The organism is Olivibacter sp. XZL3 (assembly GCF_004368405.1).
Classification (GTDB): Bacteria; Bacteroidota; Bacteroidia; order Sphingobacteriales; family Sphingobacteriaceae; genus Olivibacter.
Map to the genome: position 1 here is coordinate 1 of NZ_SBJH01000065.1, position 40,668 is coordinate 40,668.

The window sequence follows — 40,668 nt, forward strand, 5'->3', positions numbered from 1 at the left end:
AAGAACTTTAAACGCCTCCGCTCCCGCTTCGGCCTCCGCTGCATCCTTCGGGCCGCCCCTCCGGTACATCGCTGTTTTTTTTCACCCTCCCGGGCATCGCGCCCGTTCCGTTCCCCCTCCGGGGCCTCTCTGCCTCCGATTGGGAGTGCAAAGGTAACAGCTTTTTTCTTTTCTCCAAAATATTTTTTAAAATATTTTTTACCTCCCTTTTCCGCTGTCCGCACCCCGCTGCCTTCCCTCTTTCTCTCACTCTCCGCAGCCCTCAAAAAACAACCCCATCTTCCGTCTGCGGAATGCACGCCTCCCTGATGGGACGGCAAAGGTACGCATTATTACCGTACCTGCAAATATCCCGCAGCTGTTTTCCGCAGGACGACTGCAACAGGCTAACAGTCAGCCCGTTTTTTTTTAAGTCCGGCCGTAGCTCCCCTATAACAAAACAGCAGTCCATATGTTTGGTAATTAATACAAGAAATATAACTACATGCTCCGTTACTCTTATACCATCGTTTTTCGTCTTATATCCCAAGATATATTCAGCCGGTTTTTTTATACGCTTATGTTCTAAATCTCACAATTTCATCTTAGGTTTGTAGATACTATGAGTAATTTTTTACCGTCTAAACTTGTCAGCGCTTTAAAAAGAGATTTTCACATCGATGAAGAAGAATTCCTTCGCACACACGAACAACATGAGCAAATAACGTCCGTTCGAATAAATCCAGCGAAAAAAACAGACCTTTTTAACGGCAAACAAGCGGTTCCTTGGTGTCCAACCGGTTATTACCTGGAAGAGCGCCCCATCTTTACGCTCGACCCGCTGTTTCATGCAGGGACTTATTATGTGCAAGAGGCTTCCTCTATGTTTATCGACCACATCCTCCGCACCCTCGGCCTTCATGACAACGCATTACTAGCGCTTGATCTCTGTGCTGCACCCGGCGGCAAAAGCACCTTATTAAACAGTGCCTTACATCCGGAAAGTTTACTTGTATCCAATGAAATTATAAAAAGCCGCGTCACTACCCTCGTGGATAACCTAACAAAATGGGGGAACCTGAATGTAGTTGTTACAAACAACGACCCTGCGGCGTTCAACAGACTTCCAGGCTTTTTCGATCTCATGCTCGTAGACGCCCCCTGTTCGGGCTCGGGCATGTTCCGGAAAGACGAGCAGACCATCAACGAATGGTCAGAGGAGATGGTAACCTTGTGTAGCCAAAGACAGCAACGCATTTTATCCGACAGCTTATCGACCTTGAAAGAAGACGGCATACTGATTTATTCCACGTGCTCCTATTCCATAGAGGAAAACGAACAGATTGTAGATTGGCTGGTAACACACCACGGAATGGAGCCGCTCGCCATCCCGTTCGACAGCTCTTGGGGCATAACGGAAACCATATCGCCCAAGCACCATGGCGAGGGCTATCGCTTCTATCCTAATAAAGTGAAAGGTGAAGGCTTCTACGTCGCCTGTTTCAGAAAAAAAGAAAGTCAACAGACTTTTAATAAAAAAAAGATCAAAGCCGAGAAAGCGTTATTTGATAAAGCAATTTTAAAAGACTGGCTAAGCCCGCACACAGAAATCACAACCCTGCCTTTCAAAGACGACACCCTAATTATTCCAGCTTCGCAGGAGCTTAATATAAAAGCTTTACAAAACGTGCTCTATTTGAAAAAAGCGGGAACCAACATGGGAAAACTCACAAAAAAAGAGCTCATTCCTCATCATGAACTCGCTTTGAGCAATGTAATAAGCGACCAGGTAGACCGTATAGAGCTGCCACTCGACATGGCGCGCCAATACTTGCGGAAAGCAGAAATTCAGCCGTCGGCTTCGGTAAAGGGCTGGGCATTGGCCCAGTATAACGGATATGCATTGGGATGGATCAAAATGCTTCCAAACCGGACCAACAATTACTATCCAAAAGAATGGCGCATTGTTAACCTGTAACTCTACCATTAAATAGCGAGATATGGCGAACCAAAATATGACCTTACGCGATATAGCCAAAGCCTTAAATCTGTCTACCTCAACGGTATCCAAAGCCCTGCGCGACAGCTATGAGATCGGAGAAGAAACAAAAAAAAGAGTGATCGATTATGCGAAAGCGGTAGGCTATCAACCCAACACCTTGGCTAAAAGTCTTAAAGAAGGAAAAAGTCGGACGATCGGTGTTGTAATATGTGCAATCGATAACAGCTTTGTTTCGCAGATGCTCAACGGAATAGACCGAGCATGTAACGAAAGAGGCTACAGCCTTATGATCATGCAAAGCAAAGAATCACACTTGCAGGAAATCAAATGCACAGAAGTTCTGTATGGCCGCTCCATTGACGGTTTGCTTATCTCCCCAGCTTGTGAAACGCCCGATGTCAACCACCTTAAAAAGTTTCAGCGACTCGGTCTTCCCATTGTTTTATTCGACAGGTGCAGTGATGAACTGGATGTCCCAAAAGTGAGCATTAATAACATAGACGCGGCTTACCGGGCCACCCAACACCTTATAAGAAACGGGTATAAGCGCATCGCCGTATTGCACAGCAACACCAGCTTGAACATAAATATCCAACGGTTGGAAGGCTATAAAAAAGCTTTAGAAGAGCATCATATACCTTTGGTTGAGGCATATATACGGCCGTGTAATTTACAAACAACCGCACTTTTGGAAGCGAGCATTCATCAGGCTGTTCAAGAATTGTCCACTTTACCTGATCCGCCTACCGCTATGCTCGCCTTGAGCGATCAAATCAGCACTTCGGCCATTTCCATTCTTAAAGATATGGGTTATCATATTCCTGAAGACATCGCATTGATCGGCTTTACGAACACCAGCCTTGCCGCTTCTCTATCTCCACCGCTAAGCACCATCTATCAACCAGCAACAGCCATTGGCGAAGTAGCGGCTAATACATTGATCAATATTATTGAAGGAGCCGATGAAGATTCAGATCAAACGGTTTATCTGGACGCGATACTACAGGAACGTACCTCTAGCCAGCCCTTAAGAAGTCTATGACCCCATACAGGGGGTCGATTATGGCATCTTTAATTTTTTAATCACAGTTGGAAATAACTTTTTGCATTATAGTAACAGATGTCCTTTATTATCTTGCCCATCCATTCAATATCATTCGGCAGCAAGCCGTTATTCATATCGCTTGCAAAAAGATTACACAGCAGTCGCCTAAAATACTCATGCCGTGAATAAGACAAAAAACTTCTCGAGTCGGTCAGCATACCAATAAAACAAGCGATTAAACCGATATTCGACAAGCTATTCATCTGATCGGTCATCCCTTGCAGTTGATCCAGAAACCACCAGCCCGCCCCAAACTGGACTTTTCCTATAATGCCTTCCGATTGGAAGTTCCCGGTCATAGCTGCAAAAACTTCGTTATCCGACGGATTTAGGTTGTACAGAATGGTCTTTGTTAAACAGGATTCTTTCTCAAGCAGATTCAAGAACCGGGCAAGATTAAGCGCTTGCGGATAGTCTCCTATCGAATCATAGCCTGTATCAGGTCCCAAGGTCTGAAGTTGCCGCGTGTTATTGTTTCTTAAAGCGCCCAGGTGAAACTGCTGCACCCAGCCATGCCGGTAATACATCTTGCACAACTCATATAGCACATAGCCCGTAAAAGCGTCCTGGCTCGCCAGTGCAGACTGATCCTTTCCCTGCAAGACGTCCTTAAAGACGCTATTTAATTGGCCTCTGTCAAAATCGGAGGTCGGCATGTGCGACAGTCCATGGTCGGCAATACGACAAGCATTTACATGAAAATAGTCTACCCGCTGCTGTAGCGCTTGCAGCAATGAATCCAAGTCCTTTATTTCTATGCCGGAGACTTCATTTAACGAGCGGATATAATCCCTAAACGTTTCACCTCCAGCCAAATTGAACGCTTTGTCAGGCCGAAAAGAAGGTTGTACACGAGTAGTGAAATCAGATGCCCTAATTTGCTTATGATCCGCTAAATCAGAAAGCGGATCATCGGTGGTCCCCACCATTTCGACCTTAAAATGTGTTAGTAACCCCTGTGGCGTAAAAGCCGCATTTTGCAACTTAGCTCCGGTTTGCTCATAAATCTTTTCCGCATTTTCCGCATTTAGCATTTCGCGAATGCCGAACGGATTTTTAAGTTCCATATGCGTCCAGTGATAAAGCGGATTTCGCACCGTATACGGCACACAGGCGGCCCATTTCTTAAATTTCTCGAAGTCTGAAGCGTCACCTGTTATATACTTTTCTTCCACGCCCAATACTCGCTGAGCCCGCCATTTATAGTGATCGCCCGCCAGCCATATCCGCGTTATATTGGCAAAATTCAGATTCGCAGCGATGGCATCCGGAGGTAAATGCGAATGATAATCGACAATGGGCAAATCGCTTGCGTATTCATGATACAACCGTGCGGCCAGATCGGATTGCAGCAGAAAATCTTCTTCCAGGAATTTACTCATAATCCCTTCCTTAAGTTGATAAATAAATTAGTGAATAAACACGTTGATCCCTTTAATACAATATCAGCTGCCCAGTATTCCCAACTCGAGTCCACGCAACTCCGCCAAACCGCGCAATCTTCCGATAGCCGAATAACCGGGATTCGAAGTTTTATGTAAATCGTCCAGCATTTGATGCCCGTGGTCGGGCCTAAAAGGAATAGGCTCCTGACGCTGCTGGTTCTCTTCAGCAAGAATTTTCATCACAGCATACATATCCACATCCCCGTCTAAGTGATCGGCTTCATAAAAATTCCCTTCTTCGTCCTTCTTAACATTTCGAAGATGCGCAAAATGCACGCGATGTTTAACAGAACGGAGTATATCCGGAATATTATTCGACATGCTTGCCCCCAATGAACCGGTACAAAAGCAAAGGCCGTTAAAGTCCCTCGGTTCTTCATTTATTATAAACAGCAAATCTTCCTTATTGCTTACCACCCTCGGAAGACCTAAAATGGGATAAGGGGGATCGTCGGGATGAATGGTCATATGTATACCCTGCGTTTCGCAAACTGGCGCAATGGCGGCAAGAAACTTCAGTAAATTTCTTCGCAGGCCGTCGATACCAATGCCCTTGTAGATCTCGATACTTTGCTGCAATTCCGACAAGCTAATCGGTTCCTCCGATGGAATTCCCATTAAAACCACTTCCCTTAATTCAGCAAGTGTTTCCTTCTCGGCAGCGTCAAACCGCTCTTTCGCTTTTTCAATAATATTTGCCGGATAATCAGCTTCTGCGCCTTCCCTTTTTAGGATAAACAAATCGAATATGGCTAAATCTGTCCAATCGAAATACAGCGCTTTCGATCCATCTTGCATTGTCAGATCTAATTTGGTGCGTGTCCAATCTAATACCGGCATAAAATTATAGCACACCGTTTTTATATTACAGGCTGCTAGGTTTTCTAAAGTCTGTATATAATTCCGGAGATAGCCGTCCGCATCCTGCCGATTGGTTTTAATAGCTTCGTGCACAGGCACACTTTCAACAACGCCCCAGGTAAGTCCGGCTTCTGCAATAATGCGCTGGCGCTCCTTAATTTCCTCAAGCGGCCATACCTCCCCGTGCGGTATGTGATGAAGCGCAGTAACGATAACACTGGCACCTGCCTGCTTAACATCTTGTAAGGATACCGGATCGTTTGGTCCATACCAACGCCAGCTCTGCAATAACTTTTTATTTGCCATATATAATTGTCAGTTAATTCTTCGGTGAAAACGATCAGACCCCGCAATAAGTGTTAAAACCGCCATCCACTAAAATACTCGTGCCATTAACAAAGGCAGAAGCATCGCTTAATAGATATACTAAAGTTCCTTTCAACTCTTCGGGATTTCCCAAGCGCCCGAAAGGAGTTCCATTTACAAAGCGATTGGCTCGGTCGGTATAAGAACCGTCGGGATTGGTTAATAAGGTTCTGTTCTGCTCGGTAAGAAAAACGCCCGGTGATATAGCGTTTACGCGCACGCCGTCACCATAGCGCTGCGCCAGCTCCACCGACATCCATTTCGTAAACCCTTCGATGGCTGTCTTGGCCATGGTATAGCCCAATACGCGGGTGATAGGCCTATGTGCTGAAAGAGAAGATATATTCACAATAGAGCCTTTACCCTTTTCGGCAATTATCCTGCCGAATACAAAGGTAGGAATCACCGTGCCGAACAGGTTTAAATCGACCGCCTTTTTGGTGTCCTCAATCTTGGTATCAAAAAGGTTCTGATCGGGCGATATAGTAGCTCCCGGGATATTCCCGCCTGCTGCATTGACGAGACCATCGATTGTCCCGTAATGATCCAGTATCCTTTCTTTCGCAAGCAGCACCTGCTCTTCTTCCATGGCGTCGGCTAAAACGGCAATGGCCTCACCTCCTATCCGCTCAATATCGCTGACCACAGCATCTGCACGCTCTTTATTTCTGCCCATAACAACGACTTTCCCTCCCGCTTCTGCCACTGCGAGAGAAAAATGTTTACCTAATACACCGGTTGCACCAGTGATAACAATAACTTTATTTTCTAAAGAAAAAGGTGACGTTTTATTCATTGCTTAGCTTTTTACCTCGTTAAAAAAAGATTACATTGCAAAAGAATTTCAAAGCGACAAGAGGCCTAGTCGTCTCCGGCAAGAATCGATATCGATTATTAAAACCCAATTTTAGCAAATTAAAAATCTATTTTGATTATTTTACCTTAAAGAATTTACGATATCGATTGCGTAGTTTTAAGCAAAGCGTATATTTTTATACACGGGAATAATAGCTATTTTCGACAAAAAAACTAGCCACTATTGACAAGACGCAAGCAAACGCGCTTTTCTGCTTTGCCAGCGATGATTCATATGGACAGGCAGGTCTTAAAAATTTAGTACATGAATTTAAATGAAGGTAACCGGATAGCCGTTTTCGGCGAATTTCTCCTCAGGGTCAGCACACAAACCGGCCACTTTATCAATGCAAGCGAAGGAATTTCCATCTATGCCGGCGGGTCGGAAGCTAATGTCGCTTCTTCTTTGGCCTGCATGAAAACACCGGTCTCTTATATCAGCTGCGTTCCTGATAACCAATTGGCCAATCAGGCCCTTGGCAGCTTGCAAGAACGGGGAGTAGATATTAGCCACTGCCTTTTGAAGGGCGATCGACTGGGACTGTATTTCTTGCTTTCAGCCAACGGCTTGAGCAAAGGAGAAGTGGTGTACGACAGAAAATACTCTTCTTTCAGCATGCTTAAACCGGGAGAGATTGATTGGGACACCGTATTGGAAGGCCATAGTTGGCTGCATTGGACCGCCCTAACGCCGGCGTTGAACGAGGATATGGTTCCCGTTTGTGAAGAGGCGCTGCAAGCGGCCGAAAGGAAAGGGCTTACCATATCGGTCGACCTTAATTATCGAAACAGGTTATGGAATTACGGAAAGCTGCCCTTAGAGATTATGCCGCCATTAGTGGCCTATTGCGATGTAATTATGGGGAATATTTGGGCTGCCAACACCATGCTCGGAACCTTTGTAGATCCAGGCCTTCACCGCGACACACCAAAGGAACGATATATCGAACATGCCAACCAATCGGCTTTGGAAGTGTTCAAGCAGTTCGACAAGTGCAAACATCTGGCTTATACATTCCGGTTTATGGACAATCCCTCTCATAACCTTTTCTATGGCACTTATCACAACCAAAGCGGTAATTATGTCTCGCAAACGCAGGAAACAACCGAAGTGGTGGATAGAATCGGCAGTGGCGATGCTTTCATGGGCGGACTCATTCATGCACTTACGACAGGCAAAACGGATCAGGAGGTGATTGATTTAGCGACTTCCGCCGGCTTTAAAAAGCTGTTTGTCAAAGGAGATTTAGGGGATGGGAGTTGTTAGTTGTTGGTTGTTGGTTGTTGGTTGTTAGTTGTTAGTTGTTAGTTGTTAGTTGTTAGGTAAAATTTACTTTTTTAATTTTTACTTTTTAATTTTGAATTTGCAAAAATGAAAACAATTGAGGAAAGTATCATACAAATAAAGAAATACCCTGTGCTACCCGTGTATTATCACGATGATCTACAAACTTGTCTTGATATTATCAACGCGTGTTATGCAGGAGGTATCCGCGTATTCGAATTTGTTAATCGAGGCAGTCAAGCGCTCGCAAATTTCAAAGAATTAAAGGCTTTTCGTGATGCCTCGCTACCCGAATTATATTTGGGCATTGGTACCATTAAATCAGCGAAACAAGCCGAAGATTATCTTGCATTAGGTGCCGATTTCATTGTCAGCCCCATTGTGAAACCGGAAATAGCGGCCATCACCTTGGATGTCGATGTCCTTTGGATCCCGGGTTGCATGACGCCTACAGAGATCAATACGGCAGAAGTCTTGGGAGCACCTTTAGTGAAGTTATTCCCGGGAAGCAGTTTGGGGCCCGACTTTCTAAAAGCGGTCAAGCCTCTCTTCCCTGAAATGTTATTTATGCCAACCGGAGGTGTCAATCCCGATCAAGCCAGCATTTCCAAATGGTTCGCCGCAGGCGTGAGCGCCGTCGGCATGGGCTCTAAACTATTTGAAAAACCTGCCGATTCATCCGACTTTCAGTGGCTAAGCGACAAGTGCCGAGAAGTAATCAACTTTGCCTCTGCTTAATACCAAGCGGATCCCAATGGACAATCCGCTTTTCATTATAACTGATATTAGCCGCTAGGGCAGGACCTGCAGTTCGCATCGCGAACTCGGGACCTTCAATGGTTTCGCCATTGGTACGTATGGCGTGGAACCAGTCTTCAAAATGATCGACGCGCATATCATAGTCCTTCGGAGCTTGGAAAACATTTTCGCCAACCGATAAGACCTGCGGTTTTACGTCCTTGTATTTTTCGTTGTATTGCGCCACGAATGCTTCCTGCACCTTTTCCGGAAAAGTACCAAAAGTGTCCCAGCCGCCATAGCCGGGTGCCTGGGCCAACTTTCTGTTCCGGATACTCACACTGTTACCGTTTAAAACCATTTCGCCTTCATTTCCTACCAACCGCATGCTGTCGCCACCACCGGAGCCGTCCACAAAATTCACCCGCAAGGAAAGGTTGAAGGCCGGATGCTGCTGCGTCTCCGGATAATCAAACAAACCTAACATGAGATCCGCCACATCACGCCCGTCCTTCCAATAATTCAGCCCACCGGTCGCATAAATTCGTTCCGGCCCTAATGACCCGGTAATGGTATGTAAGCGCGTAAACAAGTGGACGAATAAATCCCCCGCCATACCCGTACCATATGCTTGGTAGTTTCTCCACCGAAAAAAACGAACCGGATCAAAAGGAAGGCTTGTTGCTCCCTCTTGAAAGGTCTTCCAATCGCAGGTCGCCTCCGATGCATCCGGCGGGATGGAGTATTGCCAAGCACCTTTGGCATCGAATCGATCGGTATACACCTCCACGAAGTTCAGCTTACCAATAGCCCCTTGTTGATACAACTCCTTTGCCTTGTGAATAACGATCGAGCTTGCCCATTGGCTTCCCACCTGAAAAGCCACCTTCGCCGCTCGATGTCCTTTAATCAAGGCCTCGCCTTCTTCCACTTTATGTACCAAGGGTTTTTCGCAGTATACGGCCTTGCCTTTTTTCATGGCGGCAAGCGCTTGCCTTGCATGCCAATGATCAGGCGTCGAGATAATTACTGCATCAACAGCAGGGTCATCCAAAATCTCTTCATAGTGCCGGGTCGTCTTAATTTGAGCACCATATAGTTCATTTAACTTTTGCAGGTGACCATCATAACAGTCGGCACCGCTTATCAATTCTATACCCTCCCCGCTTAATGCCGCTTTCAAATTTCCGAAGCCCATGATACCAAGACCAACGGCCGCGATGTTGATCCGATCATTTGCGGATACTGTTCCCCTTCTTTTTAAGATTTGAACACCTTTATCCGCAAGGCTCGTCGTCGCGTTCAGTAAATTTGGACTCGCCGCAGCCAATACGGTAGCACTACTTAATCGCTTCAGAAACTTCCTGCGGGATTGGTTATTATCGCCTTTATTCATCGTTTAGCTTTGCTTACAAAATACGTTTACCAAAACGTAAGTCCAATACACTATAAAATCTAAAACTAAAACAAATATTTAAGTCGAACAAAAGTTTCCAGCTATTTGCAACATCAATTTTACCATGCGCTCCTTCATTGCGCGCCAAAGCGTTCTTCTTGCACGCGCCCTTTCACCATCCATATTTCCGATTTACCCTGGCCGAAGGCATTTGTTGCACTCACCGCCACGATCGTGTCATCCAAGCTAACCATTAAACTATTCCATAACGCAGACTTTTTAGCAGGAACGGGAAATGGCTTCGTGCCGTGCATAAAATTGCTTGCCAAGCTATCCCCAACAAACACGTTCATGTCAGCATATTTCAGTTGATTTTCCCTTCCTTCGGTTCCCTGATACGAAAGCAATGTATGCCCACTTTTTAATTTAACGAGGTAAGGAGCCCCGGCATACACTGAATCTGCCAGCTTATGCTTCAACGCATACACGCGGTTTGGTCCCTCAGCCAGCACCGGATAACCAGTGTCATCCGACACCGCTCCATAAATGATAAAAGGCTTAAACTGCTCAACACCGTTGTCTTCGATAACCATGGCCAACCGATCGTCGCCGATCAATAGCGGTACCGGCATACCATCCCGAAAGCCAGGCCGAAAGCTGATAACCGTAGGCTCCTGTTCCCAGCTTAAACCATTGTCAGTGGATTTTAACCGCGAAATATTTTGCTCATCGCTTGTTAGAAATACGCCTTCATTTGCAAAAAACAATTGAATTTCCCCACCGGGCAGCTGTATGGCGGCAGGTTCCCAACAGCCGTTTTTAAACTCGTTTCCCGCTTGATAAAGCAGCCGTTCGTCACGCCAGGTTATCCCCTTATCGTAACTTTTTTTCGTCTTGATTGCGAAGTGATGCTCCGTTCCATCTTTGGTAGGCCTTGGGTTATACATGGCTAAAAGTGAACCGTCCTGCAACTGAATCACACTCGGAACGCACATATTCACGCCGGGTTGGCGTTCGGCTACGGTGGCAATCTTCTTCCATGAATCGCCTTGATCAACACTTTTAGCACATACCACCTGCCCGTCAGCTTCGTAAATACAGAGCCAAGATCGGTCGCGCAATTCAATCATCCTCGGATAACTGGCATAGCGCTCCGCAGGCAATGAAATCTGCCTCATGCTTGCGCTTTCCCACGCAATTCCTTGCGCATGGGACCATACAAAAGCAGCACACAAAAAGATCCCCAACAGAAAAAGGCTCCTTAGGCCGCTCCCATTAATAACCGGCATTCTGCTTTAAATTAGGGTTGTTTAACACTTCTATCTGCGGAATTGGCAAACGAATATGTTTACCAACCACAAAGTTCTTAAAATCCGGATCGCGCTCGGCAATACGAGCCACTCTATCTTGCGCATCCAAATCACCCCAGCGCTTTAAGTCGGCCCACCGGACACTCTCTCCACACAGCTCCAACTCCCGCTCCATTTTCAGTCGCTCCCTGAAGGCATCGGCATCTTGAATTGCTGCCGGATGGTTAACAGACAAGTTGGGCAATCCAACACGGCTTCGTACCTGATCAACATAGGCTACCGCTTCACTCGTGTTGCCCAGTTCGTTCAACACCTCGGCATAAAGCAGTAAAATATCCGCATAACGCACTAAACGGAAGTTATTCTGTGCATAATAGTCTTCATTATTTCTATAATAATCCCTTGCATATTTGCGGAACCAAGCTTCATTGGCATCCCACTCCCAACTTCTGCCATAAATCTTATCGCCGAAGTCGGCTTCCAGACTTGGATAGAACAAGGTATATCGCAATCTTGGGTCAATCCCTCCCGCCACCGTCTTCTCTTTCTTAAATTCTTCAACCATCCAATACCGGGCCTGACCATCCGACCAGCCGATGCTTCGAGGGGCAAAAAATTGTGCCCGTTGACTACTCATCATTTGCCCGGGACCATCGGCATCCTCCGGCGTTTTATTGACATCCGAAAATTGAATCTCAAATACCGACTCGCTGTTGTTTTCGTTGGTGTGCGTGAAATTATCTTGGTAATTGGCTACCAAGCTATATTGCCCACTACCCTCTCCCGTAAAGAAATAATCCAAGGCCTGTTTTGCTTCCGCCCATTTGTGCTGTTGCATGTAAGCCCTCGCCAAATAGGCACTGGCGGCACCCTTTGTGGGCCGACCTAAGTTGGTTTCATCCCAGGCAACGGGAAGCACTGCCAAGGCCTCAGTTAAGTCCTTCTCAACCTGTGCCCATACCTCCGGCAATGTGCTTTGCATGGGCAAATCATCCGGCTGTGAAGATTGAAGAACCAACGGAACGTTTTCCCATAGCAAGGCGGCATAATAATAATGCAAGGCCCGTAAAAACTTCGCTTGTCCTATAATCCGCTCCTGATCTACCGGATTGGCGAAGGTGATATTCGGCACATTATCAAGCACCTGATTGCACCTGAATATAGCTTTGTATGTATCCTTCCAGGTAAAAGCATTGCCCTCACCAAAGTTGTAATTCACATACTGAAACCGTGTCCAATCGCCCAATTCCACCCAAGGACTTTTACTAAATCCCTCGTCAGACGTCAGGTCGAGTCGGAAATAAATCCATCTCGACCATAAGGCCGGTTTATAAAACATGGCATAAATGGAGTTCACGCCCCTGAGTGCGTCATCCTCCGTTTTCCAAAACACGTCCGTCGTCGGCGTGTTGGGATTCTCTATATTCAATAGATCCTTTTCACAGCTTGCAAACAGCGTTAAAAAGGAAACCGACAGCAAAATATATAAGCTTTTCATAATGTCCTAATTAGATTTAAAACCCAAATTGCAAGCCCAAGGAATAAGTCTTTAGGTTTGGATAACTAAAATTGTCAAAACCGCGTTCATATATGCTCGCGTTGTTAAATTCGGGATCAAGCCCCTGATATTTCGTAAAAGTCAACAGATTCTGACCAGACAAGATGATTTGTCCGCTTTGAAAGCCAATCCGCTTTAACCAGGAATCTGGAAGAGCATACGACAAGCTGATGTATTTCAACCGCATAAAGTTGCCGCTTTCAAGCCAGCGATCTGTATCCCCTCGCGAATTAAGGGTAGAACCGTAATACATCCTTGGGATGTCCGTGTTTGGATTTTCAGGTGTCCAAGGCTGAATACCGGCCCGGTAATTGGAGTTATCGTCAAAGCGATCAACCAAACTATGGTAACCATTATAAACGGTTGCCCCGAATGCTCCGAACCAATTCATGGTCAGTGAAAAGTTCTTATACGAAGCTCCTAAATTAATTCCCAGCTCTACGTCCGACCAAGGAGATCCGACCACCACCTTATCGTCGTTTGTAATTTGTCCGTCGCCGTTATTATCCTTATATCGAATATCACCCGGTTTGGCGGCAGGCTGTATAACCTGTCCGGCTGCATTCGTATAATTTGCTACTTCCTCTTCCGATTGGAAAAGACCGTCCGTTTCCAGCACGAACCACATACCGGCAGGCTGGCCAATTTGCGTTACCGTATTGCCTACAAAAATATTATTTCGTCCATAGCCCAAATTCGTCACCTTGTTTTTAAGTGTCGTCACATTGGTGTTGATATAATATTTAAATTCTTTCGAACTTTCATTATAACCTAAAGACAATTCAAAACCGGTATTTTTCAAACTCGCCGCATTTGCGATTGGCGGATCGCCGTCGTGGCCGGTGGTCAGGGCGATCGGCATAGCCGTTAATACATCCTTCGTATCAGCAATAAAATATTCTGCCGTTAATGAGATCTTATTATCCAAGAGGGTCGCATCGACACCAAAATTCTTCTGTGTTAAGGTTTCCCAACGAAGATTGGGATTAACGAGCGCTACCTGAATTGCCCCTGGAGAAATCAACTGATCGCGTCCCATGGCAATGGTCGAAAAGGTATTGATCACCGCCAGATAGTCCCAATAACCGATATTGCTGTTCCCTAACTGTCCATAACTGGCTCTGAGCTTAAGATCGTTGACCCAGTCTTTCTGAAAGAACTTCTCATTACTGATGCGCCAGGCGCCGGAAATAGATGGGAAGTTTCCCCATTGGTTTGATCGCCCTAAACGGGAACTACCATCCCGTCGAATCACTCCGTTCAGTAAATAGCGATTATCGTAATTGTATTCCACGCGCGCCAAATAGGACAAGATGATAGCTTCCTCCCGGTAACCGCCGGCCTGCGGTTCATTACCTTGGTCGAGCTCACTATAGTAGCCGCCTTTTCCATCGGGCACCAGATTTCTTTTCATCCCAGATATGCGCGCATACTGGTCTTTCTGATAGGTTTGCCCTACAACCGCATTTACTATGTGTTTTCCGAAGTCTTTATTGAATGTCAGCGTATTTTCAACTAACATCGATTGAAACCTTGCTCGATTTTCATCCGCTATAGAAGGTTGATACTCTTGATTTAAAGACCAATTCCCCTCTTTTCTCAGGTGCGCATAATGATCACTACTGGTTTCGTAGCCTAAATTAAATCGATATTTTAAAAATTCGACCGGCTTTAGTTCCGACCAGACATTTCCCCGAATACGCAGGTTTTCGTTGTATCGATCGTCCAAATCAGCCAATGCCAGGGGATTGCTGCCGAAAGTTCGCGCACGCCGCTCGTCGCCGTAACCGTATCCGCCGGGGTTATTTGGATTATAAATCGGAATGGTGGGCAATAGCCTTACGACATCGGCATAGGGGTTGCCCGACATCTCATCGGTCTTTGCATTGCTGATTGCTAAATTTTCACCAATGCTAAAGATTCCTTTAGTGCCTTGTGTATTCACCCGAAAGCTAATGCGATCAAAATCGGTGCTTATTACGGTACCTTCATTTCCAAAATAATTACCGGAGACCAAGTAGCTACCGCTTTCTCCACCTCCCGAAAAAGTTAAGTTAAGGTCCTGCATATTTCCCGTGCGAAACGCAGCCTCTTGCCAATCGGTGTTTTGGCTCAGATCCAGGTCCTGCCGCGCCAGCCCCTCATTATCAACCATCGCATTATCATAGGCCATGTAGTTAAGCCGTGCAAACTCCTCGGTCTGCGCTAATTTGTAACGGGGAGTAGTCTGCATACTGGTTGTCCCCGAAAATTCCACCTTCATCGGGCCTTTCGCTCCCTTCTTCGTTGTAATGATAATCACACCGTTAGCCGCCCGTGAGCCGTAAATAGCGGCCGCAGAAGCATCTTTTAAAATCTGCACAGACTCGATATCGTTCGGGTTAAAATCCCGGTTGGCCGTTGTGATCATTCCATCAATCACATACAGCGGATTGGTACCGCTCAGATTCTTCAATCCGCGGATTTCTACTTTCGCCTCCGAGCCGGGGCCGCCGCCTCCACGCACCTTTACTCCGGAAGCTAATCCCTGCAAGGCCTCACCCATGGTGGTCACCCTTCGTTTCGTTAGCTCCGAGGTCTTTACAACAGAAACCGCTCCGGTTAAGTCGCGCTTCTGTTGGGTTCCGTAGCCCACCACAACCACCTCGTCTAGCGCATTTTCTTCCGGCAACAGCGTCACATTGATTTCATTTTTCCCCTGCACCGCAATCTCCTGTGTCGTATAGCTTACAAAGGAAAAGACAAGAACTGCCTGTTGACCCGGCACTTCAACCTGATAACGCCCTTCTTCGTTGGTGGATACGCCTGTATTGGCATTCTTGACCTTTACACTGACACCAGGCAAAGGAGCGCCTGATTCATCTCGAACCAATCCGGTAATGGTAACTTGTGCCCATAGGCAAACTGAAGAGCAGAGCAGGCAGATTACGGAAACCGCAAACTTTACCATACCTCTCTTTCCATTTAACAGCTGAATAGTATGCATACATTATTAATTGGTTAGTAAATAAGGGCAGCGAAGAACTGCCGAATCATAACCAAAGGTAAGGCTGTTCATGTTGGAGCGCTAAACGAAGTGTATCAATATTTCTGCATATTGTTTCAATTTATAGCGTCGCTATTTATTACACAAGCATTAAAAAAAGCGACAATAGGCATTCCCGCTCGCGAAAAATGCCAATATCCGAGCTAAGGAGAAAAAGGACTTTCGGGCAGCTAAAGCGGTAGCCCTAACGATCAATTCCGATGTTTTAGCTGTTCTACGTACTCCGACGGGGAAACGCCAAACTGCTTATGAAAATTCCTGCCAAAATGGGTCTGCGAGCTGTAGCCAACCCTCTCGGCTATCTCATAAATTTTCAGCCCGCCCTCTGCGAGCAGCTCCGCTGCCTTTTTGAGGCGGGCAACATTGATCAATTCGTTGGGCGTTAAATTCGAAATGGCTTTTATCTTTCGATATAAGGTAGGTCTACTCATGCACATGGAATCAGCCAAATGCTCCACATCCAGCCCCGGGTTTTCCAGTTTCTGCTGGATTAAATCGTTCAACTTTTCTAAGAAAAGTTCATCCGATTTGGAATGAGCCATCGTTTTAATATGCACCAAAGGAGAAGAAGCAAAGTATTCACGGAGCTTATTTCGATTCGCCAGCAGATTAGCGATCTGCACTTGCAGGTATTCCGGCGAAAAAGGCTTCTCGACATAAGCATCCGCGCCAAATTCCAATCCTTGGATCTTGGATTGCAAGGTGTTTTTCGCGGTAAGCAGGATAATAGGAATATGGCAATATTCGACGGTCGACTTTACCGTTTCACATAGTGCATAGCCGTCCATCACCGGCATCATGATGTCGCTAATGATCAGCTGAACGCTTTCATCGGCCAGACAAGCGAGTGCCTCCCGACCATCGGTCGCCGTAAACACCTGATAATGGTCCTGTAAATCGTCTGCTAAAAAATCTAATATCTCTCGGTGATCATCCACAAGAAGTAAATTAGGTTTGCCTGTAGCTGTTGGTATAGTATTTAACATAAATCAGATTCCTTGAGGTTAAGTGGTAGCGATAATACAAATGTATTAAAGTTTTCGTTAAGCTGGTTATCCAAAATCAAACAGCCGCCATGCATTTCGGCTAATGATCTGGCCAAGGCCAAGCCCAAACCGCTGCCAATAGGCTTCGTATGCCCCTTCACACGATAAAATGGCTCGAAGATTTTTTCATGTAAATGTGTAGGAATACGTTCCCCATCGCTGGCAATGACGACCCGAAAAAACGCCTTCTCCGTATACAAGCGAATGAGAATTTTACCGGCAGCATATTTTAGCGCGTTGTTCAGCAGATTGCTCAGCATTTTATCGAAGGCTTCGGTGTCAACGTAAACCCATAGGCCTGTCTTTGGTAAGTCTAATTTTATTTTTATACGTTGTTCCAATGCTGTTGGGCCTAAGCGCTCCACTTGTTCTTTTAAGAACTGCACAACCTCCAGTCGCTGATACATCAATACAAAAGCCCGTTCTTCGGTCTTTCTGAAGTCAAGTAGCTGCCCGGAAAGCGCTAATAAACGGTTTGTGTTCTTTTCCATGATGAGCAGGTTTTTACGAATAACCGGCACTTCGTCTACCTGCTTAATTATTTTCTCCATCGGCCCTTTTATCAGCGTGAGCGGCGTCCGTATTTCATGCGCCACCTGTGTAAAAAACTCAATTTTCGCCCGATACATTTCTTCCTCCTTTTTATGGGCCAGTTGCTCCAGTTTCAACTTATTCTTCTCCCGTACGCGCTGATGATACATATGTACCAAATAATACACCAATAGTATGGCCAAAACGGCGTAACACAGGTAAGCCCAGGTGCTTGCCCAAAACGGAGGGGCTATATGGATCGCTAAGACAGCTTCCTTACCAATACGGGCGCCTAAGCTATTTACCGTACTCACCCGAAACGTATATTTGCCCGGCGGAAGTTCCGTAAAATAGGCCTTCCGGTTAGCTTGTAAATAGGTCCAATCGGGATCCAATCCGTCCATTTTATAAACATATTCCGTCATTTCGGGCGAGGTGTAACTAAGTGCCGCAAAGTCAATACTGAAGGTCGACTGGTTGTGCTTCAACACAATCGTATCGGTAAAAGTAATGGATCTTTCCAACGGAGAGCCTTTTTTGTCGACCGCCAAATCTTTATTATAAACTTGAAATCCGGTGAAATACACGGGCGGCACAAAGGATTTCTCTCGAAACCGCCGTGGATTAAAGCGGATCAAGCCTTTTACCGTTCCAAAATAAAGCAAGCCATCTGCTGCTTTAAAGGCTGCATTGTAATTGAACTGATCACTCAACAGTCCGTTTGCAACCCCGAACGAACGACTTGTTTCCGTGTCGGGATTGAACCGGATTAGGCCTTTCGAGGTACTGATCCAAAGATTCTGTTGATCATCCTCCAGCACGGTACATACCAGCAAGCTCTGCATCGGTTTTGGGAAGCCGAATCGCTTAAATATACCGGTAGATTTCTCCAGTCGACAAAGCCCTTCTTCGGTAGCGATCCATAGTTCGCCCTTTTTCGTTTCCGTAATATAGGTCACCCGATTGCTCGATAACGTGGAACTATCCTGCTGTTGATGAGCGAATTTACCTCTTTTACCTGTTTTTGTATTATAGAAATATAAGCCATCCCGCCATGAACCGGCCCAAATGGTACCGTCCTTATCCTCAAAAAGCGAGGTATAAAAAATATGGGAAGGGAAATGAGGCATCAACTGGAAGCCATCTTTCCCGAACAAATACTGATAAATACCCCTGTCCGTTGCCAACAAAACCTCTCCGGAACGAAGCCGCAGCATGGTGTATATAAAGTTACTCCCTAGCTGTAAAGGCTCCTTAGAGGCGTAATAATGTTTGAATACCTGTCCGGTCGAAATGCGCATCAAATTCAGGCCTTGATGAAAAGTCCCGACCCATAGGGTATCCCCCGTCACCAATAAGCCATGAATGTTAGGAGACGACAATTCCTTTTCCCCTCCCTGTGCCGGAAAATGTTCAAATTTCCCCTGCTTTAACGACAACTTGTTCAGCCCTCCATTTTCTGTACCGATCCACAGGTTCCCATAGTCATCCGCTTTTATTTCGCGAACAGCGCTTCCTATTAAGCTATTCTCGCCTTTCCGTGGAAAGAACTTCTCAAAAAAGGTGTGTTGCTTATGATAATAGCTGAGGCCTCCAAACCAAGAGCCGACCCAAATGCCTCCTTCAATATCACGGCAGATGGTGTAAACCGCATTATCGCTTATCGACCATTGGTTACTATCCTCCTTTTTTAGATGTACAAATCGTTTATATTGGTCTTCGTAAATAAACACGCCCACCTCAGTAGCCGCCATATATTGCCCTTGATCGGTTTTCTTGATATCATGGACATAGATCGGCTGCCTATTTTCACTTTTCTCCAACAAATCCTGATAAGTTCCTGCATGCGGATACAGTACTTTTATACCTTGTTTCGCCGTGCCAATCCAAAGTCTGCTGCCTTCCTCGTCCCATAAAAGGCAAGTAATCGGCCTTGAACCGTTTGGAGCATGTTTTCCAAAAACTTCAAAGCGCTCAGTTTTTCCCGACTTAGGTTCAAGCAATTTAATCTCCCCATTACTCGAGCCAACCCAAGTGCCGGCATCGCTCACCGAAACGGCATCCACCGAGCTCATTCCCAGTTTTCCAAAGTTTTTCAGCTCGCCGGTTTCTACCTTATACCGTACCAGTGAAGAGAAGGCCGTATACCAAATGTTCCCCGCTCCATCTGCCTGAATATTGGCTATGGCTGCATCCCGGTGGTGTACAAAGTGATTAAATTGTTCCGTTAGCGGATTATAGATATAAATCCCAAGATCGGTTCCAACCCAAATATTCCCACGTCTATCCTCAAACAAGCTATGTACAAAATTATTTCCCAAGCTGAGTGAATCTTGTGGATTATGACTAAAGACTTTAAAGGTATACCCATCAAATCGGTTGAGGCCATCGCGTGTACCAAACCACATAAATCCTTTGCTGTCTTGCAAACTGCAAATCACAGCATTATTCGAAAGCCCGTTTTCAACCTGGTAGTGCTTGAAATAATAAGGTTGACAATAAAGTTGCTTGATACACAAACAGAGTAGGAATATGCTGATTAGTTTTCTTATCATGGTTAGTTCAAACTTAATATTTCTTTTTATTTAGAACAAGATCGTGTTCGATTTTAAGCCCACATAAGTAGCTACCAACTTATCTATTTAATAGGAGCTTCGTTGGATTTTATTCGGACATTATTCGGACCTCGTTCGGATACATCCGGGTAAAGTCATACTAAAATAATAGTAATGTCTTTAGTAATTCATTTTTATTATGCCAGTTGGTAGGACGATGGACCTAACTTGCCCACCGTACACTGTCGCTGTATGGATTGAAAGTGCTGGATTGGAAAGAGGATTTGGCGAAAACTTGATACAATAATATGAGTAGATTTTCCCGTGGTTTTACGTAATTTGAAAGACAATAGCCAATTATTACATGAAACGTTTTATCTTTTCGCTCCTAATGAGCTCATTGATCTATTATACTTCTTCTGGGCAAAGCATACAGAATCCAGTAATCAACCAGAATTTTCCTGATCCGACAATCATTTATGCAGATGGATTTTATTATGCCTACGCAACAAATAGCAAAGTTGGAGATCAAGTAACTCATATCCAAGTGGCTCGTTCTGAGGATTTGCAACGCTGGACTATTTTGGGCGATGCGCTCCCTGAGAAACCGGATTGGGCCGATCGTGATTTTTGGGCCCCGCATGTGCTGTTTGATAGCACACTCCACCAATATGTGCTTTTTTACTCGGGCGAGTCCGGGAAGGGGAAATGCCTTGGTGTGGCCTATGCGAAGCAACCTGCTGGACCGTTTAAAGATTCGGGCAAACCTCTGTTATGCGGAAAAGGATTTGAGAACATTGACCCCATGGCTTTCGTTGACCCTAAGACGCACCAAAAACTACTTTATTGGGGCTCCGGACACCAAACGATCAAGGTGCAGGAGATGGCCGACGACTGGTCGACATTCAGTCCCAACTCGAAGCCTATCGATGTTATGCGCCCGGGACAAGAAGCGCAATACGACAAGTTAATTGAGGGTGCATGGGTCGACTACCATCAGGGCTACTACTACCTCTATTATTCAGGCGATAATTGTTGCGGTCCACAAGCTAATTATGCGATTATGATCGCCCGGTCCAAAAATCCTTTTGGCCCATTCCAACGACTGGGCTCCTTTAATCATACCAATAGCAGCGTCTTGTTGGAAAAGGACAGCCTATGGTTGGCTCCCGGACACAATTCCATCTTTCGAGATCCAAACGGTACTACCTTTATCGCCTACCATGCCATCCCCATCAATCAAGAAACAGGAAAAGCCGATAACGAGCATCGTGTAGCGCTTATTAAACAGATCGACTACCAAGACGGATGGCCTAAAGTAAAGGAAATGAAAATGGATAACGAACCCATTACGCTTGCCGATCCCACCATCTTTTATGATGACGGAATGTACTACTTATACGGCACCGGTGCGCCAGATGGCTTTCCGGTATACCGTTCAAGCGACTTAGCGAATTGGGAAGGACCTATTGGGCGGGCAGCGAACGGCCATGCCCTGCATAAAGACGATGCTTTCGGTACTCAAGGCTTTTGGGCCCCTCAGGTTTTTAAACACAAAAACCGATTCTATATGGCTTATACGGCAAACGAACAAATAGCCATTGCAAGCAGCGACAGCCCGCTCGGCCCTTTTAAACAAGACACCAAACAAGCGTTGAATGGACCTACCAAGCAGATTGATCCTTTTGTGTTTTTTGAGAACAACAAAATATACATTTATTTCGTGCGCCTGCAGGAAGGAAATCGCATTTATGGTGGGGAGCTCGCTACCGACTTGAGCCATATCAAAGAGGAAAGCGTGAAAGCCTGTCTTCATGCCAGCGACTCCTGGGAAAACACGGCTCAAGCAAGTTGGCCAGTTACAGAAGGGCCTACTGTTATCAAACATCAAGGGCTGTATTACCTGCTTTATTCCGCCAATGACTTCCGTAATCCGGATTACGCCGTTGGCTACGCGACTGCCACGAATCCACTCGGCCCGTGGAAAAAACACAAAGGAAACCCGATCATAAGCAGGGAGTTAATAGGCCAGGAAGGAACCGGACATGGCGACTTGATTAAGGATAAAGAAGGCAAATGGCATTACGTGTTTCATACGCATTTCGACAAGGGTCAGGTTGCACCGAGAAAAACGGCCTTGATCGATCTTCAGTTTGAGGATTCAAAAAATTCCCCGACCATTCAAGTGGATCCGAAGACCTTTAGGTTTTTAGGTAGTCAAGCAAAATAAACACGTTGTTTCGACGAAAAGCAGTAACCTGGTGGCTTGTCTCGAGGTTCGCTCGAAACGACAAAAACTTAATACTTTTTAGACAGCTTTGCGTCTTATTTAGCGTTAAAAACCGGCGCCTCTTGCGAGGCAGCAGAGGCTCCCTGTCCCTTTATTTCAGGCCAACCATCCTTCCAATACAAGCGATCCATCAGTAAGACCCTGCGATTGGTACCATTGGTTAACTTTCCCTTGCGGGCATCGAAGCCATGATACAAAAACCAATCCTGCCCTTTATCGTCTGTAATAATGGGCGCGTTATGCCCCGTTCCTACAAATTGCTCATTCCCTTGAATTAATAGGGTACCGCGTCCTCTTTCGGTGATGGGTTGTCCCTCTTTATCCAAATAAGGGCCAAGCAGTTGCGTCGATCGTCCAACCAGCACGTGATACTTGCTGTTTAATCCTTCGCAACAAGACCCTTTTGATCCAAAGAAATAATAATATTCGCCTCTTTTGTGAATCATAACCGCCTCCCAATCGCCCGCGGCGATCTTCGTTTTTTTGTCGATATCGACAACCATCCTACCATCTTCACTAAGCTCAATGGCATAGGTTCCTTGTGTTGGCAGGTCACTGAAGCTTCCCCAGAAAAGGTATTTTTTTCCGTTATCTTCAAAAAAACAAGGATCGATTGAATTGGGGACATCCACTTCTACACTCGAAAAGACCTTCCCTTGGTCTATGAAATCGCCATTCAAGGAATCGGCAATTGCCAGCCCAATTCCCGGATCCGGATCTCCCCAAGTAGAAAAGGCATAATACATATAATATTTACCATTTACGCGATTCACATCCGGCGCCCAAATCCCGCCCTTTCCTTTCCATTGTGGTTTCTGCTTCAACGCATCCTTCACATAATGCCAATGAGTTAAATCCGCCGATTGTAACATCGGCACCAAGCGTTGACCGGCACCATCACCCCAATCGTCGGCCGTCCCAAACGCATAAAACAAGCCGGTTTTCGAATCCCGTATTATGGAGGGGTCCGCTAATACAGGTTCGAAAACCGGATTGCTATAAGGAAGACTTAGGCCCTTGCTCCTCAAATGATCCGGCTGCTGTGCAGCACATTCAAAAGCGAGACAAAGTAAAGAAAGCTTGAGAAATGTCCGCATAGCTATTTATTTTACGACCGAAAAGACGTATTCCGAGCTCGTTTTGTACACCTTACCCGGATCCAAGATAATAGATGGAAAATTAGGCTGATTCACCGCATCCGGAAAATGCTGCGTCTCCAAAGCAATGGAGGTGCGGTAATCATCCTTAACACCACTTTTTAAGCTGTTCTGCCCTTTCATAAAATTACCTCCATAAAATTGCAGTCCGGGCTGATCGGTGAAGATCTGCATCACGATACCGCTCTTATCTCCGGTCACCGTCGCGGCCAGTCCGTATTTACGCCCTTTGTTCAACACAAAATTATGGTCATAGCCACCACCGAATTGCAATTGCTCATCGTTTTGATCCACCCTGCTGCCAATGGTTTGTGCTGTTGTGAAATCGAACGGCGTGTTCTTCACAGCGGCCTGCTTGCCCAAAGGAATCAGCGTGCTGTCTACGGGCGTAAATTGATCGGCATTTATTTGTAAGAGATGATTATTAATGGTGCCAGCACCTTCACCATTTAAGTTAAAGAACGCATGATTGGTTAGGTTGACAGGCGTCCGCTTGTCGGTTGTTGCCTCATAATCGAATCGCAAGCCGTTATTGGCGGTTGCGGTATAAGTCACTTTAATATCCAGGTTTCCGGGAAAGTTCTCTTCTCCGTCCGGCGAATGGTAGCGCAACACGAGGGAGGAATCGCTCGATTGTTCCGCCTCCCATACAACATCCTGAAATCCTTTTTTACCTCCATGTAAGGTATTCTGTCCATTATTCGTAAAGATGCTATATGATTTGCCGTCCAGCTCAAACTTTCCCTTCGCGATCCGATTCCCAACGCGCCCGATGGTCGCACCATAATACGGTTCAGTCGAAGCCCGATATTGCGCCGCCGAAGCAAAGCCCAAAACCACATCTACCGGCTTACCGTTTTTATCCGGCACGGTTAAACTGACTACCCTTCCGCCGTAATTGGTGATGGTCGCCGTCAACCCTTTTCCATTACTAAGCGTATACAGTTTCACTGCTTTTCCATCCATCTCCCCGCCGAATTCCGTTGTATCCCTAGAATCCGTTGCGCCGCTTTGGTTTTCTTTAGGGCTGTTATTACATGCGAAAGCTACACAGCTTAGCATGATGCACACATATCGTTTTATTTTCATATCCATCTTTTAAATAGAGGAAGCTAAAAACCCATCATGAAAAGATAGCACCTTTTAGCTTCCCCGTCATGCTATCCTTATTGGATAGACTGCTGATATAAGGTTTGATGCACCTGATTCAATTGTGTTTCAGGAATTTTAATCACTTTCCGATCGTAGGTCATCATGCCATTAGTCTCTACCTCTACATCGGTCGTTTGCGTGTACACACCAGCCGATAGTCCTAGCGGGATCAAGCGTTTTAAGTCTTCAATCAGTTTGGTATAACGCTTCAGCAATTCATCCTTGTTCTTGAAGCTTTGGTATCCCCAGTTGTTCTTCTCCTGCCAGGTATGCCCTTCAATTGGTAGGCCTAGACCGCCGAACTCGCCGAGCACCAGCACTTGCTTTTCTCCAAATAACCTCGGATCGGGCATCGATGGATCGGGGTAATGGTGAATATCCAATATGTGACCGGTATTCAAGAAATTACCTCCACTGGCACTGTTAACCAAGCGCGACGGATCATATTGCATCGTCCATTCGGTAATTTCCTTCGTTTTAAACTGTCCCCATGCCTCGTTAAATGGAACCCATACAACGATACTCGGGAAATTGTGCAAGGCATCCATAATAGCCTTCCATTCTTTACGATGATAAGCTTCCGATTCAGCAGAACGCTCTTTATCTAAGTTATATCCGGAGAGCTGCCCCGGATGATTATCCCAACGGTTTCCTCCTAAATCACCACTCGGCATATCTTGCCATACCAGTAAACCTACGCTATCACAGTAACGGTACCAACGGGCGGGCTCCACTTTGATGTGTTTACGAATCATATTGAAGCCCATTTCCTTTGTTTTCACGATATCGAACAACAAGGCCTCATCGGTTGGAGCGGTATACAGACCATCTGGCCACCATCCCTGATCTAAAGGCCCATACTGAAAGACAAACTCGTTGTTTAACAGCAAGCGTTGAACTCCTTTACTGTCTTTTTCCATCGAGATCTTACGCATAGCAAAATAGCTCTCCACCTCATCGACTACCTTGCCTTTTCGAAGTAGCGAAACCTGTAAGTTGTAGAGTTTGGGGCTGGTTGGCGACCATGCCTGCGCATTTGGTATAGATAGACTTGCTTCTGTTCCCACAGTTACAGTCTGCTCAGCCAGCACCTTACCGCCATCGAGCGCCACCACCTTTACTTGATCGCCACTTTTGCTGCCTTCTACCTGTGCAGCAACCTTCAACGATTTGCTATCTAAATCTGGTGTCTGTTTGGTATGCGCAACATAGGTTTTCGGAACATTTTCCAACCAAACAGTTTGCCATATACCGGTAACCGGCGTATACCAAATGCCCTCCGGATTAACAACCTGCTTACCGCGAGGCTGCGGCCCTTCGTCCGTTGGGTCCCAAACCCGAATGGCTATTTCTTGCGTTTTTCCCTTCTTGAGGTGTTTGCTGATATTAAAATAAAAGGGATCAAAGCCTCCTTGGTGACTGCCCACTTTTTGGCCGTTCACATAGACATCACATTCCCAATCTACCGCTCCAAAATGCAGCAATACATCCTCTTTTGTGTTCACCTGATCGAGCTTGATTGTGTTTTTATACCATAAGGCCTGATCCTTTCCAACGGTCTTACCTACACCCGACAAGGCCGATTCAACGGCAAAAGGCACTAGAATTTCCCCCTGGAAATTGGAGGGAATGTTCTGTTCTGCTTTTGGGGTAATGGCATATTGCCAAAGACCGTTCAAGTTTTGCCAACCTTTGCGCACCAGCTGTGGCCGTGGATATTCCTTTAGCGTTTCTTTCGGATTTACTTTTTCCGCCCAGGGGGACATAATTTTATCGCCAACAGGCTTCCATGATACATCTTGCGCCACAGCAAGCTGCGAACTAATGAAAAGTAAGGATCCAAAAATCAGTTTACGTGTCATACCTTCGTTTATATGTAAATAAATTATTAATTCGTTGTTCGGGTAAGCGATTGATAAATACGACTTCCTTTCCTCGATCAGGACCATTGCCAGCTGGACAACAGCTCATCAGCCAGCCCTTGGATAGAACGAATGAAATGCTTGATAACGTTAATAGCTTCATATCGATTTGGAAATTGGTTTATCAGCGCTGAGGGAACATCCCCTCACCAAAGGAAACGATTATGGAACGATAAACCAACAAAGGCCGTGTCAATTTTTCTTTATATTGTCTCAAAATGGCTTTAAGCGCTAGGCCATAAGCTTTATGCTTTACCGTTTAATGCCAATTGGCTAATAAACTACTACCCACTAATTAATCACTACCGGGCCATTTCCTCTTCCAGCATTTTTATAAAATAGCCACCAACAACCGAGCGTGCGCGGAAGCCAACGGATTTCCCATCGCTTGTTTCATGCCAGTCACTCAACGGAATACGATCTGGCGTTTCATTGGCAAATTTCCACACCGGGTTTACGAAGGTTTCAAAATCAGCATCATCAGCGAGGGTAGCGGTCCATAAGATCCAATCAGACTTGGTATAAGTCTTTCTACTGTCCAAAGGCAAGCCGTAGGTCTGCTGTTTCGTTTTATAGTAAGCGATCTCCTTTTCTACCACTTCCGCCGGAAAAATGTCCAACTTCAATAATTTGTCCCAAATGAGGTTGTACTTTTGGCTCCACGTATCCTTTTGGCCGAAAGCCAGCGTATAATGATTCCCATTATCAGCCAATTTCATCCATTCCCTCGCCATTTCTCTGGCCAGTTCGAAATGTTCCTTCGCCACCTCATCCTTTTTCAACATCTCCGCCAACTTAGCATAAGAGGCAATCCCCATAATCGCTTTCACCGACAAATTTGCATTACGCGCGAGGTGTCCGGCAAAGTCATCCGTACAAAGCTGATTCGCCGGATCGAGCCCTTCTTTTTTCAAGAAATCGGTCCAGGTCGTTAAGGTCTCCCAATGCTTTTCCGCAAAACCGGCATCGTCCTCCCGTAACGCAATCGCTGCAGTTAATGTAATCATGTTTCCAGCCTCTTCCACAGGCATATCTTCTCCGTAGGTCTGGCCATTCGCCAAAGGATAGGTCCCGACATCATGTGCCGGAAAAGGCTTTTTCCATCGACCACTTTCCGAATATTCAAAAATGAACCGAAGCAAGCCTTTCGCTAATTCGGTGTTGTACAGCACAAAAAGCGGTGCAGAAGGGTAAGTCACATCCACCGTTCCGATGGAACCGTTCGAAAAGTTCTCTTTGGAGAAGAAGAGCAATTCGCCATTCGTATTTGCAACCACCTTGTGCGCAGCAATCGCTTGCCGATAGGCCAAGTTACATAGATCAGCATATTGCGCTCCACCGGCCTTTTTGGCGTCAGCCGATAATTTTGCATCAAAGGATTGACAAGCCTGCATCAGGCGATCGTAATCGTTCGCCGCCGCTTGAATCATATCCAGCGCATGGGTCTTATTATCCCGGCGCCACCACGGACGCAGGTTCTTTCCAAAATATTGCACCGAATATTCGTCATCATAAGCTATCACCACCTGTTCAGAAACAGCGTCCGACACTTCCCCCAAGGCCATCTCCACGCCAATCAGCATGTCGGCAGCAGAACCGATTTTCGTCTCTGTAGCCGTACCTTTTTGCGCAACAGCGGCCACCAGGCCTTGCAAGGTATTCGGCGTTGATCGAATCGATGCCTTTTTCGCTGCGGCAATATAAGCTTTGCCCCAATCAATCCGCACGTTATCGCCTTTCTTGCCCAACAGCTCCTGGCTCGTCGTTCCGACGGATTGTACTAACAGTTGAGCATGATCTTCAACGTCAACTTTCACTTCCTGATTAGCTTTGTCGCTGCTTACTTTTCCGGAGAGTGCAAACCAGATTTTTACATCATGCTTTTTACCGTCATTTGGTGCCGACTTAAAGGTAAGGTAAGATGCAGGACGCGCCAGCACTTCCAATTGATCCATCAATAAAGGAGAAGTAAATGTCAGGTCAATCGTCATTCCGCCGGCATCGAAGGAATACGCGGTTTGTGTTGCCGTTAGATGAACCGCCGTCTGCTTAGCAGGCTCTGCATCGAGCAGCTTCTTCTCCTGTACCAAACCAACATCGATAAAGGCGCCTCCCCGATCGTTTCGGCAATGAACCGCGAGTGTGTTTTTGCCTTTCTTCAGTGCTTTTAACGCTTCAACACGGATATCCCTTTGCCCGTAATCGAGAATAAAATTTGGATCCTCATAGGCCAAGACACCATTGATAAAGACCTGAACGGCGTCGTCGTGACTAATAAGCAATTTGGGATTGCCAGGCATTTCTTCCAGCGTAAAATCCCTTCTATACCAGATTTCCTGATCGTAACGTGAAGCTGCTTTCATGGGATTATCGACCGAGTTATCGCCAAAGGGTGCCGTTCCTGTCTTCCATGAAGCCCCGTCAAAATCCGGTGTTTCCCAGCCAGTCCCCGGCTCGTCATAGGTATAACGAACCTCATAGGGTCTCTTTTGTGCCGTTGGCAGCACTTCATCTAACAATGAAATGGCATTACTTGCCAATTGATAGACTTTACCATCCACCTTGGCGAGGACTATTAAGGGTTGCTCTTCCCCTGTCCAATGTTTAGTAGCTTGCGCATTCAACGTATCTCCAAAAGACCAGATGCTGAAATAAGGATCGTGGGTAATCAACGGATAGGCCGGTGCCCTTAATTGTTGTTTCTTTCCTTCCGATACCTGCTTATCTGTCCCGCCTCTACAACTCGATAGGAAAGCGAAGCAGATGATCAGCGCACTAAGCATGGTGTTTGTTTTCATTGTAATAACGTGTTTTTAAAAGGCCTTTCTATTATTTATTGTTTGTTTTAGTCATTATTTACAGCTGTAAGCTCAGGGCCTTAGGCTATAAGCCCATTTCGACTTTGGCAGCTGACAACCGGCAACTCGCAACCGGCAACTCGCAACCGGCAACTGACAACTGATAGTTGACAATTCCCAATGCTACTCTATAACCGGAAAGGCACTGATTCGTAGCCTTGCTGCGCCCATCGGTATCAATTCCAACTCTTCCTCTTCAGTTGATACCTTTACCGGACTTAGCGGTAAGACATCTGTTAGACCATACTGGTCTATTTTCCACGAAGGAGTCTGCTTACCTTTAACTTTTAATCCAATTGGTGCATTTTCAGGTGTAAAAGGGAAATTATCCTTCGGCCATTCTTTGTGAATCACTTCGATCCATTCCTCCGGCTGCCGATCAGCATTCAATAAGCCATAATTCCATGCCGACGCAGGTAAAATCTCAAAGGAAGGCCACTTTTCCGGGTCTGCACTCTCCTGCCACTTCGAGTCGCCAATGGCCGAAGCCTTGCTATCTTTCTTTAAATATTGCTCTTGAATTTTTAATGAATAAGTCAGTGGCCCTCGATTGATGCTGACACTATTTTTATTATCCTCCCATTTTTTAACCCGCAGTTCCATCGGCAACGTGAGGGTGATCTCATCCCCCTCTTTCCATGTCCTGTCTATTTTAACATAAGATCCCGGTTTAAAGCTTTGCTTCACCGGTTTACCATTAACCAATACGCCCGCCTGATCGCACCAATTTGGAATCCGGATATAATAAGGGAAGTGTACCGGGCCCGTTGTATGTACCGTAAAAGAGACCTGCTCGTCAAAGGGATAATGGCCGACCGACTCGATCCTAACTTCTTGTCCATCCGCCACTTTGGCTGTCACCTCCGCCTCGGCAAAGAGCAGAGCAGCCAAGCCATTATCGGGTGTGGCCATAAACACATGTTCTGCATAATAAGGCCATCCTTGCGCGTGGTTATGTTGACAGCACCTCGAGCTAAACGGATTCATCATCAAAAAGGGGCCCTTATTGTCGATCCCCGGGTGATGATTTTTGCTATCGCTGATAGACATATTCGGACTTGTAATATAGCGCAAGGCCTTAAAATCAGGCATCACTGCAGCGGGATAAGTATTAAAAGCCACCTCCTCGGCATGATCAGCCCAAAAAGGATCGCCGGTAATGCCCATTAGCAATTCATCCGAAGCCATTTGCTCCACCATGCCACAGGTTTCCACCCCTTGACGGGGATCCGTATAGCCTTCCCGTGCATTTTCATCCGCACCAAACATCCCTCCCGGCACGTTTCCAAAGCGTTCGCGTATCAAGTGGAAATTGCGGTAAGTTGCTTCCAAATCAGTAGGGTCACCTGTTTGCAGATAATATGTAGCCGGTTCCCGAAAGCATTGAGCGATATTGACGTTATGCCAATTTGGGAGGTTATTCTGTTGTTTCCAATCGGCCGTATTACGGTGAATTTTCTTGGCCAACTCCAATAGCCATTCCTTACCTTCAGTCCGATTATATAGCCAATAGATGCTATATAGGTTATCTCCTCCGCGACTGTTTTCCCAATAGTCCTTTAGCAGCTGATCTTCCGGAAGCTGATTCTGCCAGGCGAAATACCGCTCCATAAAGGGCAGCACGCGTTCGTCCTTGCTGTATTCATAATACGACTGTAAGCACCACAGCATAATCATATTGCCCCACAGATCCGGTTTGCCTTCTTTCAAGATCAGCGGGCCGAAGTATCCGTCGTCCCGCTGACTTTCCAAGGCTGCGTTAAGCCAGGTTTTCGCTTCCTGGATAATCTGTTCGTCCTTTAAAATATAACCGAGATTTGCATAACCCTTTAACCAATAAGGCACTTCCTCCCAACCATGGTCGCCACTTCCATCTTTACTTAGCCAAGCATTGTTTTTCTTGGCCAGCCAAGCGCTAATTTCGCCTAAATGTCCGGTTAGCCCGTCGCGTTGGAGGTCTAAGTATTTCCGCAGCCATCCCTTCGGCTGTATGGAACCGACAGGTAGTTTTACGAAGTAGGTAGACCGCAAAGGTTTGCGATTGGAGACATAATGCTTATTGGATACGCTTGTATCGGGGCGGTTCACGTTGTCGATCCGCTCCGATTTCTGAGCAAGACTAGTGCTGAAAACCGAAAAGAGAAAAAATACAATAATGACCGCTTTAGCTACTGAATTCATGCCTTGCTATTTTATCTGTACGGTATTCGGATCGTATATTCCTTCCGTAATACCATTAATCTTTAAGCCTACTCGAGCAAACAGGGCTTTAGATGTTTGAAGTTGACTTCCAACATTCAGTTCGAGAACTATATGATTTCCATCGACATCCCGATTCTCAATTCGACCCGTTTGTTGGCCAAAGTCGACAAACTTTGTGTCATTAACCATTAATGAAACGTACTCAACGCCCCTCGATTCCTCTACCCCGATTATATCGAACGAGGCACGCAACACATCATTATCCAATTGATACTGAATGTTTTGAAGAACATAATATGGAGTCACCGGATAATCCATGCTTGTATTTCCGCTTATTTGTACAATAATCGTATCCTGTTTACTAACCCACGGCCCGTTACCATTAGTACTTACCAATTTATACGTTCCATCGAATAACTGTGCTGCGAAACTTCCATCTTGCGTTAAATAAACGTTAATGGGCGTCTTTAATGGGTAACCATCTTGCCAAAGTTGTAAGTAAACAGACTGATTTGAACCTCTCACACCGATGGGTTGACCGTTATAAGTCGCATATCCACGCAATTGAGAGGCCGGCGCGTCATAGTTGTCTTTTCCACAAGATACCAATACAAGTAATATGGAAAGAATTTGTATAGTTGTTATTAGCTTTTTCATAGGAATTTACTGATATGGATTTCTTACCATTTTAGGGTTGCTGTTGATCCATCCTTGGTCGATAAAGGAATAATAATTTTGATACCTAAAGTTTCTAGGATAAAGCGAATGGCTCGCTCGCTGTTTATCAAAGACCCACTTACCATGATTAGGATTTCCCGGAGCATAGATCCGATAAGGAAAAAGTGCATAATGAGTTGCGGCATAGTTGTTGGCATCACCATTCCATATTTCATGCGCTACCCGCAATCGCTTTAAATCCCACCAGCGATGGTCCTCAAAAGCGAATTCTACCCTCCTTTCCTGTATGATATCCTGTAAGCTTATTTGTGTCAGCTCTTGAATACCTGCTCTGCCTCTGATTTGATTAATATATCCTGCGACTTCACTTTGTGGCCTACCTAATTCTAGCGCTGCCTCAGCTGCTATCATTAAAACTTCTGCGTAACGCATCCTTACAAACCACATATCACTTCCTCTACCGCGGGTTGAAGCATCACGATTCTCGTCGATGAACTTCCGCACATTAAATCCGGTTTTATTTACATATTGATCGCTGTTCGTCGTAGGGCCATCGATACTTGTTATAACGCCACCATAAGCCGCATTGGAAGCACCGGGAGAAGCAGTAATAGTTTCCCATCGACCATTTTCCAAGTATTTAACGCCTGCCTGATAGGTGATCGTCATTCCTCTAAAATCAGCACCTGAGTAGATTACCGTCCCGTACAATCTCGGATCTTTATCTTTGAAAAGGTCCTCAGGATTATCATAATAGATGTATTCTCCGGATGCATTCGTTGTTTTGAGCGTACCATTACGATCGTTAACGTATTCAAAGGCCTCAACTAAGTTAAGTATTGGCGTCATGATATTGGCATCGATATCACCGCGCACCGATGAGGCAATATTGTTATTGGTAAAGCCATGAGTCTGGCCCGGGTAAATATAATCCTTTGCCCAAATTACTTCGGGACTTCCTTTCTCGCATATAGCTTCATAGAAGTTTCTTCCTTTATCAGCATTTGCGTCATGCAGTCTATACCTGCCCCCAACGATGATTTCCTGTGCGGCATCATAAGCGATTTGGTAATATTCCGATGCGCGCTCCGCTGGAATTCCCACCTCATTGCCGGCAGTCCTAACGTCCGGTGTTTTATAATTATACTTTGCAATAGATGCGGCGTATAAAGCTGCACGGGCTTTCAATGTAAGCGCTGCCCATTTATTAGCCCGTGCAGCGTTTGTGTTTGTTCCCGGATCATCTGGCAACATTGTAGCAATCTGAGTACATTCTTCAATGATATAATCGTAAAGGCCAGCTTCCGTTGACCGCGGAAATTGCATCGTCGTCACGTCTGTACCAGACTGATATTCGAACACCTCATCCCCTACTATGGGCATACCGCCCAGACTACGACACATATTGAAGTAAGTCCAAGCCCTTATGAAGCGTGCTTCTCCCTCAAGTGTATTACGCGTGTTAGGATCGAAGGATGCGGCCTGTTCCGAACGAATACCCGCGAGAAATTGGTTGAGATTCCGAATAAGCGTGTAATCATACACTCGCCATTGAGCATCATCGTAATTTTGGAGGTTATTTGGACCACCACTCGACACACCCGCCTCGTCTAAAAGTGTGTAAGAATAACTATCCGTGATATTCTGACCCCACATAATTCGTCCGTAGAAGTTAGCGAGAAGAGAGTTGACCATATTTAGGTCCGAATATATTTGATCGTCGGTCAGAATGGCCTGTGACTCACGGTCAAGAAATTTTGAGCAACTTGTACCGAAAAAGAGAAGTGCACAAATAAGGGTTTTATGTAATCTTTTCATCAGAATAATTTTTAAGTCGAAATGATGCTTTCATGATCAATATTATTCATATGTTTTCTGAACATCAGCTCGTGCAAGTTTCCTTAATTTAAAATACTAGATTAACACCTAGGTTAAAAACGCGATTAGTTGGATACTGTAAATTAGAATCGCTTGTAATCTCTGGATCTATCTTCATATCTCCTAAGTTGTCAATACTAAACAAGTTCTGCATCATCGAATATACCCGGATGTTTTGCAATCCTATTTTATTGACCCAACTTTTAGGAAAGCTATAACCAATCTCTAAATTTCGAAGCTTTATATAATTGACGTTCACCATCCAAAAATCACTGTACCAATAATTACTGTGAGATTGATTTCCCCTAATTAAAGTAGGATATTTACCTGGAATTAATTCGCTATTTGGGTCGGTAATATCAGAAAGCCGCCATTGATTCCCCATATAATACTGCGGATTATTTCCTCCATCATGGAACGGCGACAACGCTTCAAAGCCTGGCATAAAGGATGCATAACCTGCACCGGTAAAATCGACTGCAAAGTCGAATCCCTTATATTGTAATCCGAGGTTAAGGGCAAAATTCAAGTAAGGTAAGCCGCCCCTCCTATATCCAATAGGTCTTTGATCTAAATCATTAATAACCCCATCGCCATTGGTATCCTCATACTTAATGTCCCCTGGCCTTAATGTTGTGTTTCCCTGTCTGTCGTTATCAATTGGGTAATTGGCAATTTCTTCCCAGCTTTCAAACTGACCTATCGCATGTAGCCCCCAATTTAAAAAGGCATAGCGTTCTGTAATAGAATTTCGGTACTCATCCCAAGCGTTCCCAAATCGTGGTTTATATTGCTGCCAATCTAACTGGCGGGCGAAAGTAAAATTTCCTCCAACAGAGTAGTTTAATTGATTGACGTTGCTTCGCCAAACGATCGACCCATCTACGCCTGTATGAACATCTGAGTTTAGATTTTCATAGGGAAGCGAGAACCCGGCCTCCCCGGGAATAAGTACATCATATCTTGAGGCAGGCAATCCCGTTCGCTTTCGACGAAAGTAGTCTACTGAACCACTAAGCTTACCATCAAATAAGGCAAAATCCAAGCCTACATCAAACATATGTGCCCTAATCCATGAAAGGGTTGTCACCGCTAAACCTCTCGGATTCGTTCCAGTAATATATTGGCCATCCAATGCTGACCCTCCATTATTATATGTATAGCCGCTTAAATAGTCGAAAGGATAATACCCCCAATCGTCTTCCAAGGCATCATCGCCTAATAAGCCATAAGAAGCCCTTAATTTAAGATCTGAAAACACTTTACCTATTCGCGAATCCTTCCAAAAGTTTTCACTACTAATACGCCATCCTCCAGATACGGAAGGGAACAGCCCCCACCGATGATTAGGAGGAAATTTCCACGAGCCGTCATATCTTGCCGCCACTTCGAGCAAGTATTTTTGGTCGTAATCATAATTGACCCGTCCAGCGAACCCCGCACGTGCTTCGGTATTAATACCCGTATCATTATAGGTGTCAAGTGTCGGAAAATAAATCAAACTCAACGCATTAGAAGCAGGGCGATCGTGTACATAAACGTCAGGATTGTCTCGTTTTATTGTTTCCGCAGCTCCTAAGACATTTAATCCATGTTTTCCAAAGCGCTTGTTATACGTAAGAGTAAACTGTGTAGTAATCTCTTCCACTCTTTCGATTGAGCGTTCCCGCCATGGATTATCCATACTAAACGCCACAGGATAAGTATCTGTAGCTTCATCGTATCCATATAGCTTATAAGTATACTCCTGGTTGTCCATCCATTTATTCGCTAAATAATATCCGACAATCCCACGGGCTTTCAAATTTGGAGTAAATTCATATTCAGCGTTAAAATTGAGCTGCATTACACGCCATACCTCTTGATATTCACCAGACAAATCATAATTCAGCATGGCAAAGTTGGTCTCCGTGTTCGATGAGGTCCGAGCCGGATAGAGCGGATTGTCGTTAGCGAAAGGTCGCGCCGTCGGCAGATTTCTGTACGTAGCAAATAGTGCTTGCCATGTATCGTCCGCGCCAGGGACTCCTGGCTGGCGCCTTTTTTCGATTCGACCGTTTAAATTCCCGCCTATTTTCAACTTTTCAGACACACTCGCCTCCAAGTTCATTTGTACATTGGTGCGGTAAAAGCCACCGTAGTTTTGAATGACCGACTCTTGACTTAAATGACTCAACCCTAGATAGTAGTTTATCTTCTCCGATCCTCCGCTCGCATTCCCCGAGATATATGCCTGTGGTGATGTTTTTAAAATATAATCATACCAATCGAATGGTCGATATCCTTTTTCTGTCCCTTGTTCCCACTTAGCGAGATCATCTTTCGTATAAAGCGGATCAGCGACCCCTGTAATCGCATCCGACTGAATGTAACTGCTTATATAAGTTGAAATGTCCGCGGGCTTCGGATACCGAAACATATTCTGTAAACCATAATAAGAGTTAACATTGAAAGAATTGTTGTCGCCTCTCTTTCCTTTTTTAGTCGTTACAACGATGACACCATTAGCCGCCCTTACGCCATAAATAGCCGCAGAAGCGTCCTTTAAAACCGAAATCGACTCAATATCATTAAAATCTAAATTGTTAAATTGGCCAGCATCCTTCTGAACACCGTCGATCACATAGAGTGGATTTCCCATATTGCGAATACTGATATTCGTAGCTGCTCCCGGACGGCCATCAGGCATACGACTATTTACTCCGGCGATTTTTCCAACGAGTGCACCTGAGGTTGTTGTAGCCACGGATCGAGATAAGTCGTTCGAAGATACTGTCGATATAGCTCCGGTGACTGATTCCTTCTTTTGGGTACCATACCCTACAATGACCACTTCACTCAACTTTGACTCATCTGGCTGTAAGGTGATACTAATAGCGCTTTTTGGAGGGTTTGCCAACTCGCGCACTTGATAACCGACGTATCGGAACACTAATGTGACGTTTACTTCGCTTGTCGGTAAGCGAAATTGACCTCTTTCATCCGTAGTCGTCCCAATCTTCGGATTTCCTTTGACATAGACTGAAACCCCTTGTAACGGCAAATCGGAAGTATCCTTTACCGTTCCAAAAAATGTACTCTCTTGTTTGAGCGACTCTTCTGGATGTTTAAGCTTTTCTGCATGAATCTCTCCGGTTACTGCCATACAGCAAATAAAAAAAAGAGCACCCAACAGACACAATTGAAATTTAGGCTTTATTGACATATCCTCATCATTTAAGTATTTGGTTAATTTACTATTGGCTTGCTAAAAGGTTTTCTTAACAAAGAAAGCAATGATTCCGCTGAAACGTATACTTAATTTGTCTCAGAATATCGCCAATTTTTATCAGGCTTTCTAAGGGATAATAGAGAGGCGTTGATCTAGAAAATGCTAATAGGAAAATTACATCCCTTATTTACTGACCGATCTGAAAATATCCGTTGGATATAAAATAAGAAAAACGGAAACTCAGGAACCCGAGGATCTAAAACAAAAAAAGCGACGCTCGGTCGCTTTTCTTTTATTGACTTATTCCAATATAAGCTCAATAACCGGGATTTCTACATTTGGCTTCACAACGGGAAGATCAACAATTAAGTCTTCCGCCCCGGCGGTAATCGTCATATGGGAACCGGGCTCTGTGCGGCTGGTATATTTAACTTCCGAGCCATCATGCAAAAACTGGGCATATTTTACTTTGCCCTTATAACCAGGTAGATATAAAGTTTTAAACGGCCACTGCAACAGGTGTACATACAAACGTTTCGTGTCCGGATTATAGGTAAGGAAACAGTTATCCGGCTTTTTAAATTCTTCCGGAGCAGCGGTACATCCATAAATGGAGCGGCTATTGTATTTCATCCATTTGCCGATGCGCTCCAAACGTTCGGTGGCACGATCGTCAAAATACCCTCTGGCAGTTGGCCCTACATTTAACAATAGATTTCCGCCTTTACTTACGACTTCGATCAACATAGCGATCAGTTGGTTCGTGCTTTTCCAAGTATTTTCATCGCGATGGTAGCCCCAAGAACCGGAGAAGGTCTGACAGGTCTCCCAAGGTACCCGTTTACCGTTCACCTCTGGCCATTTGCTCGGCATAAACTGCTCGGGTGTCTTGTAGTCCCAGCCCCACTCCGTATGGTTCAGGTCCAGGCGATCATTTACAATGATATCAGGCTGCAATTTTCTGGTCAACTTCAAAATACCTTCACTGTCCCAATCATCATGTCCCTTGCCGTCGGGACCGGGATAGGAGAAATCGTAGAACAGCAGATCGATTTTACCGTAATCGGTGAGTAATTCGGTCAGCTGATCTTTCATAAACTGCCGATATTTACTCATATCGCGCTTATCGTTACCGGCCCTCGCCTCTTTGTTATTCCGTAAAGCGTGGGTGCCATCGATCGTAAAGTCTGGATGATGCCAGTCGATCAACGAATAGTAAAAGCCTACTTTCAAGCCGGCCTCCCTACAAGCTTCAACAAAAGGCTTCAACAGATCCTTTTTAGCAGGCGTATTGGGCGCTTTGTAATCACTCAACTTCGTATTCCATAAGCTAAAACCTTCATGATGCCGAGCCGTCAGTACAACGTATTTCATTCCGGCCTCCTTGGCATAGGCCGCCCATTCTTTTGGGTTATATAAATCCGGATCGAATACATTGAAATACTTTTCCTTATACGCTTCGGCACTCGTTTGTTCCCTTTGCTGCACCCATTCATGCCGGGCCGGTACGGCGTACAAGCCCCAGTGGATAAACATCCCGAAGCGATCGTGCCTCCACCAGGCCATACGTTGTTCCTTTTGCGTTTGACTTTCCTGTGCCCACTGCGGTGTTTCCGTCGCGGATTGCGCACGGGTGGACGAGACAAAATATCCAATAAGTAATAGCACTAACATACAGGTTCTCATAATAAATTCGGTTTATGCATAGATACACATACGGGACCGAAATCAATCCAACTATATTAGCATAGTATTGAGCTATTTTAACCGACAACCGCCAATTCAATGTAGCTACTCCACAAATGAACCTAGCCGACTGTCAATTGACTTCCAACTCATTCTTAGTCGGCAGTTTTGGAAAACGGGCATGCGGTTCGCGCTGATACCAAAAAGCCACGGTAATGATATCCGATTGCTGCGGCAAATACCGCCCTTCGGAGCGCCAACCCAAGTCTTGGATCGTAACTTTCAGATCGCTATCAAAACGAATCGGATCCATGATATGCCAGCGATACATGCCAAAACGCTGTTGCGCATTATATACGCCGTCGGGCCGAATAACTTGGTGCAGGCCAGCAAAAGGAGTACAATATTCCTGATACTGATGGGTCTTTTTGTTTTCAAAATTATAAGAACCGCAAAAGTAATCCTCCGTCCCTGTGCCTACAATAGTGGCGAAATCCTTATCGCCATCCATAAAGAATTTAATCTCGCCCTCGCCCCACCAACCGTTGTTATTCACGCCAACGGCCATATAGGTGCCTACATAATGTCCTTTTCCTTTGATCCCATCTAAGATGGTATGAAGGGAAGTGGAATTGGGGTTCGAACGGCGATATTGTGCATGCAGATACGCTTCCTCATCACCTACCTCGGTTAAGGTATAATCTACCTGATAATATAGATTCATCGGTTCGCTGTTGATATTTTCGACCGTAATCCTACATTTTTTTCGAAAGGGCATTTTCCAGTAGCAATTGAATGCACTACCGGGGTTCACCGTAATGGCCATGGAACTCAAGGGAGCAAACTCGTTCCACGCCATTCCGAAAAAAGCACCCACAGGAGCTTCAATCGAGGGTTCGGTTTCATCATCCCAATAGAAACGGATAATCGAATAACTCCAATTGCCGGTGGGCGTCATCCAAATATGCTGAACCGCACCCGGCCCTTCCATCTCTGCAATGGTAAAGGTCTCGCCCCCATTGATTGTAATATAAGGATTCACTTTCCAGCCAATACCTAATTCCCGCGCCTGGGAAGCTGAATTGGCTATGTTGCGCTGACCGGCCTGCCTCACCGGGTCGGCCATACCCCCTTTGCCTTTCGCACCAGAAAAGTTCTCTGGACTGATGGAGCGGGTTTTTGCATCGGATAATTTAGAAAGTGTACCCAAGTTCATGTCAAGGCCATTGAAAGCTCCTTGTTGTTGCGCATGCGTAAATAAAAAAATGAAAAGACTGATTAACGTTGTGAGATTTTTTTTCATCATATTTATATTAAGGTTCATAATAAGCATTCATTTACCAATCGGAAACCGATGGCCGGCCATGGCATTTGCTTTTTACAATAGTAATCGTAACGGTTTAAACAAGCAAATAAAAGGTGTTATTTTTCAGGTATACAGGGGAGGAAGGGAGTAAGGTATAGGGACTAGGGAGCTTTGTCTTGTCCTGATATAGGTTGACAGTTTATTATTTACAAACTGACAAGCATGATGGCGAAATTACAGAGAATGACCG

Annotated in this window: 25 protein-coding genes; 5 read left to right on the plus strand and 20 right to left on the minus strand. The window is 45.3% G+C overall.

From position 1 onward, the window contains the following. Window positions 1–320, minus strand: a 320-nt coding sequence (locus EPX21_RS14470) for a hypothetical protein (RefSeq protein ID WP_134090405.1), incomplete at its 3' end; no start/stop codon positions are given. Window positions 321–601: 281 nt separating this feature from the next. Here EPX21_RS14470 and EPX21_RS14475 point away from each other — a divergent pair. Together EPX21_RS14475 and EPX21_RS14480 are read left to right on the plus strand one after the other, a co-directional pair. Next, window positions 602–1,957 carry an RNA methyltransferase gene (locus EPX21_RS14475; protein WP_134090406.1) on the plus strand — a complete coding sequence of 452 codons (1,356 nt, stop codon included), beginning with the start codon at window positions 602–604 and terminating at the stop codon, window positions 1,955–1,957. A 22-nt stretch (window positions 1,958–1,979) separates the two neighbouring features. Beyond that, on the plus strand, window positions 1,980–3,023 hold the full coding sequence (locus EPX21_RS14480; protein WP_240768695.1) for a LacI family DNA-binding transcriptional regulator: 1,044 nt from the start codon (window positions 1,980–1,982) through the stop codon (window positions 3,021–3,023). A gap of 41 nt (window positions 3,024–3,064) precedes the next feature. On the opposite strand, the gene uxaC is transcribed toward EPX21_RS14480, so the two are convergent. From uxaC to EPX21_RS14495, 3 genes are all read right to left on the minus strand, one after another. Beyond that, complete coding sequence (gene uxaC / locus EPX21_RS14485) at window positions 3,065–4,468, minus strand: glucuronate isomerase (RefSeq protein ID WP_134090407.1); 1,404 nt, start codon at window positions 4,466–4,468, stop codon at window positions 3,065–3,067. 63 nt (window positions 4,469–4,531) lie between these two features. Continuing rightward, a complete protein-coding gene (gene uxuA, locus EPX21_RS14490; RefSeq protein ID WP_134090408.1) occupies window positions 4,532–5,698 on the minus strand; it encodes a mannonate dehydratase in 1,167 nt (388 codons plus the stop codon). Between the two features lie 34 nt (window positions 5,699–5,732). After that, window positions 5,733–6,554 (minus strand): SDR family oxidoreductase, encoded by an 822-nt coding sequence (locus tag EPX21_RS14495; protein WP_134090409.1) that lies wholly within the window; start codon window positions 6,552–6,554, stop codon window positions 5,733–5,735. Window positions 6,555–6,878: 324 nt separating this feature from the next. Here EPX21_RS14495 and EPX21_RS14500 point away from each other — a divergent pair, with 324 nt between their 5' ends. Then, window positions 6,879–7,880 carry a sugar kinase gene (locus EPX21_RS14500; RefSeq protein WP_134090410.1) on the plus strand — a complete coding sequence of 334 codons (1,002 nt, stop codon included), beginning with the start codon at window positions 6,879–6,881 and terminating at the stop codon, window positions 7,878–7,880. Window positions 7,881–7,985: 105 nt separating this feature from the next. Next, entirely contained in the window at window positions 7,986–8,636 is a 651-nt protein-coding gene (locus EPX21_RS14505; protein ID WP_134090411.1) for a bifunctional 4-hydroxy-2-oxoglutarate aldolase/2-dehydro-3-deoxy-phosphogluconate aldolase, read from the plus strand. On the opposite strand, the gene EPX21_RS14510 is transcribed toward EPX21_RS14505, so the two are convergent. From EPX21_RS14510 to EPX21_RS14535, 6 genes are all read right to left on the minus strand, one after another. Next, window positions 8,617–10,032 (minus strand): Gfo/Idh/MocA family protein, encoded by a 1,416-nt coding sequence (locus EPX21_RS14510; RefSeq protein ID WP_134090412.1) that lies wholly within the window; start codon window positions 10,030–10,032, stop codon window positions 8,617–8,619. The genes EPX21_RS14505 and EPX21_RS14510 overlap by 20 nt on opposite strands. A 134-nt stretch (window positions 10,033–10,166) precedes the next feature. Beyond that, entirely contained in the window at window positions 10,167–11,210 is a 1,044-nt protein-coding gene (locus tag EPX21_RS14515; RefSeq protein ID WP_166670776.1) for a sialidase family protein, read from the minus strand. A 97-nt stretch (window positions 11,211–11,307) separates the two neighbouring features. Next, the gene (locus EPX21_RS14520; protein ID WP_134090414.1) at window positions 11,308–12,840 is read right to left on the minus strand and encodes a RagB/SusD family nutrient uptake outer membrane protein; all 1,533 of its coding nucleotides are present in this window, start codon (window positions 12,838–12,840) and stop codon (window positions 11,308–11,310) included. Between the two features lie 16 nt (window positions 12,841–12,856). Continuing rightward, a complete protein-coding gene (locus tag EPX21_RS14525; protein WP_134090415.1) occupies window positions 12,857–15,886 on the minus strand; it encodes a TonB-dependent receptor in 3,030 nt (1,009 codons plus the stop codon). A 251-nt stretch (window positions 15,887–16,137) separates the two neighbouring features. Then, window positions 16,138–16,932 (minus strand): response regulator, encoded by a 795-nt coding sequence (locus EPX21_RS14530; protein WP_134090416.1) that lies wholly within the window; start codon window positions 16,930–16,932, stop codon window positions 16,138–16,140. Continuing rightward, window positions 16,926–20,078, minus strand: a complete 3,153-nt coding sequence (locus EPX21_RS14535; protein WP_134090417.1) for a two-component regulator propeller domain-containing protein — start codon at window positions 20,076–20,078, stop codon at window positions 16,926–16,928. The genes EPX21_RS14530 and EPX21_RS14535 overlap by 7 nt, the downstream gene beginning before the upstream one ends. 364 nt (window positions 20,079–20,442) lie before the next feature. Between EPX21_RS14535 and EPX21_RS23115 the strand changes: the two genes are divergently transcribed. Next, window positions 20,443–22,308, plus strand: coding sequence for a family 43 glycosylhydrolase (locus EPX21_RS23115; RefSeq protein ID WP_134090418.1), 1,866 nt, complete (start codon window positions 20,443–20,445; stop codon window positions 22,306–22,308). A gap of 95 nt (window positions 22,309–22,403) precedes the next feature. Here the strand turns inward: EPX21_RS23115 and EPX21_RS14545 are convergent, their stop codons facing one another. The 10 genes from EPX21_RS14545 to EPX21_RS14590 form a co-directional block, all read right to left on the minus strand. Then, the gene (locus EPX21_RS14545) at window positions 22,404–23,465 is read right to left on the minus strand and encodes a family 43 glycosylhydrolase (RefSeq protein ID WP_134090419.1); all 1,062 of its coding nucleotides are present in this window, start codon (window positions 23,463–23,465) and stop codon (window positions 22,404–22,406) included. 6 nt (window positions 23,466–23,471) lie between these two features. Then, entirely contained in the window at window positions 23,472–24,614 is a 1,143-nt protein-coding gene (locus EPX21_RS14550) for an aldose epimerase family protein (RefSeq protein WP_134090420.1), read from the minus strand. Between the two features lie 77 nt (window positions 24,615–24,691). Further along, window positions 24,692–26,539, minus strand: coding sequence for a glycoside hydrolase family 2 protein (locus EPX21_RS14555; protein ID WP_134090421.1), 1,848 nt, complete (start codon window positions 26,537–26,539; stop codon window positions 24,692–24,694). 362 nt (window positions 26,540–26,901) lie between these two features. After that, window positions 26,902–29,397 (minus strand): glutaminase family protein, encoded by a 2,496-nt coding sequence (locus tag EPX21_RS14560; protein WP_134090422.1) that lies wholly within the window; start codon window positions 29,395–29,397, stop codon window positions 26,902–26,904. A 183-nt stretch (window positions 29,398–29,580) separates the two neighbouring features. Then, window positions 29,581–31,638, minus strand: coding sequence for a beta-L-arabinofuranosidase domain-containing protein (locus EPX21_RS14565; RefSeq protein ID WP_134090423.1), 2,058 nt, complete (start codon window positions 31,636–31,638; stop codon window positions 29,581–29,583). 6 nt (window positions 31,639–31,644) lie between these two features. Further along, window positions 31,645–32,316, minus strand: coding sequence for a DUF3823 domain-containing protein (locus tag EPX21_RS14570; RefSeq protein ID WP_134090424.1), 672 nt, complete (start codon window positions 32,314–32,316; stop codon window positions 31,645–31,647). 6 nt (window positions 32,317–32,322) lie between these two features. Continuing rightward, complete coding sequence (locus tag EPX21_RS14575; RefSeq protein ID WP_134090425.1) at window positions 32,323–34,155, minus strand: RagB/SusD family nutrient uptake outer membrane protein; 1,833 nt, start codon at window positions 34,153–34,155, stop codon at window positions 32,323–32,325. Window positions 34,156–34,243: 88 nt separating this feature from the next. Next, on the minus strand, window positions 34,244–37,420 hold the full coding sequence (locus tag EPX21_RS14580; RefSeq protein ID WP_134090426.1) for a TonB-dependent receptor: 3,177 nt from the start codon (window positions 37,418–37,420) through the stop codon (window positions 34,244–34,246). A gap of 306 nt (window positions 37,421–37,726) precedes the next feature. Beyond that, the gene (locus EPX21_RS14585) at window positions 37,727–39,112 is read right to left on the minus strand and encodes an alpha-L-fucosidase (protein WP_134090427.1); all 1,386 of its coding nucleotides are present in this window, start codon (window positions 39,110–39,112) and stop codon (window positions 37,727–37,729) included. 133 nt (window positions 39,113–39,245) lie between these two features. Continuing rightward, window positions 39,246–40,436 (minus strand): glycoside hydrolase family 172 protein, encoded by a 1,191-nt coding sequence (locus EPX21_RS14590; RefSeq protein WP_206106082.1) that lies wholly within the window; start codon window positions 40,434–40,436, stop codon window positions 39,246–39,248. Between the last annotated feature and the right edge of the window lie 232 nt (window positions 40,437–40,668).

Excerpts from the sequence above, each read along its gene's own strand:
- EPX21_RS14555 (WP_134090421.1), bottom strand. The coding sequence starts at position 26,539 with ATGACACGTAAACTGATTTTTGGATCCTTACTTTTCATTAGTTCGCAG.
- EPX21_RS14550 (WP_134090420.1), bottom strand. The coding sequence starts at position 24,614 with ATGAAAATAAAACGATATGTGTGCATCATGCTAAGCTGTGTAGCTTTC.
- EPX21_RS14585 (WP_134090427.1), bottom strand. The coding sequence starts at position 39,112 with ATGAGAACCTGTATGTTAGTGCTATTACTTATTGGATATTTTGTCTCG.
- uxaC (WP_134090407.1), bottom strand. The coding sequence starts at position 4,468 with ATGAGTAAATTCCTGGAAGAAGATTTTCTGCTGCAATCCGATCTGGCC.
- uxuA (WP_134090408.1), bottom strand. The coding sequence starts at position 5,698 with ATGGCAAATAAAAAGTTATTGCAGAGCTGGCGTTGGTATGGACCAAAC.
- EPX21_RS14495 (WP_134090409.1), bottom strand. The coding sequence starts at position 6,554 with ATGAATAAAACGTCACCTTTTTCTTTAGAAAATAAAGTTATTGTTATC.
- EPX21_RS14565 (WP_134090423.1), bottom strand. The coding sequence starts at position 31,638 with ATGAATTCAGTAGCTAAAGCGGTCATTATTGTATTTTTTCTCTTTTCG.
- EPX21_RS14575 (WP_134090425.1), bottom strand. The coding sequence starts at position 34,155 with ATGAAAAGATTACATAAAACCCTTATTTGTGCACTTCTCTTTTTCGGT.
- EPX21_RS14535 (WP_134090417.1), bottom strand. The coding sequence starts at position 20,078 with ATGATAAGAAAACTAATCAGCATATTCCTACTCTGTTTGTGTATCAAG.
- EPX21_RS14560 (WP_134090422.1), bottom strand. The coding sequence starts at position 29,397 with ATGAAAACAAACACCATGCTTAGTGCGCTGATCATCTGCTTCGCTTTC.
- EPX21_RS14590 (WP_206106082.1), bottom strand. The coding sequence starts at position 40,436 with ATGAACCTTAATATAAATATGATGAAAAAAAATCTCACAACGTTAATC.
- EPX21_RS14570 (WP_134090424.1), bottom strand. The coding sequence starts at position 32,316 with ATGAAAAAGCTAATAACAACTATACAAATTCTTTCCATATTACTTGTA.
- EPX21_RS14525 (WP_134090415.1), bottom strand. The coding sequence starts at position 15,886 with ATGCATACTATTCAGCTGTTAAATGGAAAGAGAGGTATGGTAAAGTTT.
- EPX21_RS14515 (WP_166670776.1), bottom strand. The coding sequence starts at position 11,210 with ATGAGGCAGATTTCATTGCCTGCGGAGCGCTATGCCAGTTATCCGAGG.
- EPX21_RS14505 (WP_134090411.1), top strand. The coding sequence starts at position 7,986 with ATGAAAACAATTGAGGAAAGTATCATACAAATAAAGAAATACCCTGTG.
- EPX21_RS14580 (WP_134090426.1), bottom strand. The coding sequence starts at position 37,420 with ATGTCAATAAAGCCTAAATTTCAATTGTGTCTGTTGGGTGCTCTTTTT.
- EPX21_RS23115 (WP_134090418.1), top strand. The coding sequence starts at position 20,443 with ATGAAACGTTTTATCTTTTCGCTCCTAATGAGCTCATTGATCTATTAT.
- EPX21_RS14475 (WP_134090406.1), top strand. The coding sequence starts at position 602 with ATGAGTAATTTTTTACCGTCTAAACTTGTCAGCGCTTTAAAAAGAGAT.
- EPX21_RS14545 (WP_134090419.1), bottom strand. The coding sequence starts at position 23,465 with ATGCGGACATTTCTCAAGCTTTCTTTACTTTGTCTCGCTTTTGAATGT.
- EPX21_RS14510 (WP_134090412.1), bottom strand. The coding sequence starts at position 10,032 with ATGAATAAAGGCGATAATAACCAATCCCGCAGGAAGTTTCTGAAGCGA.
- EPX21_RS14500 (WP_134090410.1), top strand. The coding sequence starts at position 6,879 with ATGAATTTAAATGAAGGTAACCGGATAGCCGTTTTCGGCGAATTTCTC.
- EPX21_RS14520 (WP_134090414.1), bottom strand. The coding sequence starts at position 12,840 with ATGAAAAGCTTATATATTTTGCTGTCGGTTTCCTTTTTAACGCTGTTT.
- EPX21_RS14480 (WP_240768695.1), top strand. The coding sequence starts at position 1,980 with ATGGCGAACCAAAATATGACCTTACGCGATATAGCCAAAGCCTTAAAT.
- EPX21_RS14530 (WP_134090416.1), bottom strand. The coding sequence starts at position 16,932 with ATGTTAAATACTATACCAACAGCTACAGGCAAACCTAATTTACTTCTT.